The organism is Phocaeicola faecicola (genome assembly GCF_013618865.1).
Lineage (GTDB): Bacteria > Bacteroidota > Bacteroidia > Bacteroidales > Bacteroidaceae > Phocaeicola > Phocaeicola faecicola.
This window is the reverse complement of sequence record NZ_JABSOE010000033.1, coordinates 1-50,167: the sequence shown is the minus strand read 5'-3', so window position 1 is coordinate 50,167 and position 50,167 is coordinate 1. Positions and strand designations below refer to the sequence as shown.

General features: G+C 45.0%; 38 protein-coding genes and 4 pseudogenes. 23 read left to right on the top strand and 19 right to left on the bottom strand.

Going from position 1 to position 50,167, the window contains the following annotated elements; genetic code table 11:
* The first annotated feature begins 469 nt into the window (after window positions 1–469).
* From H3001_RS10455 to H3001_RS10435, 6 genes are all read left to right on the top strand, one after another.
* A complete protein-coding gene (locus H3001_RS10455) occupies window positions 470–1,534 on the top strand; it encodes a leucine-rich repeat domain-containing protein (protein ID WP_181214879.1) in 1,065 nt (354 codons plus the stop codon).
* Between the two features lie 105 nt (window positions 1,535–1,639).
* The gene (locus tag H3001_RS10450; protein ID WP_181214878.1) at window positions 1,640–2,632 is read left to right on the top strand and encodes a LacI family DNA-binding transcriptional regulator; all 993 of its coding nucleotides are present in this window, start codon (window positions 1,640–1,642) and stop codon (window positions 2,630–2,632) included.
* A gap of 171 nt (window positions 2,633–2,803) precedes the next feature.
* Window positions 2,804–3,118 (top strand): hypothetical protein, encoded by a 315-nt coding sequence (locus H3001_RS19485; RefSeq protein WP_246368552.1) that lies wholly within the window; start codon window positions 2,804–2,806, stop codon window positions 3,116–3,118.
* On the top strand, window positions 3,091–5,499 hold the full coding sequence (locus H3001_RS10445; RefSeq protein ID WP_246368551.1) for a glycoside hydrolase family 38 N-terminal domain-containing protein: 2,409 nt from the start codon (window positions 3,091–3,093) through the stop codon (window positions 5,497–5,499). The genes H3001_RS19485 and H3001_RS10445 overlap by 28 nt, the downstream gene beginning before the upstream one ends.
* Window positions 5,500–5,526: 27 nt before the next feature.
* Entirely contained in the window at window positions 5,527–7,878 is a 2,352-nt protein-coding gene (locus tag H3001_RS10440; protein ID WP_181214877.1) for a GH92 family glycosyl hydrolase, read from the top strand.
* Between the two features lie 233 nt (window positions 7,879–8,111).
* On the top strand, window positions 8,112–9,446 hold the full coding sequence (locus H3001_RS10435; protein WP_181214876.1) for a sigma-54-dependent transcriptional regulator: 1,335 nt from the start codon (window positions 8,112–8,114) through the stop codon (window positions 9,444–9,446).
* A gap of 87 nt (window positions 9,447–9,533) precedes the next feature.
* Here H3001_RS10435 and H3001_RS10430 read toward each other — a convergent pair whose 3' ends face one another.
* From H3001_RS10430 to H3001_RS10395, 8 genes are all read right to left on the bottom strand, one after another.
* On the bottom strand, window positions 9,534–10,994 hold the full coding sequence (locus H3001_RS10430) for an ATP-binding protein (RefSeq protein ID WP_181214875.1): 1,461 nt from the start codon (window positions 10,992–10,994) through the stop codon (window positions 9,534–9,536).
* Between the two features lie 10 nt (window positions 10,995–11,004).
* Complete coding sequence (locus H3001_RS10425; RefSeq protein WP_181214874.1) at window positions 11,005–12,132, bottom strand: sensor protein KdpD; 1,128 nt, start codon at window positions 12,130–12,132, stop codon at window positions 11,005–11,007.
* A 60-nt stretch (window positions 12,133–12,192) separates the two neighbouring features.
* A complete protein-coding gene (locus H3001_RS10420; protein ID WP_181214873.1) occupies window positions 12,193–13,698 on the bottom strand; it encodes a TrkH family potassium uptake protein in 1,506 nt (501 codons plus the stop codon).
* Window positions 13,699–13,957: 259 nt separating this feature from the next.
* Window positions 13,958–14,545 (bottom strand): K(+)-transporting ATPase subunit C, encoded by a 588-nt coding sequence (locus H3001_RS10415; RefSeq protein WP_181214872.1) that lies wholly within the window; start codon window positions 14,543–14,545, stop codon window positions 13,958–13,960.
* A gap of 24 nt (window positions 14,546–14,569) precedes the next feature.
* The gene (gene kdpB, locus H3001_RS10410; protein WP_181214871.1) at window positions 14,570–16,606 is read right to left on the bottom strand and encodes a potassium-transporting ATPase subunit KdpB; all 2,037 of its coding nucleotides are present in this window, start codon (window positions 16,604–16,606) and stop codon (window positions 14,570–14,572) included.
* Between the two features lie 92 nt (window positions 16,607–16,698).
* Entirely contained in the window at window positions 16,699–18,405 is a 1,707-nt protein-coding gene (kdpA, locus tag H3001_RS10405; protein WP_181214870.1) for a potassium-transporting ATPase subunit KdpA, read from the bottom strand.
* A 51-nt stretch (window positions 18,406–18,456) separates the two neighbouring features.
* Window positions 18,457–18,537, bottom strand: coding sequence for a potassium-transporting ATPase subunit F (locus H3001_RS19630; RefSeq protein WP_181214881.1), 81 nt, complete (start codon window positions 18,535–18,537; stop codon window positions 18,457–18,459).
* Window positions 18,538–19,084: 547 nt separating this feature from the next.
* The gene (locus tag H3001_RS10395) at window positions 19,085–20,377 is read right to left on the bottom strand and encodes a cytidylate kinase family protein (protein WP_181214869.1); all 1,293 of its coding nucleotides are present in this window, start codon (window positions 20,375–20,377) and stop codon (window positions 19,085–19,087) included.
* A 149-nt stretch (window positions 20,378–20,526) separates the two neighbouring features.
* Here H3001_RS10395 and H3001_RS10390 point away from each other — a divergent pair, with 149 nt between their 5' ends.
* The 6 genes from H3001_RS10390 (at window position 20,527) to H3001_RS19475 (ending at window position 26,854) form a co-directional block, all read left to right on the top strand.
* Window positions 20,527–21,375, top strand: coding sequence for an AraC family transcriptional regulator (locus H3001_RS10390; protein ID WP_181214868.1), 849 nt, complete (start codon window positions 20,527–20,529; stop codon window positions 21,373–21,375).
* Window positions 21,376–21,675: 300 nt separating this feature from the next.
* Entirely contained in the window at window positions 21,676–23,322 is a 1,647-nt protein-coding gene (locus tag H3001_RS10385) for a dipeptidyl-peptidase 3 family protein (protein ID WP_181214867.1), read from the top strand.
* Window positions 23,323–24,129: 807 nt separating this feature from the next.
* Window positions 24,130–24,612 (top strand): RNA polymerase sigma factor, encoded by a 483-nt coding sequence (locus H3001_RS10380; protein WP_181214866.1) that lies wholly within the window; start codon window positions 24,130–24,132, stop codon window positions 24,610–24,612.
* Window positions 24,613–24,625: 13 nt separating this feature from the next.
* Entirely contained in the window at window positions 24,626–25,207 is a 582-nt protein-coding gene (locus tag H3001_RS10375; RefSeq protein ID WP_181214865.1) for a hypothetical protein, read from the top strand.
* A 298-nt stretch (window positions 25,208–25,505) separates the two neighbouring features.
* A complete protein-coding gene (locus H3001_RS10370) occupies window positions 25,506–26,666 on the top strand; it encodes an immunoglobulin-like domain-containing protein (RefSeq protein WP_246368550.1) in 1,161 nt (386 codons plus the stop codon).
* Window positions 26,667–26,695: 29 nt separating this feature from the next.
* Window positions 26,696–26,854 carry an energy transducer TonB gene (locus H3001_RS19475; protein WP_317170767.1) on the top strand — a complete coding sequence of 53 codons (159 nt, stop codon included), beginning with the start codon at window positions 26,696–26,698 and terminating at the stop codon, window positions 26,852–26,854.
* 122 nt (window positions 26,855–26,976) lie between these two features.
* Here H3001_RS19475 and H3001_RS10365 read toward each other — a convergent pair whose 3' ends face one another.
* Entirely contained in the window at window positions 26,977–27,408 is a 432-nt protein-coding gene (locus H3001_RS10365; protein WP_181214880.1) for a GNAT family N-acetyltransferase, read from the bottom strand.
* Window positions 27,409–27,670: 262 nt separating this feature from the next.
* Between H3001_RS10365 and H3001_RS19795 the strand changes: the two genes are divergently transcribed.
* Entirely contained in the window at window positions 27,671–28,138 is a 468-nt protein-coding gene (locus H3001_RS19795; RefSeq protein ID WP_394367805.1) for a VanW family protein, read from the top strand.
* A complete protein-coding gene (locus H3001_RS19295; protein WP_219915863.1) occupies window positions 28,050–28,499 on the top strand; it encodes a VanW family protein in 450 nt (149 codons plus the stop codon). Before H3001_RS19795 ends, H3001_RS19295 begins: the two co-directional genes overlap by 89 nt.
* A gap of 1,351 nt (window positions 28,500–29,850) precedes the next feature.
* On the opposite strand, the gene H3001_RS10355 is transcribed toward H3001_RS19295, so the two are convergent.
* The 8 genes from H3001_RS10355 to H3001_RS10320 all read right to left on the bottom strand — a co-directional run bounded on the left by H3001_RS10355 (window position 29,851) and on the right by H3001_RS10320 (window position 44,118).
* The gene (locus tag H3001_RS10355) at window positions 29,851–32,040 is read right to left on the bottom strand and encodes a glutamine synthetase III family protein (RefSeq protein WP_181214864.1); all 2,190 of its coding nucleotides are present in this window, start codon (window positions 32,038–32,040) and stop codon (window positions 29,851–29,853) included.
* A 103-nt stretch (window positions 32,041–32,143) separates the two neighbouring features.
* On the bottom strand, window positions 32,144–33,430 hold the full coding sequence (locus tag H3001_RS10350) for an ammonium transporter (RefSeq protein ID WP_181214863.1): 1,287 nt from the start codon (window positions 33,428–33,430) through the stop codon (window positions 32,144–32,146).
* A gap of 59 nt (window positions 33,431–33,489) precedes the next feature.
* The gene (locus H3001_RS10345) at window positions 33,490–33,846 is read right to left on the bottom strand and encodes a P-II family nitrogen regulator (RefSeq protein ID WP_181214862.1); all 357 of its coding nucleotides are present in this window, start codon (window positions 33,844–33,846) and stop codon (window positions 33,490–33,492) included.
* Between the two features lie 23 nt (window positions 33,847–33,869).
* Window positions 33,870–34,589, bottom strand: a complete 720-nt coding sequence (locus H3001_RS10340; protein WP_181214861.1) for a hypothetical protein — start codon at window positions 34,587–34,589, stop codon at window positions 33,870–33,872.
* Between the two features lie 738 nt (window positions 34,590–35,327).
* Window positions 35,328–37,058 carry an asparagine synthase B gene (gene asnB, locus H3001_RS10335; RefSeq protein WP_181214860.1) on the bottom strand — a complete coding sequence of 577 codons (1,731 nt, stop codon included), beginning with the start codon at window positions 37,056–37,058 and terminating at the stop codon, window positions 35,328–35,330.
* 205 nt (window positions 37,059–37,263) lie between these two features.
* A complete protein-coding gene (locus tag H3001_RS10330) occupies window positions 37,264–38,613 on the bottom strand; it encodes a glutamate synthase subunit beta (RefSeq protein WP_181214859.1) in 1,350 nt (449 codons plus the stop codon).
* 150 nt (window positions 38,614–38,763) lie between these two features.
* Window positions 38,764–43,299: a glutamate synthase large subunit gene (gene gltB, locus H3001_RS10325; RefSeq protein WP_181214858.1), complete on the bottom strand. Its 4,536-nt coding sequence runs from the start codon at window positions 43,297–43,299 to the stop codon at window positions 38,764–38,766.
* 429 nt (window positions 43,300–43,728) lie between these two features.
* Window positions 43,729–44,118, bottom strand: a complete 390-nt coding sequence (locus H3001_RS10320) for a hypothetical protein (RefSeq protein WP_181214857.1) — start codon at window positions 44,116–44,118, stop codon at window positions 43,729–43,731.
* An 823-nt stretch (window positions 44,119–44,941) separates the two neighbouring features.
* Between H3001_RS10320 and H3001_RS10315 the strand changes: the two genes are divergently transcribed.
* Window positions 44,942–45,265 (top strand): LexA family protein, encoded by a 324-nt coding sequence (locus tag H3001_RS10315; protein WP_181214856.1) that lies wholly within the window; start codon window positions 44,942–44,944, stop codon window positions 45,263–45,265.
* A gap of 6 nt (window positions 45,266–45,271) precedes the next feature.
* Window positions 45,272–45,535: pseudogene (locus H3001_RS10310) on the top strand (Y-family DNA polymerase); the annotation flags it as partial.
* Here H3001_RS10310 and H3001_RS10305 read toward each other — a convergent pair.
* Window positions 45,533–46,189: a DUF6624 domain-containing protein gene (locus tag H3001_RS10305; RefSeq protein WP_317170768.1), complete on the bottom strand. Its 657-nt coding sequence runs from the start codon at window positions 46,187–46,189 to the stop codon at window positions 45,533–45,535. The pseudogene H3001_RS10310 and the gene H3001_RS10305 sit on opposite strands and share 3 nt — an antisense overlap.
* A 277-nt stretch (window positions 46,190–46,466) precedes the next feature.
* Between H3001_RS10305 and H3001_RS19790 the strand changes: the two are divergent.
* The 7 genes and pseudogenes from H3001_RS19790 to H3001_RS10280 form a co-directional block, all read left to right on the top strand.
* A pseudogene (locus H3001_RS19790) lies at window positions 46,467–46,670 on the top strand (Y-family DNA polymerase); the annotation flags it as partial.
* A 98-nt stretch (window positions 46,671–46,768) separates the two neighbouring features.
* Window positions 46,769–46,893: pseudogene (locus tag H3001_RS19470) on the top strand (glucosaminidase domain-containing protein); the annotation flags it as partial.
* 122 nt (window positions 46,894–47,015) lie between these two features.
* The gene (locus H3001_RS19285) at window positions 47,016–47,441 is read left to right on the top strand and encodes a TfoX/Sxy family protein (RefSeq protein ID WP_219915862.1); all 426 of its coding nucleotides are present in this window, start codon (window positions 47,016–47,018) and stop codon (window positions 47,439–47,441) included.
* Window positions 47,442–47,445: 4 nt separating this feature from the next.
* Window positions 47,446–47,883: a DUF3795 domain-containing protein gene (locus H3001_RS19280; protein ID WP_219915861.1), complete on the top strand. Its 438-nt coding sequence runs from the start codon at window positions 47,446–47,448 to the stop codon at window positions 47,881–47,883.
* Window positions 47,884–48,022: 139 nt separating this feature from the next.
* Complete coding sequence (locus H3001_RS10290) at window positions 48,023–48,580, top strand: GNAT family N-acetyltransferase (RefSeq protein WP_181214853.1); 558 nt, start codon at window positions 48,023–48,025, stop codon at window positions 48,578–48,580.
* Window positions 48,577–48,972 carry an SRPBCC family protein gene (locus H3001_RS10285; RefSeq protein ID WP_181214852.1) on the top strand — a complete coding sequence of 132 codons (396 nt, stop codon included), beginning with the start codon at window positions 48,577–48,579 and terminating at the stop codon, window positions 48,970–48,972. The genes H3001_RS10290 and H3001_RS10285 overlap by 4 nt, the downstream gene beginning before the upstream one ends.
* Entirely contained in the window at window positions 48,969–49,490 is a 522-nt protein-coding gene (locus tag H3001_RS10280; RefSeq protein ID WP_181214851.1) for a GNAT family N-acetyltransferase, read from the top strand. Before H3001_RS10285 ends, H3001_RS10280 begins: the two co-directional genes overlap by 4 nt.
* A 178-nt stretch (window positions 49,491–49,668) precedes the next feature.
* Here the strand turns inward: H3001_RS10280 and H3001_RS19785 are convergent.
* Window positions 49,669–49,807 (bottom strand): annotated as a pseudogene (locus H3001_RS19785) (IS982 family transposase); the annotation flags it as partial.
* Between the last annotated feature and the right edge of the window lie 360 nt (window positions 49,808–50,167).

Here is a 50,167-nt window from a genome sequence, read left to right as displayed (position 1 = left end):
CTATCGCAATTTGGCCCAGCCCCTAAGGTAACTGATTCAAATATGCGACAAGCATTTTTTGAAAACAAATATTGTAAATCAAATAATTAACGAGTCTTTTTACAATTATTAAGAGACACTAGTGAAATATTGTTTAACTTTAATACCTGAAATTATGACTAGAAGCAGATTTGAAGTAATTTATGAGGCTGGAAGCAGATGTACAACCTATCTTATGCTGTATGGCGGTACGGAAAGTGAAGCAAAGGAAGAGTTATACAGAAGAGGTAGCGTGGCTCGGGGTAGGGAGATTATTATCTTGAGCATCAGACCTTGCTGATAACAGCCATCGACCGGTATCTTTTTACGGACAACCTCCGTTGTCTGTGTAAAAAGATATCGGTCTGCCTTTCTCAGACGGCTTGATGCGAGAAGGGGAAGAGCAGAAAGAAGTACATGAAGAATGCTGAATTAAAATAAAAGATAGCCGATGTTGACAAAAGGAGATGTATGCCGCATGGCAGGATTTACGATAGAGGAACTGGAGAGTGGAGACTCAAGCATCCGGCTTGCAGGAGTGACGGATGAGTTGCCGGAAGGGCTTTGCCTTTATGAACTTACGCTGGAAGATTGCCGTACTCTGACATGCTTGCCTGCCGACTTGAGGGTACGGTGCCTGAAGATAATCCGGTGTCCTAACCTGCATGTACTGCCGGATCAGCTTCTGCTGGATGAATTGTTGATAGAGGATTCCGAAATTACCGCACTGCCGGAGAATTTTTCCTGCGCGCACCGTTTGATATTGAATAACTGTTCCCGTCTGTGCAGGATTCCTCGTTCATGCATCGCTTTTGCAGAAGATCTGGTCATACGCAATTGCAGGGCTTTATCCTACCTTCCGGACATCAGGATTGTCTTTGGAAATCTGGACATCTCCGGGACTTCCATCTCCGCGCTTCCCGGCAATCTGAAAATTGGAGGTCGGCTGAGTGCCTGCGGCAGTTCTTTGAAAACACTTCCGGCAGGCATCCGTATCGGAGGAGATGTTGATTTGAGCAACTGTAAGAAACTGGAGTCATTGCCGGAGGGACTGACGGTAAATGGAAATTTGAATTTGGCCGGATCGGCAATCGGGCAACTTCCGGACCGTTTGACGGTAGGTGGGATACTGAATCTTTTCTTTACTGCCGTGCAAGCATTGCCTGTTGATTTACGGGTGGAAGCAAGCATCCTGGGTATGGAAGGTGCGGCTTGTACGATGAGGGAAAAACAGGATTTCCCCACCTGTCTGCGCAGGCTTATTTGGAGAAACAGCGGTTACTTTCAATATGAGAATGCACTTTATAGGGTGATTGCCCAGGGAGAGAATTATTGGAAAGTCCTCGACTCCTATACGCTTGTATCCCTGATGCTGGAGAGAAATGATGTTTGTCTGGAAGATGATCTTTATATTGTAACGGATGGCAGACATTCTTATGGAATGGGGAATTCCTTGCAGGAAGCACATCATGCCCTTGGTGATGGCAATGTCCCGGCTGACAGTTTCTGTCAGTAGAATTCAGTAGAATATTAAACAAACTTAAATTAAAAAATTATTTTGTTGGAAACGGGTCTCTTATGAGTAAAGTTTGTATTTTTAAACCGGTTAAATATACACGTTATGTCAATAAAAGAGATCGCAGAAGCATTGAACCTTTCCAAGGCGACGGTTTCCTGGATTCTTTCGGGGCAAGGAGAGAAAAAAGGATTCAGTGAGAAAACCATCAAGCGTGTGAAAGATTATGCGGATTCGGTGAATTACAGTCCGAATCTGATTGCCCGCAGCCTTTCATTAGGGACTTCGAATACGATAGGGCTGATTATTCCGTTTATCGATGATACCTTTTATGCCCAGTTGACAATGGCGATAGAAAGAGAGGCAATCAAAAACAAATACATGCTGTTTGTCTGCAGTTCGGAAGGAAACGGGGAAAAGGAATTCGAACTGATGAAAGCGCTGCGGTCCAAGCAGGTGGATGGTCTGATCATTGCCCCCAACAACCTCTCCAGGGACGGTATTGATTATCTTAAAAAAGAATCTTTTCCTTTTGTGCTGGTCGACCGGTATTACCCCAGCATTCCCTCAAATTATGTAGTGGTGAATAATAAGGAAGGCTGCTATGATCTGGTAAAGCGGTTAGCGGTATCTGGTGCGCATAAAATAGCACTGGTTACTACTGATGTGCATCTTTATGTAATGAAGCAGCGCATAGAAGGTTATTACCAGGCACTGACTGATGCGGGATGTGAGAGGCTGGTTTCTCTGGAGCTTTTTATCGACAGAGCCAATTATCAGACAGATATTATCGAAAAACTGGATGGTTTGTTTGCTGAAGTGCCCGATGTGGATGGATTTTTCTTTGCTACCCATTATCTGGCTTTGGAAGCTATCCGTTATTTCATCCGTAAAAAGATCGATTTCCATTCCCGTTTTCAGATGGGATGTTTCCATGATACCTCAGCGCTTGATATTCTGGCTCCTGAGATGGCTATATCCAGGATGCCTATTGCCGAGATGGGCAAAGAGAGTGTAGCTACTCTTCTGGAGAACATCCGGAAAGGCAAGGAGTTCGAATATGTTGGAAAGGTAGTAAAAAACGAACTCATAGTCTGACGTGCTTTGCTTTTTGACTGATAATTTAACCGATTAAATAACCTTTAAACAGGCCGATTGCTATTATTATGTAAAAACATGTCGAGGGGATAGAGATGAATGAAAAATAATCATAGGCAGATTGACCTTATGGCGAACGAATATGGATTGTTTATGGCTAAAAATAATATTATGAAAAGAAAAACAGGCAGAAGATGGCTTCTTATGCTATTGGGGGCAGGTTGTATGATTCCGGACTACGCACAGTTCGAGAAAGATATTTATACATGCGATGAAGAGACTTTCCGGTTGTTGAAGGATTTGTCCGACTCTCAGTTGGGAAATGGCAGCATTTACCTTTTTACTACCACGCATCAGGATTTGGCCTGGCTGAATCATCTGGATGCATGTATAGCCGACCGGGATACTCTTTGGCTTACTCCTTTTTTAAACGACTTGAGGAGGATCCTGCGTTTAAGATGGATATTGAGCAGACTTCCATCGTGATGGAGTATCTGCACCGGCATCCGGAAACGAAGCCTTTGTTTGATAAGTACATTAAGGACGGGCGTATCTGTATAGGGGGAACTTTTGTACAGCCGTACGAGGAAATGTATTCGGGAGAATCGCTCGCGCGTCAGTTTTATCTGGGAGCCCGCTGGTTGAAGCAGACTTTCGACGGGTATCAGACCTTGTCGTACTTTAACGTGGATGTACCGGGCAGGACCTTGCAGATGCCTCAGATTATGAAGAAGGCGGGAGTCAACAACCTGGTCATTAGCCGTCATGAGAGGGGGCTGTTCAACTGGGCTGCTCCGGACGGGTCTATGGTAAGGACCTATACTCCCGGTCATTATATCTATTTTTATAATGTAATGGCGAAGCCGGATACCGCTGCGGTCAAGGAACTGGGAAAAGAGGCCATATTGTGGTATACGAAATACAATAACCATAAGAATGCTGAAACCGTGATGCCGGCCATGCTGAATTATGAGCTTTCATGGGACCAGAAGCCGGTGGCCAATTCCCTGGAGTTTACTGAAAAGTGGAATCAGATCAGATATATCCGTAAGGCAGGAGACAAAAAGTTCACTAAGGTGAATTTGCCGAAGTTCAGGTATGCCACGGCCGACAATTTCTTCAATGCCCTTGACCGTTCTACCGGCAGTCTTCCCGTAAGTCAGGGAGAGCGTCCGAATGTATGGCTTTACATCCATGGACCTTCGCATGAAAAAGCGGTGACGGCAAGTCGTAAAGGGGACATGCTGTTGCCGGCAGCCGAGAGGCTTGCATCGTGCCGTGCCATGTGCTCGGGGTCTTTTGTGCAGTATCCGGAACAGGCACTTCATGAAGCCTGGAAGGCTAAAATATATCCCGACCATGGTTGGGGAGGCAACCGTGGGGAACTGACGGATAATGAGTTCCGCCGCCAATATGAATTTGCTCTGTCTGAGGCCGAAAAACTGCTGTCGCAGGAGGCTGCTTATCTTGCCTCATCGGTCAGAACGGACTTGAAGAAAGGCCGTCCGGTCGTACTGTTCAATCATCTGGCCTACCGTCGTACAGTCCCGGTTTCGTATGTGGCTGCTTTCGGGGAGGGAGAGGCAATGCATTTGACGTTGTCGGATGCGGAAGGAAAGAAACTGCCTGTCCAGTTGTCCGAAATCGACCGCTATGCAGACGGTTCCATTAAAAAGGTCCGGATTGACTTCGTGGCCTCTGATGTTCCTTCATTGGGCCATCAGACTTATTATGTGAATCCGTGCAATGCTGCCCCATCCTCGGCAGAAGTACATGCCGACAGTGTCCGGATAGACAATCCTTTTTATACCATCAGTCTGGTTCCGGGAGGCATCCGGAGCCTGTACGACAAGGCTCTGGGAAAAGAACTGTTGCGGACCGATAAGTTTCTGGGAGGAGAAATCGTTACCTTGCACTCGGAAGGGAATGGTGCCGGTGAGTTTGATGCCGTGCAGCAACCGGACATGGAAGGATTTGATAAGGTGTCACTGCATGCCGGACAGTGGCAGCTGATTGAAAACGGACCGGTATTTTCATCTTATAAATTGCGCAGTCCCATACGGCATGCAGTCGTAGAGCAGACGTTGAAGATTTATCATCAGACGAAACGGATAGATATTCATGTCGACCTGTTGAACTGGGAAGGAGTGATGTTCCGTGAGTTCCGCATGATGTGGCCGTTGGCAATGGAAGGAGCGTCTGTCTCGTACGAGGTTCCTTACGGGTCTCTTACGGTCGGCCGGGATGAGATGCCTGGGGCTGCAGGTGAGCGTTATTATGAGCTGAATAAGAACCAGCATCCGCGGGGAATCGGCAACTGGATTTGTGCGGGTGATAAGACAGGCAATGTGATACTGACCGGTTCTGTGGCTGTGGCCGATTATATCGATCCTACCGACAATCCGGTGTCGTATCCGATCCTGCAGCCGGTGTTGATGGCTTCCCGGAAGAGTTGTCATTATCTGGGAAATGATTATTTCCAGCCGGGCGATCATTCGTTTGATTTCTCGATTACTTCCCAACTGGCCGAGGCTTCTGTCGAAGAAGCAGGAGTCTCACCGAATGCTCCGTTGCTGGTGACAGATTCGCCTGTGGCATATGCGAAGGCAGCGTTGCCTGAGAATTATTCCTTCCTTTCGCTGGATAATCCGAATGTCAAGGTAACGGCCTTGAAGAAATGCGAGGATGACAACAGCTGGATTGTCCGTATGTATAATTGCTCCGGAGAACCACAGAAGGTGAATCTTGCCCTGCCGTTTACTCCTTCAGCCATTAAGCATACCACATTGATTGAGGAGGAACTGGAAACGGTGAATACCCTTGTTCTCGAGCCGTTTGCGATAGAAACTTATAAAATAATAAGATAGTAGATAACCTGTTAACACAATCAACTGATGAAAAAACTGATTATTTCATTATTCGTGGGCGCGATGTGTTTGTCTTCGTGCCATACCGACAAGCAGGAAGAGAGCGCTCCTGAGTCATTGACCCAGTACGTGAATCCGCTGATAGGCACTGCTCATTGCAGGTGGTTTCATTTTACTCCCGGGGCATTGCCTTTCGGAATGGCCAAACCGGCAGCGGCGACAAATGCCAGTGTTGGCAACAAGAGTGGATGGGAGGCTACCGGTTATGATTATCGGGATACTTCCATTGAGGGTTTTCCTTGCCTGCATGAATTTCAGGTGGGCGGTATCGTACTGATGCCTACTACCGGGGTACTTAAAACCGTTCCCGGAGCGGTCAATTCAAAAGGCGAGGGGTACCGTTCCGAGTTTAGCCATGAGGAGGAAGTCGCACAGCCAGGGTATTATTCCGTATGGCTGAAGGACTATCGGATAAAGGCCGAACTGACAGCGACCGAAAGAGTGGCCTATCAGCGTTTCACCTTTCCTTCCGGTCTGGACAGCCACATTCTGTTTGATATCGGCAACCGTCAGGGAGAGAGCGGGGCAGCCGTAGATGCTGAAGTGAATATCGTAGATGCTAATACAGTGGAAGGATGGGTCAGAACGGCTCCGGAATATTGCAAGAAATACCAGAAAGGAGCTACCATCACCATGTATTTTTCGGCTCGGATGGATAAGGCGGCAGCATCATGCGGCACTTTTGTCCGGGAGAAGATCAGTGAAGGAAAAAAGACTGTCAGGGGTGTTGGAGCTGGGGCTTACCTTACGTATGCCACGAAAGACGGGGAGGCCATTACGGCTAAAGTCGGACTGTCGTATACTTCGGTAGAGAATGCACGGAATAATCGCTTGCAGGAAACGGATCATGATGCGCTGGCTTTTGATGAGGCCCGCGAAAAGTCTCATGCTACCTGGGAGAGTTATCTGGGCCGTATCCGCGTGGAGTCGGATGTGAAGACGGACAAGGTAAAATTTTACACCGGACTGTATCATGCCATATTAGGACGGGGAATCGCCAGTGACGTGAACGGAGCTTATCCCAAGAATGATGGAACCGTCGGACAGTTGCCGATGAAAGACGGTAAGCCTGCCTTCAACTTCCACAATACGGACGGCATCTGGGGAGGTCAGTGGAACCTGATGCAGGTGTGGGCACTGGCTTATCCGGAGCATCTCTCCGACTTCATCAGTACGCACATTCAGGTGTATAAGGATACCGGATGGATGGGCGACGGCCTTGCCTGCAGCAAGTACGTATCGGGAGTAGGAACCAATCAGCTGGGCAATATCATTGCTGCCGCCTATCTGTGCGGTATCCGTGATTTCGATGTGGAGACTGCCTACGAGGCCGCACGGAAGAATGAACTGGAGGGAAAGGACCGTCCGTATGGAGCCGGAAAACTGGATACAGACCTCTTCCTTACATACGGCTATGTACCTCACAAGGATAAGGGAGAATATCCGGATGAGGCCTGGATGTTCTCTGCTTCCCATACTTTGGAATATTCTTTTGGGGCCTATGCCGTTGCCCAAATGGCAAAGAGTCTGGGCAAGGAAGACGATTATAAGCGGTTGATGCATCTTTTAAAAGGATGGGAAAGAATATACAATGACAAGACACACCTTATCCATCCCAAGTGGGAGAATGGCAAGTTCATCGAAAACTTCGATCCGATGCAGGTCTGGAGAGGTTTCCAGGAAGGCAACTCCTATCAGTACACGTTTTATGTGCCTCACGATGCCCATGCATTGATTGCCAAGATGGGCACAGAGGAATTTACGAAGAGACTGGACCGTATCTTTACGGTTTCCGAAAGTAAGATTTTCAGCGGCGGGACTGAGATTGATGCGTTTACGGGACTGGAGACTTATTACAATCAGGGAAATCAGCCTTGCCTGCATATCTCCTGGCTGTTCAATGAGGCCGGGAAATATTCGCTGACTCAGAAATGGGTGCGTACTATCCTCGACAAATTCTATGGTACAGATGGAGTACACGGGTATGGATACGGTCAGGATGAAGATCAGGGACAGCTGGGAGCCTGGTATGTGATTTCTTCCCTGGGTCTCTTCGACGTGAAAGGGCTGGCCGATTATGAGCCCCGCTTTTCAATCGGAAGTACGCTGTTCGACAAGGTTACCATTCAGTTGAATAAGGAGTATTATCCGGGAGATACCTTTGTGATAGAGGCAAAGAATAATTCCAAGGAGAATTTGTATGTCAAAGAGTTTAAGCTCAACGGGGAAACATTGTCCGTACCTTCCGTGAAGTTCCAGGATGTGGTAAAAGGCGGAAAACTGGAAGTGGAGATGAGTGCTTCTCCTTCTGAGATGTAAGCCGTAATACAGGTATTGTATCGAAAGATGCAGGAAGAAGCGGGCGCAAATCCAGCTACAGGGTTTGCGCCCTTTCTTTTTCATTCTGGAATGATATTTACTGGAAATGCCTTCAGAAGGGTTGCATCCGGAAGCATGATTGCCATTAAACTCACTACGGTACATGCGTTGCAATTTAATAAAATTGTATCTTTGTAACTGATAAGAAAGACTTATAAAAAATCAGTCAGTTTATGGTACAAATTTTAGTAATTGATGACGAAGAACCTATTCGTAAGCTGTTGGCTCGAATGATAGAACTGGAAGGTTACAAGGTATTGACTGCAAGTTGCTGCGGGGATGCATTGCAGCAATTGCAGAAACAATCCTATGATGTCATTCTTTGCGACGTGTTCTTACCCGATGGTAATGGCGTTGATTTTATTCTGGATATCAAAAAATACGCTAATGAGGCTGCAATCATACTGCTGACTGCACACGGTAATATTCAAGACGGGGTACAGGCTATCAAGAATGGGGCGTTCGACTATATCACCAAGGGGGATGACAACCGTAAAATCATTCCTACCATCAATCGTGCGGTGGATGAGACCGAGAAAAAGAAGGGGAAAAAGTCAGCTTCAGTAGCTTATTCTTTTGATTCGATTGTCGGAAAATCAAAAGCGCTGACCCAGGCCATCTCGCTGGCGCAGAAAGTATCGAAGACGGATGCGGCTGTATTGCTGACCGGAGAGACCGGTACGGGGAAGGAAGTCTTTGCGCATGCCATTCATCAGGCCAGTCAACGGGCAGCATATCCTATTGTAGACATCAACTGTTCTGCTTTCAGTAAAGATTTGCTGGAAAGCGAGCTGTTTGGTTATAAGGCCGGTGCTTTCACGGGGGCCCTGAAAGACAAGAAGGGGTTATTTGAGGTGGCCAATCATGGAACCATTTTCCTGGACGAGATCGGTGAAATGGCTTTCGACTTACAGGCCAGGCTGTTGCGTGTACTGGAGACCGGAGAGTACATCAAAATAGGGGATACCAAGCCGACTAAGGTGGATGTCAGGGTGATATCCGCTACCAACCGGGATTTAAAGAAAGAGATAGAGAACGGCAACTTCCGCGAGGACCTGTACTTCCGCTTATCCGTTTTTCAGATAAGCCTGCCTCCGTTGCGGGACCGAAAAGACGATATTGAGAGTTTGTCGTATATGTTTCTGGAGAAATTTGCCAATAAACTGAAGAAGCACATCAATGGAATATCTCCGGAGGTGCTGAAGATATTGGAAAATGCTGAATGGAAAGGGAACGTAAGAGAACTCCGGAATGTCATCGAAAGATGTTCTATCATGTGTGAGGAAAATCAGATTAGCTTTGAAGATTTGCCTCTCGACTTACAGAAGCGTACACCTGAAGTGGCTCCGGCGAAGGATTCTTTTGAACTGGCGGAAATTGAGCGGATGCATATTATAAAAGTATTGCAATATACCCATGGAAACAAGACAGAAACCGCACGTTTATTGAAAATCGGACTGGCCACTCTTTATCGTAAGATTGAAGCATACAAAATCAACGTAGGATAATCAAACAAACCGTTTATAAGCAGCCGGGTAATTCTTGTCTGCTTATAAACGGTTTCTTTATGAAGGGCAGGGGGGAATGGACTCCCGTCAAGCCTTCAGGCGTAAGGTAAAACAGCTGCCTTTTCCGATTTCACTTTCTACGGTCAAAGTGCCTCCATGTGCCTCCACGAAATCTTTCGAGATAGACAGTCCGAGTCCGCTGCCTTGCACTTTGGTACCCGGAACCCGGAAATAATGATCGAAGATACTCTGGTGATAGCGAGGATCTATGCCCTTGCCGAAATCGCGCACATACATTTCAATGTAATTGTCATCCGTCTGGCGGGTACCGATAATGATCCGGCCGTTTTCGGGAGAATAACGGATGGCATTCGACAGCAGGTTCGTCAGTACCCATGCAATCTTTTCGCTGTCTACAAACAACTTACCGATTTTATTCTCCGGATATTGTACTTCAATCTGAATGTTGAATTTCTCTGCTTGCACCCGGTTGGCCTTGATGGCATATTCAATCAGTTCTATCGGCTTGGTGATGCGGGGCTTGAGCTGTAGTTTACCCGATTCAACCTGCGTCATGTTAAGCAACTCGCCGGTGATGTTCAGCAAGCGCTCACTGTTGTCCTGAATGCTTTGTGCCAGTTCTTTCTGTTCGTCATTCAAGTCGCCGACCCGACTGTCTTCGAGCAGTTGCAGACTCATCATAATGGCAGAAATAGGTGTTTTCAGTTCGTGTGATATCGTTGAGATGAACGTCGTCTTCGCAGAGTCCAGCTCCTTGAACTCCGTGATATTTTTCAGCATGATCACATACCCTTCTTTTACACTGCCCGAATTGTTTTTCCCGGGTTTGTTTATCTGCATGCATTTCATCTGAAAGTAACTTTCCTTATTGTCAGCATATATTTTCAAGGGTTCCGTCTTTCCGGTTTTGCCGCTGTCTTCCTTCTGTGAGTCCATCAGCTCGCGGATAAGCCGTCGTAACAAGTCATTGCGTATGGAAATATCCTGAGCCGATTTCTGCAGGACATCCTCCCGCTTTAAATTGAGGACATTCAGGGCCTCATCGTTGATGAATAAGATGGTCAGTTCATTGTTCAAGCCGATAATCGGTTCTTTCACACTGTTGATAATGGTTTCCATATAGTTCTTTGCCGCCTTTATCTGTGCCAGTGTACTTGAATGATAATCCGCAAGCCGTTTGGCCATCCGGTTGAAATTCTCGGAAACTTCTGCGAATTCATGGCTTTCCAGGTTCAAGCGGCAATCATAATTATGGTTGGCAATGTCTTTTATCCCGTCGATGATTCTCTTGATCGGTTTGTTGAAATAAGACGGAAGGACCGTCAGCATGAAAATACCGATTACGATGCAAAAGCCTCCGATAGACGAGATCCAGAGTAATGCGCGCTGCAGTCCGGGACCTGCAGCAGGACTGTTGGGCTCTGTGGCCGTCAGGATTTGCAGGTTTACAATAGAAAGCGAGACCAGAAGCACAATCATGGCAACAAGTGCTCCTATTGCGAGGGTCAGTTTTGTCTTGATATTCATAACATAGTTTTTATTGCGGAAAGATAATCAATTTTATATCCATTTCTGAAAGATTTTTAAGAAAATATCCATAACGGTGTATTTTAAAAATCTTGCTCCAGTTCAAATCGGGTTGTCCGATACACACTGTGGTGACATGGCGTTCACGGCAGACATCGATAATCGTCTGTATCACGTCGGATGATGCCACCTGTATCAGTTCACCTCCCAGCTCGGTCACCAGTTTAAAGTGGTTCAGCAAATGCCTTTGAACAGTGAGGTTGATTCTGTCAGGACTTTCAGAAGGTCTTTGAACATACAAAGCCATAAAATCGGTACCGTATCGCGACGCAAGCCGTGCGGTACGGCGTATGATGTGCCTCGGCGTTTTTTCATTGCTGCTGATGCAGGCGAGATACAGTTCTCTGTGAACGGCTTTTTCTTCGGGAGTCACTTCTGTCTCGACTTTCTTTTCAACCCGGAACGCCACTTCTTTAAGGGCTAGCTCCCGTAACTGAAGAATGTTTTCCGTCTTGAAAAAATTACTGAGGGCCGTTTGTATTTTCTCTGTCCTGTATATTTTCCCGGCTTTCAGGCGATTGATCAGTTCCTCCGCGGTCAAGTCTATATTTACCACCTCGTCCGCTTCTTCCAGAACCTTGTCGGGAATCCGTTCCTTTACTTCAATTCCGGCAATTCCCTTGATGTCCTCGTTCAGACTTTCGATATGTTGGATGTTTACAGCCGATATCACGTTAATGCCCGCCTCCAAAAGGTCCATTACGTCTTGCCACCGTTTGGCATTTCTGCAGCCATCCACGTTGGTATGCGCAAGCTCGTCCACGATTACCAGCTCCGGATGCAATTGAAGAATGGCATCCAGATCCATCTCTTCCAGTTCTTTTCCCTTGTAGAAAATCTTCTTGCGGGGAATGACGGGCAATCCTTCCAGCAGCGCTTCTGTACCGGCACGTCCATGCGTCTCCACATAACCAATCTGTACGTCAATTCCGTTGTCCAGCATTTCATGAGCTTCCTGCAACATCTTGTACGTCTTTCCGACGCCGGCAATCATGCCGATATAGATTTTGAAAACACCTCTTTGTGAGCGCTTGATCAGGTTTAAGAAATGCCGTACATTTTCCTCTTTATTCGCCATGGTTGTATAAGAATTTAGGTATATCCAGTCAGTAAATTTAAAACGAGTGATTGCCAGGGATTAATAATCGGCCCAGAAGCGTTTAGCGAACAGCAGCAGTACACTGAAGATCTCCAATCGTCCGATAAGCATCAAGGCAGAGAGAACCCATTTGGCAGCATCGGGCAGAGAAGCCCAGGAATAAACCGGTCCGTAAGCTCCCAGTCCCGGTCCCACATTGCCTATGGCAGATATGACGGTACTGAATGATTCCGTCAGCCCCACTCCCAGGCCCATCAATAAGGTCCAGCCGATGAAGATGCAAATCAAGTATGTGGTAAAGAATGTATACACTAACGCCGATGTCTGTACAGGCACCTGATCGTTGTTGATATGTACCGGCAGGATGGCTCTCGGGTGCAGCATTTGCCTGAACTGGTTCCGGATGTTCTGGAACATGATCAGCAGGCGCAGGTTTTTGACGCCGCCGCTGGTCGACCCCGTACATCCCCCTGATACCATGGCAAAAATAAGCAGCATCCAGGTAAACGGGGGCCATAAATTATAATCGTCTGTGGCAAATCCGCACGATGTATGGACAGTAGCCACTTGAAACAAGGCCTTACGGAAGGCAGTCTCCAGGTCATAATAATCCGTTACGAACAAGGCAAATGCAATGATTATCGTCAGGGAAGCTATCGAGATGAGGAACCAGTGCAATTCTCCGTCCCTCACTGATTTCCTGTATTTCCCCTTCAGGGCAAAATAATACAAAGAGAAGTTGACACCCGATAAAATCATGAACGCAGAGATGATATATTCTATATACGGAGAGTTCCAATAAGAGATGCTGTCCTGCTTGGTAGAGAAACCGCCCGTGGCCGTAGTGGCGAAGGACTGGCACAGCGCATCAAATAAATTCATGCCTCCCAGCATCAATAGTACCGTCTCCAGTAAGGTCAGCCCGATATAGATCAGCCACAGGTAACGTGCCATGACCTTGATTTGGGGATGAATTTTATCATGTGTCACTCCTGTAGCCTCCGATAGAAAAAGCTGCTGACTGCTGTCATTGAACAAAGGCAGCAAAGCGATGGTGAAAAGGACAATGCCCAGGCCTCCGATCCATTGTGTGAAACTGCGCCAGAAGAGCAATCCATGCGGCAAAGATTCGATGTCATTCAATATTGTGGCTCCTGTGGTGGTGAAACCCGACATGGTTTCGAAGAAAGCATCGGTAATGGACGGAATATATCCGCTCAAATAGAATGGCAACATGCCCAAGAGGGTAAATAATATCCACGAGATACTTACTATGCAATATCCATCACGCCGGGAGACATTCTTGCCTTTACGGTTGCCGGCAAGTACCATTATTCCGCCGATGGCGATATTGATTAACATCGTCCATATAAAATGGATATAGCTGCTTTCATGATAAAGGGCCGATACCCCTGCGCAGATGGCAAACAACCCGGCTTCAACTAAGATCAGTATGCCCAGGACATAAGAGACAGTTCCGAAATTAATCAGTCCGTCTTTCCTGTTTTTGAATGATAACGAATTGGTTTGATGAATCTCTTCCATATATAACATCTTTTGTCGACAGATAGGCAAAACGCATGCCACTGGATTCCTCAGTTTGTAATGTGTTAATTGATAGGTCTTTATTGAAATACGGGATGGAGTAAAGGCAAATTCCCCTTCTCATTTTGATAAACTTGAATCTTCAAAATGAGAAGGGGGATACTGACTGGCCATTGCCATCCCAGGCCGAATCCGCTGCAAGGCAGGTACGGTCATGGACCGTCAACTGCAAACCGGCATGTGGAAAGGAGCCGGTTGTTTATTGGCCTACGGTCGGATTTGCTTCCTCCAATGCAACGTTCAGTTTCAGCACATTGATTTTTGCTGGTCCGAAGATGCCCCACAAGGGCTTTTCTATCATCTTGTCGACGATGGCCTTCACATCAGCCTCACTCATTCCTCTGGCCTCTGCAACCCGTCTTACCTGGACATATGCACATTCAGGGGTGATGTCAGGATCAAGACCGGAGGCACTTGCGGTCACCATTTCCGCAGGAACGTCCTCGCGTTTCAGGTAAGGATGATGAATCAGAAATGTATCAATTCTGGCTTCCACTACTTTCAGATATTCCTCGTTGGTAGCCCCCTTGTTGCTGCCTGCAGCACTCGTGCCGTCATACCCGCTGCCTGCACACGAAGGTCTGCCCCAGAAGAATACGTCTTTCGTAAAAACCTGTCCCACGTTTGCAGCACCGACAACTTTGCCGTTGAGTGTTACTGTTTCCGCATTTCCTCCTTCACCGGGAGCGGCAAACTGAGCGAAAATCCATAATACCAATATATAACTGACCGAAAATAAGGCACAGAATGCCAGTGTAATCCGGACTGATTTCATTAAATTTTTCATAACTGTCTGTATTTGTTTTAATTATCAGAAAAATAACCCTACGAATAAATCTATCAGTTTAATCCCTGCGAAAGGTGCGATAATACCGCCCACTCCATAGATAAGCAGGTTTCTGCGGAGTAGGGCACTGGCTCCAATCGGCTTGTATTCCACTCCTTTAAGTGCCAGCGGTATGAGGATAGGGATGATGATGGCATTGAATATGATGGCAGAAAGGATGGCACTCTCAGGACTGTGTAATCCCATGATGTTAAGTGCTCCAAGCTGCGGGACGGAAACCATGAACAGTGCGGGGATGATGGCAAAATACTTGGCTACATCGTTGGCGATGGAGAAGGTGGTAAGTGTGCCACGTGTCATCAGCAGCTGTTTGCCGATTTCGACAATCTCTATCAGTTTGGTAGGGTCGTTGTCAAGGTCGACCATGTTGCCGGCCTCTTTAGCCGCCTGAGTGCCACTGTTCATGGCTACTCCTACGTTAGCTTGTGCAAGCGCCGGGGCATCGTTGGTTCCGTCACCCATCATGGCAACCAGTTTACCCGCAGCCTGTTCCTTCTTGATGTAATTCATCTTATCTTCCGGTTTGGCCTCCGCAATGAAATCATCAACTCCGGCTTTTTCGGCAATATACTTTGCCGTCAGTGGGTTGTCACCGGTCACCATGACGGTTTTTACTCCCATCTTGCGCAAGCGTTCAAAACGTTCCCGGATGCCCGGCTTGATAATATCCTGCAACTCAATCACGCCGGCGATTTCCTTATTGATGCATACCACCAGCGGGGTACCTCCATTGCTGGTAATCCGCCTGATGATTTCCTCGGTCTCTTCAGGAAATTCATTTCCTGCCTCGCTTACAATCGTACGAATTGCATCGAATGCCCCTTTTCGGATTTGAGTACCGTCCGCTAAGTTGATTCCCGAGCATTTGGTCTCTGCCGTAAACCGGATCATATGAGCGCCTTCTGTGTGCAGGTTGCGCATACGCAGTCCCTGTTCCCGTCCCAACTCTATGATAGACTTTCCTTCCGGGGTATCGTCTGATGCGGAAGACAGCATGCACGCTTCGATAAACCTGCGTTTGTCAAGACCTGCAACCGGATAAAAAGCTGTAGCCTTCCGGTTGCCGATGGTGATGGTTCCGGTCTTGTCGAGCAGTAGGGTGTCGATATCTCCGGCCGTTTCAACCGCCTTGCCTGATTTGGTGATGACATTTGCCCGTAAGGCCCGGTCCATTCCGGCGATACCGATTGCGGAAAGCAGACCGCCGATCGTAGTCGGTATCAGGCAGACAAAAAGGGAGAGGAATGCGGCTATGGTAATGACGGTGCCGGAATAGTCGGCCAGCGGTTTAAGAGTGATGCAAACGACGAGGAACACCAGTGTAAATACGGCTAAAAGGATGGTAAGTGCAATCTCATTCGGCGTCTTCTGACGGCTTGCTCCCTCGACCAGTGCAATCATCTTATCCAGAAAACTCTCGCCGGGCTGGGTTGTCACCACTGCCCTGATGTGGTCGGAAAGGACTTTAGTACCACCCGTTACGGAACTCTTGTCGCCACCGGCTTCGCGGATTACCGGAGCAGATTCACCGGTGATAGCACTTTCATCGATGGATGCCAGTCCCTCAATGATTTCACCGTCTGCCGGAATGACATCACCCGCCTCACATTCAAAGATATCTCCTTTTTTGAGCTGCGAACTGCTCACTGTCGTTACTTTACCGTTTACAATAAGTTTGACAGGAGTTTCTTCACGGGTCTTGCGCAAACTGTCTGCCTGTGCTTTACCGCGGGCCTCGGCTATCGCTTCGGCAAAATTGGCGAACAATAATGTCAGGAAAAGTATGACAAATATCCACAGGTTATAAGTGAACGAACCCTGTGAGGTGCTGAATGCTGAGTAAACGGTGACGAATCCCATGATTACGGTTGACACTTCCACAGTAAACATGATAGGGTTCTTGACCATCATTTTCGGATTCAGCTTTACAAATGACTGTTTCAGGCTTTCCATGACCTGATCCTTTTGAAACAGCGAGGTATTTTGATCTTTTGAATTCATATCTTCAGATTTTTTATTCGTAAGCTGACAAGCGTACAATCCCTTTCAAGTGCGATTGTCCTGCCTGCCGGCTTGCATGTTGTTGTCTTAAACTACAATGAAAAATGTTCTGCAATTGTACTCAAGGCCTGTGCCGGGAAGAATGACAAGGCTGCGACGATGAATATCACTGCAAACGTCATCACTCCGAATGTCGCCGTATCGGTCTGAAGTGTTCCGGCACTTTCCGGGATATATTTCTTCTGTGCCAGAAGTCCCGCTATGGCTACTTGGCCGATGATGGGGATGAACCGGCTCAATATCAGTACGATGCCGCAGGATACGTTCCAGAACCAGGTATTATCTCCCAGTCCCTCAAAACCAGATCCGTTATTGGCCGCACAAGAAGTGAACTCATACAGCATCTCTCCGAGTCCGTGAAAACCGGGGTTGTTCAGCCAGCCTCCTTCGCTCGCTACAAACGCAGGAGCATGTACATACAGATAGGCGGCAAGGGCAGTACCTACAAGGATGACGAAAGGATGAAGCAGTGCTACCACCGAGGCTATTTTCATTTCTTTTGCTTCCACCTTGTGGCACATGAATTCCGGGGTACGTCCTACCATCAGTCCACTGATGAAAACGGCTATGATAATGAAGGTAAAGTAGTTCATCCGGCCCACTCCGACGCCGCCGAACCATGTGTTGATTTGCATGTTCAGCATTTCAATCATATTGGAAAGCGGCATCGTAGAATCGTGCATGCCGTTTACGGAACCGTTGGACGTGACAGTCGTAGCCACGCTCCAGAGACCCGTTGCGCCGGCACCCAGCCGGACTTCTTTTCCTTCCATCGCTCCGCCGTCCTGGGCTATGCCCATGGCATCGATTCTTGGATTGCCTCCCATTTCCTGAGGCACATTGATGCATACTCCGATCAGGAAGGCGGCAAGCATTACTCCAAATATGCTATAGCCTAGTTTCTTGCGGTCTACATAGAAACCAAATGCAAATACCATTGCCATCGGGATGATAAGTATGGAACAGCATTCTGTCATGTTCGACAAATATGTGGGGTTTTCCAACGGATGCGAAGCGTTCACTCCATAGTAGCCGCCTCCATTCGTACCCAACTGTTTGATGGGTACAATCGCTGCGGCGGGTCCCTGGGAGATGTACTGGGGATTTCCTTCCAGCGTCGTGATTTCCATTTTGCCGTCAAATCCCATGGGGATACCTTGTGTGATCAGTATGAATCCGGCTACCAGCGATAAGGGAAGAAGAATTCGGGTGCAGCTCAGTACCAGATACTTCCAGAAGTTGCCGATGGTTTGGGTCGTTTTTTCACCAAGGGCTTTCATGATGCCTGCCATTGCGGCCATGCCTGTGGATGCTGTGATAAACTGGAACAGCATGATCACAAACAGTTGAGTGAAATAAGTCAGATGGGTCTCACCGCTGTAGTGTTGTTCATTGCAGTTAACCATGAACGAGATGCAGGTATTGAAAGCCTGATGTGCGGTCTGACCGATATTCCCATCCGGATTTAAAGGAAGGTAGCCCTGTACAACCAGCAGGACCATTCCCCATACAAACCAGAATGCGTTAACCACAAGCAAGGCCCTTAAAAACTGTTTCCAGTTCATCTCTTCTTCCGGGTTGATTCCGGAAAACCGGAAGATTACATTTTCTACCGGCTTCATGAAATCACTCCAGACTTTTTTCCCTTTATAGACTTTGGCAATATATTTTCCTAATGGATAGCTCAATGCTATCATTAAAACGATTTGTGCGATGACACCTAATGTTTCTGTATTCATACATTAATATTTTTTTTGGTAGAGCGTGCTACACATTGTCGATTCATTCATTTAAAACTTTTCCGGTTTTACCAGGACATACATCAGATAGCCGAACATTATCAGGCCTACTATAAATAATGCAGTGTACATAAATCTTTTTCTCCTCTTTGTTTTACACGTTTTCAAACCATTCGATACATTTCTCAAATAACCAGAAGCAGCTGATGCCTGTCAGCATGCAGACTGCAAAACCAATTGTAAACAGTTCCATCATTTTTATTTTTTAAGTTCATCTTATCTTATGCAAGAGGCATGCCAGAAAATAGATGATATGCGTAATATTTTGTTTATTAGCATGTTAATGAGTGGTGTGTAATTGGGGCTCCGGTTTCAGGCTTCTCAATTTGATAAATTGAGATTATTATTATGATATTGTACAACGGCCGGCCGAATCTGTCACCGGGCCGGTATCTTTTCTTTACGGATGCCCGGTCTTCAATGGCACTGGTATTTGGCATGTATGAAACAGAAAAGGCTTCCGTCATTGACCATACTTAAGTCAAATGACGGAAGCCTTTTACTGCCACACCCTTCAGTGTGGAGAAATTGGTATGAATCCTTCTCAGGGATACAGAGGATGAAAAAAGGAAACGGCGCAAATCAGCGGCCGGAAGGTTGCAGAGAGGAGGGAGAGGCTTTACCCGTTTTCATAAATCTTCCTGACCAATTTGCATGCCGTTTCCAGACCGATGGTTCCGGTGTTCAGCATGAGGTGATAATGGTGAGGTTCTCCCCATTTCTCACCGGTATAATATTCGTAATGATGAATACGGTTGCGGTTGATGCGGCGTATTTCCGATGCGGCCTCCTCGCGCTTGATGCCATATTCGCTCACACAGCGGGAAACGGCACTTTCGATATCCGAGTAACAGAATATCTTCAGAACCTTAGAATAATCTTTCAGAATGTAGTCTGCACACCTGCCGACAATGATGCAAGATTCTTTTTCTGCCAGCTCCTGGATAATCTTGCTTTCTGCAACGAACAGCACGTCATCCGATGACAGACTTCCCTCTATGGGCTGCTCACTGTTCTTTGACAGGATGCATTTAAGCCAGAAAGAGGGAATAGACTGTTCATTTCGGGCAATATACCCCTCGTCCATGCCGCTGCGCTGTGCTGCCATGCGGATGAATTCCTTGTCGTACAGTCTGATGCCTAGCTCCTTGGAGAGCATTTCACCCAGCAGATGTCCGCCGCTGCCGTATTCGCGTGCTATGGTTATAATAACAGGGTTGTGTGGTTGTTTGATATGAGCTCTTTCCTGCGGTTTCCGGTTGTTGATCCACTGGTCCAGGAAACGGTAATACGGGCTTACAAAGTGCACGATGGGGCCCACTATCAGAGCGGCAATGACAGTGCCTTCACGCACGCCGTATATGCCGGACATGAATACCAGGGACAGTATGCAGGCGATGGCCACCAGGGTCACGTCGAAACCGAGCTTGATGTAGCCGAATTCCCCGTGGAAGCGCCGTGTGATGACTTTCACGAAATATTCACCGGCCATCATTGCCGCATTGGCTTTCACTTCGAGGGCGATGCCCACAGCCAGAATCACACACCCCACCAGTAATGCGGAGATCATGTGGAGATATGTGGCCGGATTCAGCCAGAAAAGTATGTGATGCATGCAGATGTCTATGAATATTCCGAAACAGAAGGATATGGGAATCTGCAGCAGGAACATCCGCAAGTCGTCTTTAAGGTCGCGGCGTGTCATCATAAATGGCTCGAGCACCACGAACAGGATGTTGAGCATGATGGTCCATTCTCCGATGGTGAAGGGGGTGAACATGCTCAGTACGTATGTCACGCTGGTAATTGGCGACGTGCCCAAGGCGGCTCTGGTAATAAAGGCTATCCCAAGCGCATTCACAAACAGAGAAATACAAAACAGAAGATAACGTCTGAAAAGAAATTTGTCCATATGGCTTTTCTCATTTATAAAATTGCCGCAAAGTTCAACCTAAAATCCATAAGGACCGATATAAAAGAACAACTTATTTTGGTTTAAAACGAAACAACGGGTATCTTTGTCGCAAAAAACGGCTGAAGGATATTTCTATTTATGAAGTAATGGAATCATCGGGGACTACTGCCGGAAATACCTGCTGTTACGACTTTGAGGCACATTCAAGTGATTGTACCGGCATAAGGTTTGAGAGAGGCTTTTTCTTTTTGCTCGTCATAAACGGAACAGCCCGACTGGTCGATGCCTACGATGAATATGACCTTGACTGCGGGAATCTGGTGGTGCTTACCCCAAGTACAACCAGTACCATTGAGCATTTTGATGCCTGTTTTGCACTGAAGGTTGTATACATGGTCCCTTCGTATTTTGACAGTCTTCCCGACGGGCAGCCGCTCTATAATCAGGTTGCAGGCTATCTTGGCAATTACAGGCTTCCCGTGTTCCGTCTTACGGGTGACCGATTGGGCTATCTGAAGGAGAGCATGTCGCTTTTCGGAGCGCGGCTTAATGTGATGCAGGTCTATCACGACGGGATCATCCGTAACTTGTGCAACTTCTTTCTTTTGCAGCTGGCTGATGCCTTATGCGGAGAGCATACAGATACCATGGTTTCTGTAAAACGTGAGAACGAGATTTTCCGGAACTTCAAGAAACTCCTTGTGGCAAATTACCGTCAACACCATTCCATAGGATTTTATGCCGAGAGTCTGCACATTACGACCACTTATCTGTCGCGCGTGGTGAAGAATGTAACGGGGAATACCGTGTGTTTTCATCTCTCAAAGATGCTTTGCGCCGATGCGAGGCGCATGCTGGAGTGTACAGATATGGACATCAAGGAAATTGCAGATTCTCTCGGCTTCTCCGACCAGTCGGTTTTTGGAAAGTTCTTTATGCGTAAGACGGGATTGTCACCGTTAAAATTCCGCCGGAAGAACGATTCTCCAAGGTGAGGGCGCGGCTTTGCAGCGGGAGAGTCAGCGGATGCCGGGCTTTTTGCGTTTCTGCATAATCATTTCAAAATGTTTGCCTTGGCTCATATTTATTCTTTTTGTATCTTCGGCCCTGTAAAAGTGTTGGAGTCAATTGGGGAAAACGGCATTGAAAACAGCTCTGGGAGAGGACGGGCAAATGATATCAGAAACAAGGTGAAGCAAGAATGACGGTCATCCACGAATCTTTAGAGTGACTTAGTGAATAAAAATCCGACAGTAACGAATCTAATAGTATATAAATAACAAAACCAACAGATTATGAGGAACAGATTTATGAAATTTTCGGCATCGGTACTGGGAGTTGCTGCGATGGCTTCCGTACTGTCGTGTACCACTCAGCAGCAGGAGTCTCCGATGAAGGCCAAGGTGGAAGAATATGCACAGGTGGAACTGAAATCAGACCTGGTCAACGGATTGAATGACAAGGAAAAAGAACTGGTAAAAATATTTTTTCAGGTCGGCGAAATTACAGACGACCTTTTCTGGAAACAGACTTTCGGCGACAAGAGTGTGCTCGATACCCTTACCGACAGTTATGCCAAGAAGTTTGCCATGATCCAGTATGGAGCCTGGGACCGTCTTGACAACAACAAGCCCTTCCTTCCGGGATACGGCGAGAAACTGGATGTCTGCAATTATTACCCGCACGATATTACGGCCGAGGAGTTTGATGCCCTGGAAGATGAGAACAAGGATTCATGGTATACCGTTATCCGTAGAAATGCAGACGGTTCTCTGAAGAGCGTATGGTATCATGAAGAATATGCCGATGAAATCGGACGGATCTGTGCACTGCTTGAAAAAGCTGTGACACTGGCAGAAGACCCGGGCTTGAAGAACTATCTTCAGAAACGCATCGAAGCTTTCAAGACAGACGATTACCTGGAAAGCGACCTTGCCTGGATGGATATGAAAGACAGCAAGGTGGATTTCGTAACCGGCCCTATCGAAAGCTACGACGACAAGTTCCGTGAGACCAAGGCTTCGTACGAGTCTTTTATTCTTCTGAAAGATGAAACCAGAAGCAAGGATCTTGCCAAATTCGTATCCATGCTTCCTGCCCTCCAGAAGGAGTTGCCCTGTGAACCACAATACAAGACATTTGTTCCCGGTACATCGTCCGACCTGAATGTGTACGATGCCGTATTCTATGCCGGCGACTGCAATGCCGGAAGCAAGACCATTGCCATCAATCTCCCGAATGATGAGCGGGTACATGCGATGAAGGGAACCCGCCGCCTCCAGCTGAGAAACTCCATGAAGGCGAAATTCGATAAGATTATGATGCCGATAGGTGAGCTTATCGTTACGCCCGAACAGCAGAAATATCTGAACTTCGATGCTTTCTTCTGGAATGTGACTTTCCACGAAGTGGCTCACGGACTGGGTGTGAAGCAGACGGTAAATACGAATGAAAGTGTGGATGCGGTAATGGGCACTGAAAAGACTTCGTGGGAAGAAGCCAAGGCCGATATCCTGGGTCTGTTTATGGTAACCAAGCTGGTGGAGATGGGTGAGATCACCAACATCACTGCCGAAGATGCCATAACTACTTACATTGCCGGTATCCTGCGTTCCGTACGTTTTGGTGCTGCGTCATCACACGGCAAAGCTAACATGATGTGCTTTAACTATATGGAGAAGGCAGGTGCGTTTACCCGCGATGCCCAGGGACAGTATGTAATCGACTTCCAGAAGGCGAAAGAAGCCATGAACGGCTGGGCTGCACTGATCCTGAAGACTCAGGGCGACGGTAATGTCGAGTTTGCTACCAAGTATCGCGCAGAGAACGGGGGCATTACTCCTGAACTCCAGGCCGATCTGGACAAGATTAATTCGGTCGGTATTCCTCGTGACATTACGTTCATCCAGGGAAAGGACGTCCTTTTCGGTGAAACCAAATGATTTCCAGACTGTAAGTATAATGGGCTTGACGGAAACTGTCCTCCGTTCAATCTCATAATAGAGACGGATAAGTCTACATAAAAACCGGCACTGGGGTAAGGGGATACTGCAGGACTGCCGGGGACAGGAATATACACAAACAGTATCGGTAAAATGTATCTATTATGCTTTGCCGGTACTGTTTGTTTTTGTTTTAGGGGCTGGAAAGGGATGCAGCATATCAGGAGATTGCCGGAAAGAAGGGCATCATCAGGCAGAGTTGCATACGGCTTCGGGGCGCAGAAAGTGCAACGGGTGGCATTTGTCTCAACTCCTTGGTATAAACTATGCGGGAATATTGTTGTATCATGCAAGTAATGTTTTTTATAATTGTCTTATCGGTGTGGTTTTATTGATTGGCGGTGCGGATGAATAAATCAACGGCGGTGATTAATGAGTTCCCGTGGCAGATTGATTTTTGTTTCGACGGCTTTTTCCTTTTGACTGAAGGTCCTTGGGGTTTACTGTAATCTTGGGAGATAAAATGTTTTTCCAGAGACCGTTAGAGGCATTGCGCTCCCCTGGCGCAAGGATAGCGCGATTATGTACCATTTATTGATTTTATCCTATTTTTATCAATATGAATGTATAGTTTTTGGACCACTGCGTGGTCTAATAAGTAGAGTATGAATAAAAAGAAATATGTTTTCACCAGTTGGTTATATTTCTTAATATCGATAATTATGGTTGATAGATACAAAGATAATCGATATGAACGTATAGTTTTCTGGCTGCTTTGTGGTCTAATAATAAAAAACAGAATGTAGAATGAATTCGAAAGAACAACAGTTTATGAATATCATCAGAGAGCATGAACAGACCATTTACACAGTTTGTTACATGTTTTCTAAGGATGAGGAAGAGGTAAATGACCTCTATCAGGACATTCTTGTCCGTTTGTGGAAAGGTTTCGAAACCTTCGAGGGAAAAAGCGATATCCGAACGTGGATTTATCGCGTCAGTTTGAACTACTGCATCAATTTCAGCAACCGTCAGAAGAAGCAGAGGGAATGTCTGAATCTGGATACCGGTTTTCTGTCAGAAGGAAGTAATCTTGAAAAGAATTTACAGATAAAGCAGCTTTATAAGCGAATCAATATGTTGGGACTGATTGACAGAAGCGTGGTCCTGTTGTGGCTTGAAGGCCTGAGCTACGATGAGATTGGCGCTATCCTAGGAATTTCTGTTAAGAATGTCTCATTCAAGTTGGTACGCATCAAAGAAAAACTTAAAAAAATGTCTAACATCTAACAAAAGGAATTGTATGGAAATCAATGTTGAAAAAGAACTTCAGGCACTGAAGTCGGAATATAATTTGTTTAAAGAAGAATTGGGAAAGCAAGATAAAGTGAACGAAAAGTTTTTCAAGGCACTGAGGAAACGGCCAACCTTGGCCATAAGCAAGGAGATGAAAGATAGAATGTTACTTGATGTCTTGACGATACCTGCGGTAATAATTATTTGCATAACTGCAGACTGGCCTTTGTTGTTTGGAATATTGGTATCTTTGTGCGCTTTGGCAGATTTGGGCGTCAGCCTATGGGTAAGCCGCAAACTTGGTATGGATAATCTGTTAAACGACGATGTACGGACGGTCACAGGCAAAATTATGAGTTATCGTAAATTCTATAATAGAGCACTGCTTGCCAGCATAGTCCCTCTGACTGCTATGTTTACCTATATTTTTCTGCGCCTGTATACTCTGACGGACGATCCTGCTACAATACGACTCATTACTTTATCAGGAGTTGTATCTATTGGAATTGCTGCTATGATAACATTACGGCGGTATAACAAACACATGGAAAGCTGCAAGGAACTGTTGGAGGAGTTTAGAGAACAATGAGCTCAGCTATCTTGCTATGCGGTTGAATAGAATATTATAGATCATATTTGCATCTTCAAATCCGGAGCTGAAAATGCTTTTAAATATTGGTAATCCATGATTTAATCAGATTCAACTGGAGCAAATTGTCAGATTATATCGAGGGACAAAGTTCACGTCCCTCGATGTAATCTGTGTAAGAAAGAATTATCTAGCAAGAAGATTCGGTAAAAATACATAGGATACATTCTTATTTATCAAAGTAAAATGTAATTTTATCTTCATATTGGGAAGATAAACACGGGAAAAGGATGAAACAATGAAAAGAGAAAGATTTTTTATACTGGCTTGTGCTTTTCTGCTGACCGTGAATTGTACCGGCAGAGCGGAGCAAATGGGTGTGAAGCCTCCTGAACCATCCTCTCAACCACAAGTGTTTGACCGGAGTGAGGGCTGGAAAATAATCAGAGCGCTGAGCAAGGCATATGGTGATGACTCCACCATGACTGGAGATTTCGTTGGAAGTACCCGCTGTCCCTCGTTTCTGGAGGGTCGCTATTTTGAAGGGAATACGCTGGTCCTTCAGGTGCGGGGCGATACGCTGCGTGCACGGGAAATATTGGAAACGGTGTCGGGAAGCAAGGCCTTCCGTATCGAAATGATGACGGACAGCATATTTTCTGAAAAGCAGCTTCAAACTCTCTTGGATGAACTGAACCGACGGTATAATGCTTTGCCGAAAGGTAAATTGAAGGCGAATATGGTGAGTTGGGGAAGGACGGCACATCTTATCAATGTGACATTGGTTCATAATACGCCGGAAGCCCGTGCGGAGTTCTGCAGGTTGCTTATGGATTCGCCTGCTATCCGTTTCTCGGGTCCGGAAAATCCTGTCCGGAATAATACCACCGGTGTATCCGAAGCATACGGTATTTGTCTGTATCCGGAATATACAGTTTATCCGGATACGACTTCTGCTGCTTCATTTATTCTCTTGAACGGAAGCGACCGGCAGATTACTTGTGGCATGCATTACTTCATTACGTATGAAGGTACGGATAGCCAATGGTATGAGCTGCCTATCAATACCGTTGCAGTGGATATTGCTTTTGTGGTTGCTCCAGGCGCTTCCCGTCGGTTTGTGGCCAGTCTGTATCCGGAAATCCATGACAATGCACCGGGACGTTATCGTTTTTTTTACGATGTGTCCCTACAATCAAAAGAAAATATCCGGATGATGACAGAATTTCGTCTGACGGATAATTACGAAGAGGCCGGACGGGCCGAAATGACTCCAGTACCGAAAAACGTCAGTAGAAATTATGTGGAGATTCCGAAAGAAAATGAGCAGACAGTTTATCAGGTAGTGGAAGAGATGCCGGAGTTCCCCGGCGGAATGCCTGGCTTGTTGGATTTTATCCGGAGGCATCTGCAACATGAAAAAGCAGAAACAATGCGGCGTTCATCATTCAAATCGTAGTTGATAAGGAGGGGAATGTCACAGCTCCGGTGATACTGAGAGGGGTAAATCCGACGTTGGATAAGGAAGCTCTGCGCGTTGTCAGTCTGATGCCGAAATGGAAACCGGGTCGACAGAAAGGAAAGAACAGGAATGTACAGTTTACTTTCCCGGTAACTTTTGAACCTTCTGTGCGGAAAGCAAATTAGTTTTAGTAGAAGGTATGACAATATTTTTGTAAATAAAAATGGACTATGATGTTCTGTAATGCAGCGACACCTAAAGGACTCTAATGAGTCAAGTGTGCGATAATGAAGTTCTACATAGAGTACTAAATAGTTGACAGCTGCATGTGCAGAATCGGATATGCCATGCCTTCACCATCAACTGCTGAACGTGCTACGATTGAGAATCCTATATGTTGATAAAATTTTACAGCCTGTAAATTCTGTTCATTCACATCCACTTTACTGACGCTAAGATTGTGAATTGCATGTAAAACCAATTTTTTACCGATGCCCATACTACGGTAGTCGTTATGCACGAACAGCATTTCGATGTTGCTATTGGCCGTCCCTATAAAACCTACCAGCTTCTGGTCTTGCTCAAATCCATACAGACTTACGTATCGGAAATAATTGATAAGATTTTCTTTGTAATATAAGAAGTCTTCCTGCTTCAAAAAATCATGTGTGTGAAGTACGGCACTTTCCCATATTCCCACCAGAACAGGATAGTCTGTTTCTTTAATTTCTCGGATTATCTGTGATTTCATTTTATAGAGTAGGATGTATATTTTATTGATAGCAGTTGCGTAACCGGATTCATTGTCTGTTTAGCTGCAAAGATAAGAAAGATACTTAATAGCAGTAATGGTAAATGTGGAAAATATTAGTCTTATAGTAGGGTGTAAGAAAGAATCATCTGGCCAGGAGATTCGGTAAAAACACATAGGATACATTCTTATTTATCAAAGTAAAAATGTAATTTTATCTTCATATTGGGAAGATAAAATTAAGAACTGCATGGCTAATACTAGGAAAAGAAAATTATTCTGTGAACTTTCACCCTGGACATATCAGATATCCAGAAAAAAATGTATTTTGCTGCGTCATCTGAAGGACCTTTTCAGCCGGGAGAAGCTGGCTTGTGAAAAAAGTACAGAGCGCTTGCCGGTTCTGGTATACCGGCATAGTTCGCTGATCCGCAGGAGACTCGGGAATACTGAAATGCAATTGCAGGAGAACAAGGCTGTGAATCTGTCACTTGCGTCTCCCTGTGTAAATGGAATTCTGATCCGGCCGGGCGAGACATTCTCTTTCTGGAAACTGGTAGGCCCTGATGATAAGCGGCATGGCTATAAGAAGGGACTGACGATTTCAAAGGGGCGGGCTTCACAGGGATATGGGGGGAGGACTGTGTCAGTTTACCAACCTGATTCATTGGATGGTGATGCATTCCGAATTAAGGATTGTGGAACATCATCATCATGACGGGCTGGATCTGTTTCCCGATTATCACCGGCAGATTCCATTCGGTACAGGTACGAGCATTGTCTATAATTATTTGGATTACCGTTTCCGCAACGATACGGATAATGTGTATCAGTTATTGGTGTTCACTGATGGAGAATACCTGAGAGGTGAATTGCGTTCGGAACATCCTCAAGCTTACAGTTATCACATTCATGCAGAAAATGAATTCTTTTCCAGAGAGAATGGCATTGTGTTCCGGAATGGCTCTGTCATTCGTGACACAATTGATAAAGTGACGGGAAAGTGCATCCAACGGGAGGTAATCCGGAAAAACCATGCGCGGGTGATGTATGATCCTTCGGGATTGGAGATTATCTAATGCAGATTGCCGGTATGAAACTACCGGCAATCGCCCAGGATGTTGAAAGACTTATCATGAAATTGTCTCAGGGGGAGAAATCTCCTTTCAGGCTATGCCCAATATTGGCATGGCCTTTATTGTAGGCTTATGATTTAAAAAACGATATAATGAAATTGGTTTTTGCTGTTAAAATCTTTATCTTCTTTCTCATTTATCTGTACGACTGAGGTTGTTCCTTTTTCGGGATGGTCCTTTTGAGTGCAAGAAATTTCCTTGCTTATCGCGATGATTAAAGGTGTGCTTTTTGAAAAACAATTTTGTGATGGCTGTTTTGTTAGCCATAGAGGGAAAGAAAGCGTCCGTTTTGTAAAGAAAATGATTTGCGAACTTTTTGTTTTGGGGAAACAGTTTATTATCAGTATATTATGAAAAATGATATAAAAAGAGAGTGTTTTAAAATTTCGCAAATGTGTGTGTGGTTGTTGTATCTGTTTTGATTTGCGAAAAAACTTCGGATTCTTGATTTTTTTTATTTTTGTAATTGTCTGTAAATCATATTATTGTGATTATGACTTTTTGTCTGTTTTCGCAAATGTCATTATTTGTTTAGACCGGACTTAGTCTTGCGAAAATGTAATATGGTGAAAATGAGTTTGATATGTGAAAAAATGTCTTGCTTTATTTGGAATGATGCAATAAAATAGGTAGATTTGCGAAAATATTAGTGGTGAATCTTTAATATTCTGGTTTTTAGAGGTTTATTTATAAAATAAAATTCCAACTGATACGGTAATGCGCTCTTTTACAGTCTGTTTATGAGTATTCCATTAGAACAAGGATTAAGACACTTCTTTATTTGGGCAAGCCATTGTGATATTGTCGTTTATGAGTATTCCATTAGAACAAGGATTATAACTGGTTGAAGTGAGCTCATTAATCATATTCTGCTTTTGAATATGAGCGCTTCGGGATATTGACAGTAAAATTTCGGAAACAGTGATATACATTCTCAAAAAAGCAGATTTATCTTCTTATGAAGATATCTAGTAATGGCTTAGGAGCAGAAGTGCGACAGTCTTGATACTGGCAAGATAAACCAGTCTATGCAGCCTTCTCTGCTTCCTGTTCTTGCCAACAGGTTCCGGGACTGTTTGTCACTTTGCGTGGAGTCATGGGGATGGAGTATCTGGAGTTACTGCTGAACAGATATAATTTGATGTATTGATTGGGAATATGTATTTTACCGAAGGCTTGTGAGCATTGAAGATATCATCATGAGAGATGGGAGAGAAGTCTTTGGAATATAAATAAACACAGAGGAGAGGTGCTGTAAGGCAACTCTCCTCTGTGTTTGATGATTCGTGTCCTGTTACCTGATAAACAGCAACTCTCTGTATTTGGGTAACGTCCACATCTGGTTGTCAACAATCAGCTCCAGCTTGTCGATGTGATAACGTATCTCTTCCATGGCAGGAACGATGGTATCGTGATAGGCGATAGCTTTGCTGCGTTCACATTCCATCTTGTTAGCCACTTTGCGGGCTTCAATCATGGCATCCACGTGTTCTTTGATGAAAGCGGTACGGTTGGCAATCTCTTCTATCAATTCCAGATTCTTTGCCGAAAGCCGGGCGGCTTTTTCAGCCGGGAAGAGCTCCTTCATCTTGTAGACATTGTCTATCAGTCCTGTCTGGTACTGAGTGGCTACGGGAATGATGTGGTTCATAGCCAGATCGCCTAAAACGCGGGCCTCAATCTGAATTTTCTTGGTATAAGTCTCCCATTTCACTTCATTGCGAGCTTCCAGTTCTTTCCTGCTCATTACTCCTGTCGATTCGAACATGGCGATGCTTTCCGGTTTCAGGTAATTGTCGAAGATGAGAGGAACACTTGTCTCACAATCCAAGCCACGGCGGTCCGCTTCGGCCTTCCATTCATCACTGTAACCGTTTCCGTCGAAATGGATAGGTTTGCATATTTTGATGTATTTACGGATAACATCCAGGATGGCCGAGATCTTAGGCTCTCCTTTTTCTATCAGTTCGTCCACATCTTTCTTGAATTGTGTCAGCTGTTCCGCCAAGGCTGTGTTCAGGGCAATCATGGCACTGGCACAGTTTGCCTCTGAACCTACGGCACGGAATTCGAAACGATTACCGGTGAAGGCAAACGGACTCGTACGGTTGCGGTCGGTGTTGTCGATGAGCAGTTCCGGAATCTGCGGAATATCCAGCTTCATGCCTTGCTTGCCGCTGAGACCAATCAGTCCGTCTTTTGTACTTTCCTCGATGTGCTCGAGTACCTGGCTCAGCTGTTTGCCCAGGAAAGAAGAAATAATTGCAGGAGGTGCTTCATTGGCTCCCAGACGGTGTGCGTTGGTGGCACTTGATATGGAGGCCTTTAACAGACCGTTGTGGCGGTATACTGCCATCAGTGTGTTGACCACGAAAGTGATGAAACGCAAGTTTTCTTCGGGCAGTTTACCGGGGGCATAAAGCAGAATGCCGGTATCGGTCCCCAGTGACCAGTTATTGTGCTTGCCGCTTCCGTTTACTCCTTTAAACGGCTTTTCGTGCAGCAGTACGCGGAATCCGTGGTTGCGCGCTATTTTGCGCATCAGTGCCATAATAAGCATGTTGTGGTCGACCGCCAGGTTGCATTCTTCAAAGATAGGAGCCAGCTCGAACTGGTTGGGAGCCACTTCGTTGTGGCGTGTTTTTACAGGAATGCCCAACTTCAATGCTTCGATTTCCAGTTCTTTCATAAAGGCTGCCACACGGGGAGGGATAGCACCGAAGTAATGGTCTTCCAGCTGCTGGTTCTTGGCAGAGTCGTGTCCGGTCAGTGTACGGCCAGTCATCAGAAGGTCGGGACGGGCAGCGTACAAGCCTTCATCAACCAGGAAATATTCCTGTTCCCAGCCCAGATAGGCATATACTTTCTTGACGTCAGGGTTGAAATAGTGGCATACTTCTACGGTAGCCTTGTCCACAGCACGCAACGCTTTCAGCAACGGAGCTTTATAGTCGAGTGATTCGCCGGTATAGGCGATAAAGATTGTTGGGATGCACAGGGTATCATCTACGATGAAGGCGGGTGATGACGGATCCCATGCCGAGTAACCACGTGCTTCGAATGTATTGCGGATTCCGCCATTGGGGAAACTGGAGGCATCCGGTTCCTGCTGTACCAGCAGTTTTCCTGTAAACTCTTCCATCATGCCTCCTTTGCCATCGTGTTCGATGAAGGCATCGTGCTTTTCGGCCGTACCTTCGGTCAGCGGGTGGAACCAGTGGGTGTAGTGGGTAGCTCCCATTTCAATCGCCCATTTTTTCATGCCCTCAGCTACTTCATCGGCAATGCTACGGTCCAGCGGGGCACCGTTGTCGATTACGTCGATTAATTTGGCGTATACTTTGCTGTTCAGATACCTGAACATCTTTTCCTTGTTGAAAACATACATGGCAAAATATTCCGAGGGGCGTTTCTCGGGAATGGCCACTGCAACGGGTCTTTTTTTGAACGCCGTTTCGACTACTCTGAATCTCAGTTTTGACATAATATCGTTATAATTTGTGGGTTTAAGATGATATGTTTGAATAAAATTTCTCTTTTGGGTCTTGTTCCCGGGAAGGCGGTCAAACCCGCCCGGGATTATGTTGTCAGTTATAGGCTGACTCTCCGTGTTCGTAGATGTCGAGACCTTCTTCTTCGATACGTGCCGGTACACGTAAGCCATGAATCTTGTCGAGTATCTTGAAGATGATGAAGCCCATGACGGCTGCCCAGGCACCTATCACTATAGCACCGAATACCTGTGCTCCAAAGAATCCCCAGCCGGCACCGTAGAACAGACCTTCGCTGGTGGACAGCAGTCCGGTAAGGATGGTTCCGGTGAATCCACATACTCCGTGTACAGAACTAGCTCCTACAGGGTCGTCAATCTTCAGTACGCGGTCGATGAATTCTACTGCATAGATCATCAGAACTCCGCAGATGGTTCCGATAAGAACGGCTCCCAGCGGTGATACGGCATCGCATCCGGCGGTAACACCTACCAGGCCTGCCAGAATACCGTTCAGTGTGAGTGAAAGTGACGGCTTGCCGTATTTTATCCAGCTTACGAGCAGTGCGATGAAGCCACCGGCACAAGCCGCCAGGTTGGTGTTGAGGAATACCAGTGAGATAGCTACCTGGTCCTCAGTAGTAGCAGCAGCCAGTTGTGAACCGGGATTGAATCCAAACCAGCCGAACCACAGAATGAAGACACCCAAGGCTGCGATTGTCAGGTTGTGACCAGGGATGGCTTTTGACTTTCCGTCTTTTCCGTATTTGCCGAGGCGCGGCCCCAGGATGGCAGCTCCGACCAGGGCAATCCAGCCACCTACGGAGTGTACAATGGTCGATCCGGCAAAATCGTGGAAAGTCGTTCCGAAGGTGTTCATCATGAATGAGCCTTCATCGCCGTTCATCAACCAGCCGCCTCCCCATGTCCAGTGTCCCGATACCGGATAGATCAGCACACTGATAAAAATGGTATAAACTAAATACATGGAGAATTTAGTGCGCTCGGCCATGGCACCTGAAACAATGGTGGCCGAAGTGGCACAGAATACGGTCTGGAACACGAGAAATCCTTCGGTAGGAAGCGAGGCCGAGTCGGGCACACCGTTGCTGTCGAACAGCAGGCTCATGAAATGAGGAGTTCCGAAGAAATCGCCGAGCCCGAACATGATGCCGAACCCTATGAACCAATAGAGCAGTGAACCTAACATGAAGTCGACAAAGTTTTTCATCAGGATGTTTGCCGTATTTTTTGTACGTGTAAATCCTGCCTCTACCAATGCGAAACCCGGTTGCATGAAGAATACCAGCATGGCTGCCAATAACATCCATACGGTGTTGACGCCCGAAACCAATTGCGCCAGTGTATCAGTTGTTGTATCCATAATCTTTGTACTTTAGTTGTATTTATATTTTGGTTTTTGTGTAGGTTGTGAGTCGTGTACTATCTTTCTTGTTCTGCATTGTAGAGGGCTATGTCGCCACGCTCACCGGTGCGTATGCGTATGGCATCTTCGATTGGAATAATGAAGATACGTCCGTCGCCTATCTCGCCTGTCTGGGCTGCCTTCATGATAGCCTGTACGGTTTTCTCCACATTTTTGTCACGCACTACAATCGAGATAAGAATACGCTCGATGGAACTGGTGTCGTACATGACCCCACGGTAGATGCGGGCTTCTCTAGACTTTCCAATTCCCCTGACATCGTAGTAGGAGAACCATTCGATATCCGCTTTGAGCAGTGCGTCTTTCACTTCCTCAAATTTGGTCTTGCGGATGATAGCTTCAATCTTTTTCATACCTTAAATTATTTATGATTGTTTCAGAAACTTATTCCAGCTACAAAGTAGGCCCCTTCGGTGCGTGGGTTCCAGGTGGCTTTGACAAACAATGGGAGTGAGAAACTGTCGGTTATACGGACCTCCTTGCTTGCTGACAGGCTGATATCGCATACGGTGAAACCGTCTGATCCCGGACAATTGTCTGTCGCATTGTAGAAACTTGTTTCCCATGGGGTAGCACCGATTTCAGCAGCCCAGTCCAGTCCGCCAAGTTTGAAAGGCGCAGCTACCGAAATGTAGGAGGAGTAGGCACGGCTGCCATCATACTTCATATAGTCGGCACCGGCAAAGTTGGTATACCAGTTGACCGCTACCGGACCGAAGTCATATCCGATCTGCGCTTCGAATACATGCGATGTGTCATGCGCATCGTAGTGCAGATACCCCTTTCCGCCATTGAACCAGTAGTCGGTAACCGATATGCTGAATCCTCCGACTGTATATCCCAAAGTCAGATCCATTTTTTTGGTATCGGAACTTTCCAGTCCTACGGAGCCCCATGCACTGACGGAAAAACCTTTGTAAGACAACGTCAGGCCTGGTTGTATGCTGACACCTCCCAAGTCCTGTCCGCGCCAGATGTAACCGCTTACAAGATCGGCACCGGCCGATGCTTCCACCTTGTCTTGAGCTTTTGCTTCACAAGCTGCAGATAATAGCGCGATGGCTATCACTCCTGTTTTCAATCTTCCTGTTTTCATACCTATAAACCTATTTAAAAAGTGAGTAAGTAAGATCAGTGACATTGCTTATCAGAAGAAGTGCATGTCTTCTTTTTATTCTTCTCCATTGATTTCCCCTTCGAATACCTGAGTCGCTACTTCCGTCATCTGTATTGTCGGATTTGTTGATTCTGTTCAATGGGAAAGGTTTTATTGGCTTTATCCTGTCATTATGATTTTTATTTATGTAATAATATATCTGTTTGTTTTTTCTATAATGCAAATGTACATCATTTTGTTTTTGCTACATTCGTATTGATGTTTAATTTCTACGCTTTTTAAATAAATGTTTCATATTGCAATAATATATCCTTATAATATTATAGATTAAAATATTAAAATCGAATATTATTATAAATTGAAATATTTCCCGATAATTGAGTAAAAGATAAATATTTATTTGGTGTGTTTCTGTTACTGACCTGTCTGGCTATGTGTAATAGCTTACGCACAAAAAATGATATCAATCGGCCTTTTCCTGTAAATGTGATGTAACCGGACAGTTATCTTGCCGAAAGTAGCTCTTTGTCCTTATTTAGGAGCAATAGGTAACATTCGAATTGAGAGAGTCAATTTTTTATCTGGAAGAATAAATTTGAGGTCTGGTTTATTGCTCTAGATACAAAGAAAAGAGTGCGCAATATTAAAGGAAAAAAGAAATATTGTTCCTTAATATTGCACACCCTCTTTCAGGTTTGCATGATATGGAGCCGCTTATCAATATGCCTGTTTGTGGACTCCGGAAACGGCACGGCCACTGGGGTCATTCAGGTTTTTGAAACTGGCATCCCAAGCCAGGGCTTCGGCGGTTGAGCATGCTACGCTCGGTACGCTGGGTACCGAGCGGGCTGCCGATTCACTTGGAAAATGTTCCTCGAAAATGCTGCGATAATAGTATTCTTCCTTGTTCTGTGGCGGATTGATCGGAAAGCGTTCGGAAGCATGGGCCATTTGCTCGTCGCTTACAGCAGCAGAGGTCATGGCTTTTAGGGTATCTATCCACGAATATCCCACACCGTCTGAGAATTGCTCTTTCTGTCGCCAGGCAACACTATCGGGAAGAAGTGAGGAAAATGCATCGCGTACCACTTTCTTTTCTATGGTCTGGCCCGGGCACATCTTAACAGCGGGATTGATACGCATGGCTACATCGAGGAAATCCTTGTCGAGAAAAGGTACACGTCCTTCTACTCCCCATGCCGAGAGTGACTTATTGGCACGAAGACAGTCGTACATATAGAGCTTGGAAAGTTTGCGTACGGTTTCTTCGTGGAAAGCCTGTGGGGTGGGGGCTTTATGGAAATAGAGGTAACCTCCGAACACTTCGTCGGCTCCTTCACCGCTAAGTACCATCTTGATTCCCATCGATTTGATGACACGTGCCAGCAGATACATTGGAGTGGAAGCGCGTACGGTAGTAACATCGTATGTCTCAATGTAGTAGATGACGTCGCGAATGGCGTCCAGCCCTTCCTGAATGGTGTAATTGATCTCATGATGTACGGTTCCGATATGTTCGGCTACCAGACGTGCTTTTTCCAGATCGGGAGCTCCTTTTAAGCCCACGGCAAAGGAGTGCAGTTGCGGCCACCAGGCTGCCTGGGTACTGTCTGTCTCTACACGCTTGGCTGCATAGAGTTTGGCCACTGCCGAGATGACGGACGAATCGAGCCCTCCTGATAAAAGTACTCCATAGGGAACATCGCTCATCAGTTGTCGGCGAACGGCATCTTCAAGGGCGGTACGTATGGCTGACACTTGCATCTGATATGCTTCGGGATCGTTGGCTGAAAATGCAGATACGCGTGTTTCATTATTTGCTTTATCACTGTAATTATCTTTGACAGCATCGTATTCGTTCCATTCCCTGTGGTACCACGGACGCATTTCTCCTTCGCGGCTCCAATAATAATGTCCGGGCAAGAATGGTTCGTATTCATCGCACATGCCTTCCAAGGCTTTTAATTCACTGGCGCAATAGACTGTTCCATCCTTGTCTCTGCCAATATAAAGAGGTATGACACCGATAGGATCGCGAGCTATGAGAAACTCATCCCGTTCTTCATCGTAGAGGGCGAAGGCGAAGATACCACTCAGCCGTTCGATGAAGTCTTTTCCGTAACGCCGGTATAGAGCAAGGATGACTTCGCAATCGCTGCCTGTCTGAAATTCATAATCACCTGCGAAGTCGTTCCGGATATCACGATGATTATAGATTTCTCCGTTTACGGCAAGGACTTGTTTTCGGTCGGGTGCGAAGAGCGGCTGTCCTCCACTCTGAGGATCAACAATGGAGAGTCGTTCGTGTGCCAGTATGGCTGATCCGCCACAATAGATTCCGCTCCAGTCGGGACCGCGGTGTCGGATGCGTTTGGCCATGATGAGAGCTTTTTGCCTCAGTTCTGGCGTCTGATACTTAATATTGAAAATGCAGGCTATTCCACACATACTATTTATGTTTTTATTAAGGACTGGTAATAATCTTATCAAAGTTCTGCAGGTTCATTTATTGCAAGTTGTACTTTTCAGTTGCTGATGAGCAGGGGAGTACCGGTTCTTCTTGCTTTTCGGGTATAAACGGTTGGTTTATCCGGTCAACCTGCCGGTCCTATCAGAATAATGCAGAATGACCCGCAAAACTTCAATAACAAATTTATTTCTCCTTTTCAGATAACATCTGTTCGATATCTTTGGCAGCACGTCTTCCGTCAGCAAGGCATTTTACCACAAGCGAAGCTCCAGTGGCAGCATCGCCGGCTATCACGACATTGGAAGGAAGTTCCGGATGTCTGGGCTTCAGGAACCCCATAGCCAAAAGTACCATATCTGCCTCGATGATCTCTTTTTTGCCGGTAGCCTTCATTACAGGCCGTCCGCTATCCGTGTCTGTAATCCATTCCACTTCTTCCACTTCGACTCCGGTTACACGCCCGTTTCGTCCGATGAATTTGGTCGAGTTCAGGCTCCACCGCCGTGTGCAACCCTCTTCGTGGCTGGAAGTCGTTTTCAGTACGACGGGCCATTGAGGCCAGGGGGTAGCCGGATTATGTCCTACAGGCGGTTTGGGCATGATTTCAATCTGAGTGACACTTACGGCTCCTTGTCGGATACTGGTACCGATACAGTCACTGCCTGTATCTCCGCCGCCGATGACGAGTACCTTCTTGCCACGTGCGTTTACCAGTTGCTCTTTGGAGAATGTTTCTCCGTCCAAAATCCGGTTCTGCTGTGCCAGCATGTCGAGTGCGAAATAGATGCCTTTCAACTCTCTTCCAGGGATATTCAGGTCACGGGCTTCCGGGGTTCCGGTACACAAGGCATAGGCATCGAATCCTTCCGGAAGTTTTTCCACATCGACCGTTACTCCCATCTCCATGTGGATACCTTCTTTTTTGAGAAGTCTCATGCGCCGGTCGATGATTTCCTTAGGAAGCTTGAAGTTGGGGATACCGTAACGGAGAAGTCCGCCCGGCATCGGATTTTTGTCGAAGATAGTAACTTCAAACCCTTGTGCATTAAGTCTGACAGCCGTACTCAATCCGGCCGGACCGACACCGATGACTGCAACTCTCTTACCGTTTCTTACCGGTTGCTGAGGTTGAATATAACCTTCGCGGAAGGCAGCTTCGGCTATGGCTGCTTCGTTTTCGCGGATGGTGACTGGGGCATCGAATGAAAGTTTCAATACACATGACTTTTCACACAATGCAGGGCATATTCTGCCAGTAAATTCCGGAAAGTCATTGGTTTGTGATAATATTCTGTATGCCATTTCCCATTTTCCCTGGCTGAGGGCTGCCTGAAATTCCGGATCTTTGTTGCCCAGCGGACACGCCCAATGGCAAAAAGGCACTCCGCAATCCATACATCGGCTGGCCTGGAGCTTACGGTCTCGGCTGTTCAGGGTTTGCTCCACCTGGCTGAAGTCGGTGATTCTGTCTTCTACAGGTCTGTATCCCGCTTCCTGGCGGGGTATATTTAAAAATGCTTTTGAAGTTTCCATGTTGTCATTTATTTAAGCAGTTGTCACTTCATCGGAAGCTAAGAAAACAATATTCGGAAAATGAATACTGCCAGTCTTGTATCTGTAAATCAGACTGATGATAAGAATATAGACTCACACTCTTCCAATCTCTTAACTTCCTCAATAAGTTTAATAGTCTCTCTGCATGTCTGCAATTTTTTGTTGCAGTTTGCGCATCTGTTCTTCCTGCAATACCTTTTTATATTCAATAGGAACTACCTGAATGAACTGACCGGCATAGTGTGTCCAGTCGTCGAGCATGACACGTGCCAGCTTGGAACCGGTATACAGATAATGTTGCCGGATGAGTTCGTGCAACTCTTTTCTGTACGATGCCTCTTCTATCAGTGAGAGCTCTACCATTTCCATATTACAGAAATAGTCGAAGTTTCCCTCCTTGTTCCATACATAAGCCACCCCTCCACTCATACCTGCAGCAAAGTTTCGTCCGGTTTTGCCTAAAACGACTACTCGTCCTCCGGTCATGTATTCACAGCAGTGGTCGCCTACACCTTCGACTACAGCGATGGCTCCAGAGTTGCGTACAGCAAATCGTTCGCCTACACATCCGTTGATGTATACTTCTCCGCTGGTTGCACCGTACAACAGGGTGTTTCCGGCAATTGTATTCTTCTCGGCTTCAAAGTTGCTTCGTACGGGAGGCAATACTGCGATACGTCCTCCACTGAGTCCTTTACCCAGATAATCGTTGGCTTCCCCTTCCAACTTGAAGTTGACGCCAGGTACCAGAAAAGCACCGAAACTTTGTCCGGCCGAACCTTTGAACTTCACGTTAAGAGTATGTTCCGGAAGACCTTTGGCTCCGTATTTCTGGGCAATGGCTCCCGACAACATGGCTCCACAAGCACGGTCGGTATTGGCAATGGTATATTCCAAGGAGATTTCTTTTTGGTTCTCCAATGTTTCGGCAGCAGCGTGGAGGATTTCCACGTCTTTTACGCGGCTGATACCGTGTTGCTGGTCGGTGACATGGCGTATCGCTGCTTCGTTTTCCACACGGGTAAGCAATTGCGAGAAGTCGAGCAACGTATGCTTGGGATTCTTGTAATCGCGTTTGCTCCGGATGATAAGATCTGTCCGTCCGATGATGTCATCGAGTCTTTCGGCTCCGATTTCGGCCAGATATTCGCGTACTTCCTGTGCCAGGAAAGTGAAGTAGTTTACCAGATATTCGCTTCGGCCCCTGAAATGTTTACGAAGTTCGGCATCTTGAGTAGCTACTCCTACGGGGCATGTATTCTGATTGCATTTCCGCATCATCACACAACCCAGTACAATCAAGGCGGCAGTGGCAAATCCGTATTCTTCGGCACCAAGCATAGCCATCAATACCACATCACGTCCGGTTTTCAATTGTCCGTCCACTTGCAGGATGACTTGTCCGCGCAGACCGTTCAGTACCAGCGTCTGTTGTGTTTCACTTAATCCAAGTTCGGGTGAAATACCTGCATACCGGATACTTGATGCAGGTGATGCACCTGTACCTCCTTCGGCTCCAGAAATGACTATCAGGTCGGCTTTGGCTTTTGCTACACCGGCAGCAATGGTTCCGACGCCGCTTTCGGCTACCAGTTTGACGCTGATTTTTGCTCGCGGGTTTACATTTTTCAGATCGAAAATCAGTTGGGCCAGATCCTCGATGGAGTAGATGTCGTGATGGGGTGGGGGCGAGATAAGTGAAATGCCCGGAATAGAGTGAGGGGTACGTGCTATTACTTCGTCGACTTTGAATCCTGGCAACTGTCCGCCTTCACCCGGCTTTGCTCCCTGAGCCACTTTAATCTGGATTTCATCAGCATTGACCAGGTATTCAGTAGTCACGCCGAAACGTCCGGAAGCTACCTGCTTGATGGCACTTCTGGTTTCATTACCAAACCGTGAACTGTCTTCACCCCCTTCGCCAGTATTGCTACGTCCATGCAGGCGGTTCATTGCTATTGCAATGGCTTCATGGGCTTCCTGGCTGATGGCTCCGAACGACATGGCTCCGGTGACAAATCTCCGTACGATGGACTCGACAGGCTCTACACGGTTAATGTCAATGGGATTGCGCCGGAAATCCAGAAAATCGCGTAAGAAGATAGGTTGTTCTTTTTCATCCACCAGTTGGGTAAATTCTTTGAATTTCTTGTAACTTCCCGTACGTGTAGCCAGTTGCAGAGTGGCTATGGTTTCAGGGTTCCAGGCGTGTTTTTCTCCATCTTTGCGGAACGCATAGATACCGGCATTAGGCAGAAGTCCTTTGTCAGATTTTGTGCTGTCAGCACTTTCGACATCCGGTTTCTCTGTATGAGAATGAGCGGATCTGAATCTGAATTTGACAATCTCTTCCAGGCCGATACCACCTATGCACGATTTCAGTCCGCCGAAATAGGCATTGCTCAACTCCTGACTCAGACCTACAGCTTCGAATATTTTTGCCCCACGATAAGAACGGATGGTGCTGATACCCATCTTGCTCATTATTTTGAACAGACCTTTACATACGGCTTTGATGTAATTCTTCTCGGCTGTGGCATAATCCAATTGAATGTCTTTGTCGGCCACCAGCTGGTCGAGTACAGCGAAAGCCATGTAGGGATTAAGAGCGCTGGCTCCGAATCCGAGCAACAGGGCTGCATGCATCACCTCACGTATTTCTCCACTTTCTACGATAAGGGCTGTCTGTACACGCTTGCCTACCGAAATCAGGTAATGATGTACGGCGCTGACAGCCAACAGTGAAGGAATAGGAGCATGGGTATCGTTCGCTTCACGGTCGGTCAGGACAATATAGTTGACGCCTTCATTTACACTTTCTTCTGCTTGCTTGCACAGCGAGGCAATAGCTTCCTGCAAACCGTTTCTTCCTTTGGAAGTGTCGTAGAGCATAGGAAGCTTTACCGTTTTAAATCCTTTGTAGCGAATGTTGCAAAGCAAATCCAGTTGTGTATTGGTCAGTATGGGGTGATTCAGTCTTACCATCTTGCAATGCTCTGCATCGGGAGTCAGGATATTCATGCCTACAGCTCCGATATATTCGGTGAGCGACATGACCAGTTCTTCGCGGATAGGATCGATAGGCGGGTTGGTGACTTGGGCAAATTGCTGGCGGAAATAGTTGAACAGCAATTGTGGCCGGTCGCTCAATACAGCCAAGGGAGTATCGTTACCCATGGCACTTACAGGTTCTGCACCATTCTCGGCCATAGGCTGAATGATCTTCTCAATATCTTCCCGGGTATATCCAAAAATGTGGAGCATGTCATCATAATGAGGCACGCTATGTGCGACTTTTCTTCCACTTTTCAGTTCGTCCAGCTCAATACGGTTGCTGGCAAGCCATGCACGATAGGGCTTGGCTTCGGCCAGTTGGCGTTTCAGCTCATCATCATAGTAAATCCGTCCTTCTTGTGTGTCAACCAGCAGGATTTTTCCAGGCTGGAGGCGTCCTTTTTCTTTGATGTCACCCGGCTCGAAATCCATTACACCTACCTCACTGGCTACTACCATCGTGTCATTTTGGGTAATGAGGTAACGTGCAGGGCGGAGTCCGTTCCGGTCGAGCATACCGCCGGCATATCTGCCGTCGCTGAAGAGCAGGGCAGCAGGACCGTCCCATGGTTCCATCAAAATGGAATGATATTCGTAAAAAGCCTTCAGGTCTTCACTGATGGGGTTCTTTTCGTTGAAAGATTCGGGTACGAGCATGGCCATGGCATGAGGCAGGCTCATGCCTGACATGACAAGGAACTCCAGAACATTGTCCAGGGAGGCTGAATCGCTCATACCGGGTTGTACGATGGGACGTATCTCGCGTATATTTCCCAATGCAGGGGTAGACAATACCGATTCGCGGGCTTCCATCCAGCTACGGTTTCCTCGGATGGTGTTTATTTCACCGTTATGTGCCAGTAAACGGAAGGGCTGGGCAAGTCCCCATGTCGGAAAGGTGTTGGTACTGAAACGGCTGTGAACCAAAGCAAGACCGCTGGTGAAGTAACTGTTGGTCAGGTCTGGGAAATATCCCCTCAACTGCATGGATGAGAGCATGCCTTTGTAGACAATGTTCTTTGTCGACAGCGAGCATACGTAGAAATCGCTTCGGGTGGGAATATCCGATCGTCTTATGCGGTTTTCTATTCTTTTCCTTATAATATATAGTTTCCTTTCGGCTATCTGGCTGTCGGTGAACCCGGTGATAAAAATTTGTTTAATGTCAGGTTCGGCAGCCAGTGCAGCCTCACCTAAAATTTCAGGGCATGTGGAAACATTCCTCAAATGCATCAATGTGAGTCCTTCTTTTTCAATCTCTTCGATAATGATGCTGAGAATAGCTTCCTGGTCGTTCTTATCTTTGGGAAGAAACAGGATACCAGTTCCATACCGGCCTTTTTCAGGCACAGGAATTCCTTGTAATAAGATAAACTCGTGAGGAATCTGTAACATGATGCCTGCTCCGTCGCCTGTCTTGTTGTCAGCACCTTCAGCACCGCGATGACGCATGTTTTCGAGCACTTTCAGAGCCGATTCAACCAATTCGTGGCTTTTGTTTCCGTGGATGTTTACAATCATTCCTACACCACATGCATCGTGTTCGTAAGTCGGATCGTACAATCCTATTTTTTCTTTTGGCTTATTATTAAAAAGTAGGCTATTTTTCATATTTTCAATTTATATTCTTTGTAATACCTATTAAATGTGTCAAATTGTTTGGCAAATATATAATTTTGATTTCAAAAAGATAAATATTGGGTGGTATTATTCTCAGCAAAATTGATAGGGGGACTTAATTGCTTATAATTTGTTAATAATTGCGGGGTGATATATGTATATTATAATAATTATATTGCATTTTGCTTATAAATTGACATTTTTATTCCTTTTAGATAATTTTTTCTGCTGTGACTTTCCAGTCCTGGACTTTTTCGGTGAGGAAGAAAACCCGTAAGAGAGTCTTAATACAGGAAAGTCCTCGATATACAAAAAATGGCCTATTTAAAGTGAGTATTGTTATTCGTTGAAAATGTAATGCATGTTACACCCATGGGAACGTTGTCTGTAATGGTGGAGTACCCCGCAAACAAGGATACATCAAAAATGTATACATTGAATGGAGTTATATACTTTGTAAGCGTTGTCACCCTTCTTGATTTCATCTATCACCTCTTCGCTGAAGTTAAAGTAAAACACACTGTTTAAACCAAGATCAAAAGCGCATTTGTCCCAATACAATTTGCTTCCGTCCTTCTCATATAATACATTCCCTTTATAATCCTGCGAGAAAGTATACAAATTATCCACGATATTCACATCTGCACGAGTGCTTGCCATCTTATTATCATAAATCACGATGCGACTGTCTCCCGCGACAAGCGTCACCTGCGATGGGGTAATGATTGATCCTCCCTTTCCAGTACGGCTTACAGGAGATAGATCCGGGTTCGTTGTCAATGTGAACTCCGTATTTTGGAATAAATCCACATATTACCCTGTCTGGTTTTTAGGCTTACCTGATTGCCATTTATCTCATGCTTCTCAATCACTCGGACGTCATAGTCGTACTGGCTGGGAAGCACAATTGCCTTTCCATCCTGAATTGTCGGTACATTTCCGTCAGAGTAAGTCACGCTTACCGTGTTGCTCGACTCCTCATAAGTCAATTGTATCCTTTGTACACGATGTAAACAGTCCCATGAAAATGGTCAAGAACAAGAAAAATACAAAATTTTGTTGTCTCATAGTAATAAAATTAAAAATGAAAGTATAACCATATTTTTATATATGCCCTGTAACAAATTGTCATTTCTATATATTTTCCCCAAATATCTCTTTCCCTGTGGGATAAACCCACGCCCATGTATGAGCATTTTCTCTTTTTACAAAATAAGTAAAATATATATATAAAAACAAATGTATATACTGTTTGTATTTTTTACTTCTTTATCTCATTAAATTTTTAAATAAATGATAAGGAATTTGCAATTGATGTACAATTTTCTTGTCCTGAATAAAAATGAATTTGTTTGAAATGTATCTTCCATATATAACATCTTTTGTAAACTTATAGGAAAAGCGTATGCTATATGAATTATGGAACTTGTAATACGTTAATTAATAATATATTATAAGTGCATGCATATTGTTTTGAGTTTCTCAATACGATAAATAGATACTATTATTTTGATGTGATTGAAGATGTCAAGGCTTATCAGAGACAGAACCCCCACAGATTAAAACTGGCTGATATGACTGAGGTTGAGAAAGGACTTCTTCGTAAGGAAATGCTGGAGAAAGGACTACTCGGATGAACATTAAACTTACCACGTATTCTGCTGACCTGAGTAGCGAACTGACTTTGCCGTTTGCTAATCAGGGGGTAAGGGCTGGATTTCCTTTACCGGCTCAGGACTACGTGACTGGCAGTATAGACTTAAACCGGGAATTCATACGCCATCCGGCTACTACCTTTTATGCCCGTGCTTCCGGCGATTTCATGAAGGACTGCGGCATTGATGACGGCGACCTGCTTGTCATCGACAAAGCCCTGGAACCTCAGGACGGTGACATCGTTGTGGTTTTCATCGATGGAGAGTTCACACTGAAGACTGTGTGCTTTGACGATAAGTAGAAGTGTATCTGGCTTGTTCCGGCTAACGAGGAATACTGTTCATGCGAGCGCGTGTTCAATCCGCTGCTCCGTAACAAACCTGTCGTTGTTCTGAATAATAATGACGGCTGTGTCGTGGCCAGAAGCAACGAAGTAAAGGCAATGGGCATCAAGATGGGTACACCTCTCTATCAGATCCGTGAAGTCTTGGAGGCAAACAATGTGGCTGTCTTCAGTTCCAACTACAATCTGTATGGTGATATGAGCCGCCGGGTAAAAAAGATATTTTCAATTCTGCTTAAACGATTTAAACCATGAATCAAAAATAGATTCATGTAGTTTTATATTGTTTCTGTAAAATTCTTTGCTCCAGCCGTTTTTTAGTCCGCAGTCTTTCATATATTCACTCAAAGACTCAAGTCCTATTTCCTTTCTGAGCGAATCGACCTTATCAATATCTTGTAGAGGGACCAAATAATCAACTCCATTCCTGGTTATTCTTTGTGTCCCATAAACTTGTTTTTGTCCTTGATTCATAAGGCTCCTGTCAGTCAGAAAAGCATATTGCCAGCCTTTAGCCGCACCATTTCGGACGGCTTCTTTCAGTATAGGTAAATACTTATTCTGGATTAAAGAATCTTGGGAATGTTGAATACAAAGGAAAAGAGCCTCGTTCGCTTCATATCCAATATCATCGGGAGAAAGCCAATCGTATTGGTCAATGATTTCAGCAACTCTGACAGCATTTCTTCGGTCTATGTCGTCCATTATCCTTCTTATTTTATTTACATTTTGTTTCTTCTTCGAAGCATCAAGCAGTAACAATCGTATGCTTTGATCTTCAATTCTCATCTCTTTTAATTCTTCCTCAATAGAATGTAGTTCTGCATCATACTCTTTTTCATAAGCATCAAGAATTCTGATGTAGGTCTTATTAAACGACATAGTATCTTGCTTATCCAGATAATAATGACAGCTATCAATGATACTTGATAAATTTTGTGCTTCTGATTTATTGCAGAACAACAAAAGCAAACAGATATAAAAAAGTCCTTTAACATACTTCAAAAAACTAGACATAAAACACCTAACTTAGGCTATTTTTGTTTATCAAGCGCAAAGCTACATATATCCTGACACTTATTCAATACTCTGTAGGGTAGTTTTGATTATAGATGATTATAGTTTGCTATACTATTAATATCTTTGCAGTAGAATATTTATGATAGCCCTTGTCGATTGCAATAACTTCTACTGTTCATGCGAGCGCGTGTTTAATCTGTTGCTCCGTGACAAACCTGTCGTTGTTCTGAGTAACAATGACGGTTGTGTCGTGGCCAGAAGCAACGAAGTAAAGGCAATGGGCATCAAGATGTGTACACCTTTCTATCAGATCCGTGACATCTTAGAGGCAAACAATGTGGCTGTGCTCTAGTTTCCTACGGCCATAAGATTGTAAAGACCATCGGAAAGGGTACCGACATCCAGGTTACAATGGGCATTGCGCCGACAAAGACTCTGGGAACTTATTATACTAAATTCAATACAAGTATAAAGGTGGAAACTATCTGCTTTGGCTTGATGAGATTGGGTATGCGGAGGGTTCAGATTATATAATAGCTGTAATAAGAATATTAAAGACATTATAAATCTTATATATTAATGCAACATTTGATTTACATATAACCCGTTGAGTGGAAATCTTTGGATTCTGGTCATTCTTAGTATACATTATTATCACTTATATTAACTTACAGATTAAAATGGCTATATGGCAAGTAATATTGAATTTATAGAATTTATCAGTTCCCAGCTTGAAGACTTGGGCTATGTACGTTGCCGGAAGATGTTTGGTGATTATATGATTTATCTCGATGAAAAACCGATAATTCTGGTTTGCGACAATATAGCATATATAAAGAGACTCCCTGAACTCTCTGATTTGATGTCTGATGCTGAAAGCGGAATCCCTTATGAAGGGGCAAAGGAACATTACATCCAGGATGTCGAGCATAAGACAATCTTACAGGAAGTAGTGAGTAGATTATGGAAATACCTGCCATATCCCTCTCAAAAGCAATCTTCAAACGCATTAAAGAAAACAGTACATCCTTTTCGTAAGCTCCCTAATGTAGGAGTACAAACTGAGCGGGATTTACTAGCTATGGGATGGATATACTTCAATCGACTCTCTTAAAGGAGTGAAGGCAGATGATTTATATCAGAAAGAGTGTAATCTACGGGGCTGTTCTATAGACCGTTGTCAACTTTATCTATATCGTGCGCTGGAATATTATATTAACTCTGAGAATCCGGATATAGAAAAGTGTAAATGGTGGTATTGGAAAGATGATTATTTTTATCCTTCGCCATGTGGAGCAAGATGTGTAAACTGTAAGTCTTTTCCAAAAGAATGTAAAGGATGCAGAAATATTAAAGGTAAGGTGTTTTGGATTCAGTATACAGGTGATACAGTATGTCCTATATGGAAATGCTGCAGTGAACATAAGCGGAAAAATTGTGGAAACTGTCCGGATTTACCATGTGTCCGCTTCATGAAAGACCCTACAATATCAGATGAGGAAAATGAAGCCAATTTGAAAAAGATGATTGATAATCTTTCTGAATTTGTTAAATGACAGTTTATTTACCGATAGTATCTCCGTATATATAAAAAATGAATATGAAAGCAAAGATTCTTTCTTGATAATTTTCTATTTCATTGTATAACATTAAATTATAACCGAACATTTGATTCTATAACTAAATGAATGATTTATGAAAACCGAAAGACTTATACTTCGTCCGTGGACAGAAGAAGATGCTGCATCTCTCTACAAATATGCACAAGATCCGAAAATAGGACCGATAGCAGGATGGCCACCACATACGTCTGTTGAAAACAGCAGGGAGGTAATAAGGGATATACTTTCTGCTCCGGAAACTTATGCTGTAGTTTTAAAAGAGACCAATGAACCTATTGGTAGTGTAGGCATCATGTTCGGTGACGGAGTGCACAGTGCAGACATGCAGGAGGGTGATGCCGAAATTGGTTATTGGATTGGTGTCCCTTACTGGGGACAAGGGCTGATACCGGAAGCAGTTGAGTGTCTGCTCTTACGTTGTTTTTATGAACTGAATATCAAAAGAGTATGGTGCGGATATTATGACGGAAATATTAAGTCCCGCAGAGTAATGGACAAATGCGGTTTCCGTTTTCATCATACGGAAAAAGGAAAGACCTCTCCTTTAGGAGATATCCGTACGGAGCATTTTACTTTGCTGACCAAAGAGGATTGGGAGAAACGGCAAGACAAATATAAAGATGTCCCATGATAAGCACAACGATAAAATCATTTATACAGGCTGATTTAGCATCAGTCTGGCATTCAGTCACTTCACTTTATGACTATTCATGGCGAAGTGATATAAAAGATATAGAAGTTTCTGATGAGCGTCATTTCAAGGAGATAAGTAATGAAGGCTATGTAACCTGTTTTACTATTACCGTGTTAAAGCCTTTCTTGAAATATTCATTCCTTATGGATAATGAGAACTTTTCCGGGGAGTGGACAGGACATTTCAGGCAGATTGAAAATGGGACAGAAATAATTTTTACAGAGGCAATAAAACTGAAAAAATGGTGGTTATATCCTTTTGCATGGTTTTATTTGAGAATACAGCAGAAACGGTATATAGCAGACCTGAAAAGAAAATGTGAACAATGAACGAATCAACCAATTATATTATACGTCCTTTGCAAGCTGGTGAACACCATTTGCTAAGAAATTTTCTTTACGAAGCTATCTATATTCCCGAAGGTGTAGAGCCGCCATCGAAAGATGTTGTTGAATTGCCGGAATTGAAAGTTTATATTGAAAATTTCGGTAAGAAAAAAGATGATTATTGTCTGGTTGCCGAAACTGGCGGTAAGGTTGTAGGAGCTGCATGGGTACGCATCATGAATGATTACGGCCATGTAAATGATGAAACTCCTTCTCTTTCCATATCCTTGTACAAGGAATACAGGAACAAAGGTATTGGTAGCCGTTTAATGCAGGAGATAATTAAATTGCTTGTCAGTAAAGGCTATAAACATGTTTCGCTCTCCGTACAGAAGGCAAATTATGCAGTCCATATGTACCTTAAACTTGGGTTTAAAATAATAAAGGAAACAGACGAGGAATTTATTATGGTAAAGGAACTTAATGAGGAAAAGAATAATTTCCAACGTCTCATGTCATGAGAATACTGTAACCGGTTAGACAAAGAAGTCTTGGACATGATTATAAAAACAAAGGGATTTCTATCAATGATCAGTGACGTAAATGTTCCTGATAAGGATACAGGCAAGGGTGTGCTGTAGTTGCTTATCATCTGGAATAAATCTGTAGGCTATAATGGTCGCAGTCTGAAAAATGCACCGCATCACTCATACAGTTGGGCTTGTTACGATGTCTGGTCTTTTTATCCTCAATCATATATTTTCCTGTTGCAATGTAAATTCCTTGCAAAATCATTAGCCATACAATAAATCTCTGTAACTTTAGACTCTGGAAACATAGCGGTAATCGTTTAAATATTATTATTCAGCACTAAAAATTTAATACTTTTATTGCTATATTGTTAATTATCAGTGAAATATATTTATTCTTATTTCGAACTCACGTTAGATTAAATAAAATAGGGAGAATCTTGCGGTAACTGACCGTCGGATTCTCCCTTCAAAATTTCTTTAGGGACACTCAGTAAATAGTATAAAATTAGCCAACTAATTCATACACAATGTATTGCGGATTAGTTGGCTTTTTTGTATCTTTAGATATTCCCCCGAAAATAAGGTTTGGCAGCCAAAACGGGGGAAATACCCCAACAAAGATATGGCTAAGATACAAAATATTTCGGAAATACAGCCCACTTTGG

Coding starts and splice junctions, on each gene's coding strand:
- H3001_RS19295 (WP_219915863.1), top strand. CDS start 28,050: ATGGGGGGAGGACTGTGTCAGTTTACCAACCTGATTCATTGGATGGTG.
- H3001_RS10440 (WP_181214877.1), top strand. CDS start 5,527: ATGAAAAAACTGATTATTTCATTATTCGTGGGCGCGATGTGTTTGTCT.
- asnB (WP_181214860.1), bottom strand. CDS start 37,058: ATGTGTGGAATAGCCTGCATTTTCAATATTAAGTATCAGACGCCAGAA.
- H3001_RS10385 (WP_181214867.1), top strand. CDS start 21,676: ATGAGGAACAGATTTATGAAATTTTCGGCATCGGTACTGGGAGTTGCT.
- H3001_RS10390 (WP_181214868.1), top strand. CDS start 20,527: ATGGAATCATCGGGGACTACTGCCGGAAATACCTGCTGTTACGACTTT.
- kdpB (WP_181214871.1), bottom strand. CDS start 16,606: ATGAATTCAAAAGATCAAAATACCTCGCTGTTTCAAAAGGATCAGGTC.
- H3001_RS10280 (WP_181214851.1), top strand. CDS start 48,969: ATGAACGAATCAACCAATTATATTATACGTCCTTTGCAAGCTGGTGAA.
- H3001_RS19285 (WP_219915862.1), top strand. CDS start 47,016: ATGGCAAGTAATATTGAATTTATAGAATTTATCAGTTCCCAGCTTGAA.
- gltB (WP_181214858.1), bottom strand. CDS start 43,299: ATGAAAAATAGCCTACTTTTTAATAATAAGCCAAAAGAAAAAATAGGA.
- H3001_RS19795 (WP_394367805.1), top strand. CDS start 27,671: ATGGCTAATACTAGGAAAAGAAAATTATTCTGTGAACTTTCACCCTGG.
- H3001_RS10435 (WP_181214876.1), top strand. CDS start 8,112: ATGGTACAAATTTTAGTAATTGATGACGAAGAACCTATTCGTAAGCTG.
- H3001_RS10330 (WP_181214859.1), bottom strand. CDS start 38,613: ATGGAAACTTCAAAAGCATTTTTAAATATACCCCGCCAGGAAGCGGGA.
- H3001_RS10415 (WP_181214872.1), bottom strand. CDS start 14,545: ATGAAAAATTTAATGAAATCAGTCCGGATTACACTGGCATTCTGTGCC.
- H3001_RS10455 (WP_181214879.1), top strand. CDS start 470: ATGTTGACAAAAGGAGATGTATGCCGCATGGCAGGATTTACGATAGAG.
- H3001_RS10340 (WP_181214861.1), bottom strand. CDS start 34,589: ATGAAAACAGGAAGATTGAAAACAGGAGTGATAGCCATCGCGCTATTA.
- H3001_RS10290 (WP_181214853.1), top strand. CDS start 48,023: ATGAAAACCGAAAGACTTATACTTCGTCCGTGGACAGAAGAAGATGCT.
- H3001_RS10315 (WP_181214856.1), top strand. CDS start 44,942: ATGAACATTAAACTTACCACGTATTCTGCTGACCTGAGTAGCGAACTG.
- H3001_RS10355 (WP_181214864.1), bottom strand. CDS start 32,040: ATGTCAAAACTGAGATTCAGAGTAGTCGAAACGGCGTTCAAAAAAAGA.
- H3001_RS10345 (WP_181214862.1), bottom strand. CDS start 33,846: ATGAAAAAGATTGAAGCTATCATCCGCAAGACCAAATTTGAGGAAGTG.
- H3001_RS10350 (WP_181214863.1), bottom strand. CDS start 33,430: ATGGATACAACAACTGATACACTGGCGCAATTGGTTTCGGGCGTCAAC.
- kdpA (WP_181214870.1), bottom strand. CDS start 18,405: ATGAATACAGAAACATTAGGTGTCATCGCACAAATCGTTTTAATGATA.
- H3001_RS10285 (WP_181214852.1), top strand. CDS start 48,577: ATGATAAGCACAACGATAAAATCATTTATACAGGCTGATTTAGCATCA.
- H3001_RS10430 (WP_181214875.1), bottom strand. CDS start 10,994: ATGAATATCAAGACAAAACTGACCCTCGCAATAGGAGCACTTGTTGCC.
- H3001_RS10420 (WP_181214873.1), bottom strand. CDS start 13,698: ATGGAAGAGATTCATCAAACCAATTCGTTATCATTCAAAAACAGGAAA.
- H3001_RS10305 (WP_317170768.1), bottom strand. CDS start 46,189: ATGTCGTTTAATAAGACCTACATCAGAATTCTTGATGCTTATGAAAAA.
- H3001_RS10370 (WP_246368550.1), top strand. CDS start 25,506: ATGAAAAGAGAAAGATTTTTTATACTGGCTTGTGCTTTTCTGCTGACC.
- H3001_RS19630 (WP_181214881.1), bottom strand. CDS start 18,537: ATGTACACTGCATTATTTATAGTAGGCCTGATAATGTTCGGCTATCTG.
- H3001_RS10375 (WP_181214865.1), top strand. CDS start 24,626: ATGGAAATCAATGTTGAAAAAGAACTTCAGGCACTGAAGTCGGAATAT.
- H3001_RS10380 (WP_181214866.1), top strand. CDS start 24,130: ATGAATTCGAAAGAACAACAGTTTATGAATATCATCAGAGAGCATGAA.
- H3001_RS10425 (WP_181214874.1), bottom strand. CDS start 12,132: ATGGCGAATAAAGAGGAAAATGTACGGCATTTCTTAAACCTGATCAAG.
- H3001_RS10395 (WP_181214869.1), bottom strand. CDS start 20,377: ATGGACAAATTTCTTTTCAGACGTTATCTTCTGTTTTGTATTTCTCTG.
- H3001_RS19485 (WP_246368552.1), top strand. CDS start 2,804: ATGAAAAGAAAAACAGGCAGAAGATGGCTTCTTATGCTATTGGGGGCA.
- H3001_RS10450 (WP_181214878.1), top strand. CDS start 1,640: ATGTCAATAAAAGAGATCGCAGAAGCATTGAACCTTTCCAAGGCGACG.
- H3001_RS10445 (WP_246368551.1), top strand. CDS start 3,091: ATGGATATTGAGCAGACTTCCATCGTGATGGAGTATCTGCACCGGCAT.